Origin of the sequence: Marinomonas phaeophyticola (assembly GCF_026966905.1) — a bacterium.
In the GTDB taxonomy this organism is placed as follows: Bacteria; Pseudomonadota; Gammaproteobacteria; order Pseudomonadales; family Marinomonadaceae; genus Marinomonas; species Marinomonas phaeophyticola.
The window spans coordinates 57,672-113,977 of sequence record NZ_JAPUBN010000018.1 but is presented as its reverse complement, the minus strand read 5'-3'; the positions used below and the strand labels follow the sequence as shown (position 1 = coordinate 113,977).

General features: G+C 41.2%; 58 protein-coding genes, 4 tRNA genes and 1 riboswitch (2 of these 63 cut by a window edge). Of the genes, 37 read left to right on the top strand and 25 right to left on the bottom strand.

All coding sequences use genetic code 11. The annotated features are described in order from the left end of the window. From O1D97_RS13400 to purU, 3 genes are all read left to right on the top strand, one after another. A protein-coding gene (locus O1D97_RS13400) for a sarcosine oxidase subunit alpha (protein ID WP_269126299.1) crosses the window boundary here: on the top strand, positions 1-2,607 show its 3' portion. 411 nt of this gene lie to the left of the window's left edge; only the last 2,607 of its 3,018 coding nucleotides appear in the window; its start codon lies beyond the left edge, outside the window; its stop codon occupies positions 2,605-2,607. Then, positions 2,600-3,268 carry a sarcosine oxidase subunit gamma gene (locus tag O1D97_RS13395; protein ID WP_269126297.1) on the top strand — a complete coding sequence of 223 codons (669 nt, stop codon included), beginning with the start codon at positions 2,600-2,602 and terminating at the stop codon, positions 3,266-3,268. The genes O1D97_RS13400 and O1D97_RS13395 overlap by 8 nt, the downstream gene beginning before the upstream one ends. A 111-nt stretch (positions 3,269-3,379) precedes the next feature. Further along, positions 3,380-4,246, top strand: a complete 867-nt coding sequence (gene purU, locus O1D97_RS13390) for a formyltetrahydrofolate deformylase (protein ID WP_269126295.1) — start codon at positions 3,380-3,382, stop codon at positions 4,244-4,246. Positions 4,247-4,367: 121 nt separating this feature from the next. On the opposite strand, the gene O1D97_RS13385 is transcribed toward purU, so the two are convergent. Both O1D97_RS13385 and O1D97_RS13380 read right to left on the bottom strand, forming a co-directional pair. Further along, positions 4,368-5,741 (bottom strand): GGDEF domain-containing protein, encoded by a 1,374-nt coding sequence (locus O1D97_RS13385; RefSeq protein WP_269126293.1) that lies wholly within the window; start codon positions 5,739-5,741, stop codon positions 4,368-4,370. A gap of 389 nt (positions 5,742-6,130) precedes the next feature. Next, positions 6,131-7,777 carry a methyl-accepting chemotaxis protein gene (locus O1D97_RS13380; RefSeq protein WP_269126291.1) on the bottom strand — a complete coding sequence of 549 codons (1,647 nt, stop codon included), beginning with the start codon at positions 7,775-7,777 and terminating at the stop codon, positions 6,131-6,133. Between the two features lie 319 nt (positions 7,778-8,096). Between O1D97_RS13380 and msrA the strand changes: the two genes are divergently transcribed. Continuing rightward, positions 8,097-8,711 (top strand): peptide-methionine (S)-S-oxide reductase MsrA, encoded by a 615-nt coding sequence (gene msrA, locus O1D97_RS13375; RefSeq protein WP_269126289.1) that lies wholly within the window; start codon positions 8,097-8,099, stop codon positions 8,709-8,711. A gap of 20 nt (positions 8,712-8,731) precedes the next feature. Here the strand turns inward: msrA and O1D97_RS13370 are convergent, their stop codons facing one another. Continuing rightward, positions 8,732-11,200 (bottom strand): EAL domain-containing protein, encoded by a 2,469-nt coding sequence (locus O1D97_RS13370; RefSeq protein ID WP_269126287.1) that lies wholly within the window; start codon positions 11,198-11,200, stop codon positions 8,732-8,734. Further along, entirely contained in the window at positions 11,201-12,301 is a 1,101-nt protein-coding gene (locus tag O1D97_RS13365) for a substrate-binding domain-containing protein (protein ID WP_269126285.1), read from the bottom strand. It lies immediately after the preceding gene. Between the two features lie 83 nt (positions 12,302-12,384). Between O1D97_RS13365 and O1D97_RS13360 the strand changes: the two genes are divergently transcribed. The 3 genes from O1D97_RS13360 (at position 12,385) to O1D97_RS13350 (ending at position 14,985) form a co-directional block, all read left to right on the top strand. Continuing rightward, positions 12,385-13,473, top strand: a complete 1,089-nt coding sequence (locus O1D97_RS13360; protein WP_269126284.1) for a substrate-binding domain-containing protein — start codon at positions 12,385-12,387, stop codon at positions 13,471-13,473. A 140-nt stretch (positions 13,474-13,613) separates the two neighbouring features. Beyond that, a complete protein-coding gene (locus O1D97_RS13355; RefSeq protein ID WP_269126282.1) occupies positions 13,614-14,141 on the top strand; it encodes a peroxiredoxin in 528 nt (175 codons plus the stop codon). Positions 14,142-14,454: 313 nt separating this feature from the next. Next, positions 14,455-14,985 (top strand): alpha-ketoglutarate-dependent dioxygenase AlkB family protein, encoded by a 531-nt coding sequence (locus O1D97_RS13350; protein WP_330221486.1) that lies wholly within the window; start codon positions 14,455-14,457, stop codon positions 14,983-14,985. Between the two features lie 50 nt (positions 14,986-15,035). Here O1D97_RS13350 and O1D97_RS13345 read toward each other — a convergent pair whose 3' ends face one another. From O1D97_RS13345 to pdxR, 4 genes are all read right to left on the bottom strand, one after another. Then, the gene (locus tag O1D97_RS13345) at positions 15,036-15,629 is read right to left on the bottom strand and encodes a hypothetical protein (protein WP_269126279.1); all 594 of its coding nucleotides are present in this window, start codon (positions 15,627-15,629) and stop codon (positions 15,036-15,038) included. 296 nt (positions 15,630-15,925) lie between these two features. Further along, positions 15,926-17,017: an EF-hand domain-containing protein gene (locus O1D97_RS13340; RefSeq protein ID WP_269126277.1), complete on the bottom strand. Its 1,092-nt coding sequence runs from the start codon at positions 17,015-17,017 to the stop codon at positions 15,926-15,928. A gap of 254 nt (positions 17,018-17,271) precedes the next feature. Then, positions 17,272-17,817 (bottom strand): DUF924 family protein, encoded by a 546-nt coding sequence (locus O1D97_RS13335; RefSeq protein WP_428981127.1) that lies wholly within the window; start codon positions 17,815-17,817, stop codon positions 17,272-17,274. Between the two features lie 37 nt (positions 17,818-17,854). Beyond that, entirely contained in the window at positions 17,855-19,327 is a 1,473-nt protein-coding gene (gene pdxR, locus O1D97_RS13330; protein WP_269126273.1) for a MocR-like pyridoxine biosynthesis transcription factor PdxR, read from the bottom strand. Between the two features lie 130 nt (positions 19,328-19,457). On the opposite strand from pdxR, the gene O1D97_RS13325 reads away from it, so the two are divergent. Then, the gene (locus tag O1D97_RS13325) at positions 19,458-20,066 is read left to right on the top strand and encodes a GNAT family N-acetyltransferase (RefSeq protein WP_269126272.1); all 609 of its coding nucleotides are present in this window, start codon (positions 19,458-19,460) and stop codon (positions 20,064-20,066) included. Between the two features lie 2 nt (positions 20,067-20,068). Continuing rightward, positions 20,069-20,683: an FMN-binding negative transcriptional regulator gene (locus O1D97_RS13320; RefSeq protein WP_269126271.1), complete on the top strand. Its 615-nt coding sequence runs from the start codon at positions 20,069-20,071 to the stop codon at positions 20,681-20,683. A gap of 80 nt (positions 20,684-20,763) precedes the next feature. On the opposite strand, the gene yghU is transcribed toward O1D97_RS13320, so the two are convergent. Beyond that, the gene (gene yghU, locus O1D97_RS13315; RefSeq protein WP_269126270.1) at positions 20,764-21,615 is read right to left on the bottom strand and encodes a glutathione-dependent disulfide-bond oxidoreductase; all 852 of its coding nucleotides are present in this window, start codon (positions 21,613-21,615) and stop codon (positions 20,764-20,766) included. A 179-nt stretch (positions 21,616-21,794) separates the two neighbouring features. On the opposite strand from yghU, the gene O1D97_RS13310 reads away from it, so the two are divergent. Continuing rightward, a complete protein-coding gene (locus O1D97_RS13310) occupies positions 21,795-22,619 on the top strand; it encodes an aminotransferase class III-fold pyridoxal phosphate-dependent enzyme (protein ID WP_269126269.1) in 825 nt (274 codons plus the stop codon). Then, on the top strand, positions 22,573-23,133 hold the full coding sequence (locus O1D97_RS13305) for an aminotransferase class III-fold pyridoxal phosphate-dependent enzyme (RefSeq protein WP_269126268.1): 561 nt from the start codon (positions 22,573-22,575) through the stop codon (positions 23,131-23,133). The genes O1D97_RS13310 and O1D97_RS13305 overlap by 47 nt, the downstream gene beginning before the upstream one ends. A gap of 108 nt (positions 23,134-23,241) precedes the next feature. Here the strand turns inward: O1D97_RS13305 and O1D97_RS13300 are convergent, their stop codons facing one another. Next, positions 23,242-25,215 (bottom strand): methyl-accepting chemotaxis protein, encoded by a 1,974-nt coding sequence (locus O1D97_RS13300; protein WP_269126266.1) that lies wholly within the window; start codon positions 25,213-25,215, stop codon positions 23,242-23,244. A 466-nt stretch (positions 25,216-25,681) separates the two neighbouring features. On the opposite strand from O1D97_RS13300, the gene O1D97_RS13295 reads away from it, so the two are divergent. Next, positions 25,682-27,331, top strand: a complete 1,650-nt coding sequence (locus O1D97_RS13295; RefSeq protein ID WP_269126265.1) for a methyl-accepting chemotaxis protein — start codon at positions 25,682-25,684, stop codon at positions 27,329-27,331. A gap of 40 nt (positions 27,332-27,371) precedes the next feature. On the opposite strand, the gene maiA is transcribed toward O1D97_RS13295, so the two are convergent. Genes maiA through O1D97_RS13280 form a run of 3 tightly spaced genes read right to left on the bottom strand, consistent with a single transcriptional unit; the run spans position 27,372 to position 30,157 of the window. Next, positions 27,372-27,992 carry a maleylacetoacetate isomerase gene (gene maiA, locus O1D97_RS13290; protein WP_428981126.1) on the bottom strand — a complete coding sequence of 207 codons (621 nt, stop codon included), beginning with the start codon at positions 27,990-27,992 and terminating at the stop codon, positions 27,372-27,374. Between the two features lie 23 nt (positions 27,993-28,015). Then, positions 28,016-29,002 carry a fumarylacetoacetate hydrolase family protein gene (locus tag O1D97_RS13285; RefSeq protein ID WP_269126263.1) on the bottom strand — a complete coding sequence of 329 codons (987 nt, stop codon included), beginning with the start codon at positions 29,000-29,002 and terminating at the stop codon, positions 28,016-28,018. An 18-nt stretch (positions 29,003-29,020) separates the two neighbouring features. Beyond that, positions 29,021-30,157 (bottom strand): homogentisate 1,2-dioxygenase, encoded by a 1,137-nt coding sequence (locus tag O1D97_RS13280; RefSeq protein WP_269126260.1) that lies wholly within the window; start codon positions 30,155-30,157, stop codon positions 29,021-29,023. A 312-nt stretch (positions 30,158-30,469) separates the two neighbouring features. Here O1D97_RS13280 and O1D97_RS13275 point away from each other — a divergent pair, with 312 nt between their 5' ends. The 3 genes from O1D97_RS13275 (at position 30,470) to O1D97_RS13265 (ending at position 32,411) form a co-directional block, all read left to right on the top strand. Further along, positions 30,470-30,910, top strand: coding sequence for a MarR family winged helix-turn-helix transcriptional regulator (locus O1D97_RS13275; RefSeq protein WP_269126258.1), 441 nt, complete (start codon positions 30,470-30,472; stop codon positions 30,908-30,910). A 10-nt stretch (positions 30,911-30,920) separates the two neighbouring features. Then, the gene (locus tag O1D97_RS13270; RefSeq protein ID WP_269126256.1) at positions 30,921-31,931 is read left to right on the top strand and encodes an asparaginase; all 1,011 of its coding nucleotides are present in this window, start codon (positions 30,921-30,923) and stop codon (positions 31,929-31,931) included. A gap of 105 nt (positions 31,932-32,036) precedes the next feature. Further along, complete coding sequence (locus tag O1D97_RS13265; RefSeq protein ID WP_269126254.1) at positions 32,037-32,411, top strand: VOC family protein; 375 nt, start codon at positions 32,037-32,039, stop codon at positions 32,409-32,411. Between the two features lie 112 nt (positions 32,412-32,523). Here O1D97_RS13265 and O1D97_RS13260 read toward each other — a convergent pair whose 3' ends face one another. Next, the gene (locus O1D97_RS13260; protein ID WP_269126252.1) at positions 32,524-33,459 is read right to left on the bottom strand and encodes a DMT family transporter; all 936 of its coding nucleotides are present in this window, start codon (positions 33,457-33,459) and stop codon (positions 32,524-32,526) included. A gap of 188 nt (positions 33,460-33,647) precedes the next feature. After that, positions 33,648-33,820, bottom strand: a riboswitch (FMN riboswitch). A 122-nt stretch (positions 33,821-33,942) separates the two neighbouring features. Further along, positions 33,943-34,206 (bottom strand): hypothetical protein, encoded by a 264-nt coding sequence (locus O1D97_RS13255; protein ID WP_269126250.1) that lies wholly within the window; start codon positions 34,204-34,206, stop codon positions 33,943-33,945. A gap of 333 nt (positions 34,207-34,539) precedes the next feature. Between O1D97_RS13255 and O1D97_RS13250 the strand changes: the two genes are divergently transcribed. Beyond that, positions 34,540-35,046: a DUF7482 domain-containing protein gene (locus tag O1D97_RS13250; protein ID WP_269126248.1), complete on the top strand. Its 507-nt coding sequence runs from the start codon at positions 34,540-34,542 to the stop codon at positions 35,044-35,046. Between the two features lie 131 nt (positions 35,047-35,177). Here O1D97_RS13250 and fdhA read toward each other — a convergent pair whose 3' ends face one another. Next, positions 35,178-36,371, bottom strand: coding sequence for a formaldehyde dehydrogenase, glutathione-independent (gene fdhA / locus O1D97_RS13245; RefSeq protein ID WP_269126247.1), 1,194 nt, complete (start codon positions 36,369-36,371; stop codon positions 35,178-35,180). A gap of 330 nt (positions 36,372-36,701) precedes the next feature. Between fdhA and O1D97_RS13240 the strand changes: the two genes are divergently transcribed. From O1D97_RS13240 to O1D97_RS13230, 3 genes are all read left to right on the top strand, one after another. Then, entirely contained in the window at positions 36,702-38,099 is a 1,398-nt protein-coding gene (locus tag O1D97_RS13240; RefSeq protein ID WP_269126245.1) for an aldehyde dehydrogenase family protein, read from the top strand. Positions 38,100-38,141: 42 nt separating this feature from the next. Further along, the gene (locus O1D97_RS13235; RefSeq protein ID WP_269126244.1) at positions 38,142-38,546 is read left to right on the top strand and encodes a DUF1801 domain-containing protein; all 405 of its coding nucleotides are present in this window, start codon (positions 38,142-38,144) and stop codon (positions 38,544-38,546) included. Positions 38,547-38,623: 77 nt separating this feature from the next. Further along, positions 38,624-39,046 carry a VOC family protein gene (locus O1D97_RS13230; protein ID WP_269126243.1) on the top strand — a complete coding sequence of 141 codons (423 nt, stop codon included), beginning with the start codon at positions 38,624-38,626 and terminating at the stop codon, positions 39,044-39,046. Positions 39,047-39,158: 112 nt separating this feature from the next. Here the strand turns inward: O1D97_RS13230 and O1D97_RS13225 are convergent, their stop codons facing one another. Further along, entirely contained in the window at positions 39,159-39,884 is a 726-nt protein-coding gene (locus O1D97_RS13225) for a substrate-binding periplasmic protein (protein WP_269126242.1), read from the bottom strand. 376 nt (positions 39,885-40,260) lie between these two features. On the opposite strand from O1D97_RS13225, the gene O1D97_RS13220 reads away from it, so the two are divergent. After that, positions 40,261-41,259, top strand: coding sequence for a GGDEF domain-containing protein (locus O1D97_RS13220; protein ID WP_269126241.1), 999 nt, complete (start codon positions 40,261-40,263; stop codon positions 41,257-41,259). 118 nt (positions 41,260-41,377) lie between these two features. Here the strand turns inward: O1D97_RS13220 and O1D97_RS13215 are convergent, their stop codons facing one another. The 5 genes from O1D97_RS13215 to mtnK all read right to left on the bottom strand — a co-directional run bounded on the left by O1D97_RS13215 (position 41,378) and on the right by mtnK (position 45,271). Then, positions 41,378-41,662, bottom strand: coding sequence for a hypothetical protein (locus tag O1D97_RS13215; protein ID WP_269126240.1), 285 nt, complete (start codon positions 41,660-41,662; stop codon positions 41,378-41,380). A gap of 482 nt (positions 41,663-42,144) precedes the next feature. Beyond that, entirely contained in the window at positions 42,145-42,399 is a 255-nt protein-coding gene (locus O1D97_RS13210; RefSeq protein WP_269126239.1) for a family 1 glycosylhydrolase, read from the bottom strand. After that, entirely contained in the window at positions 42,396-43,490 is a 1,095-nt protein-coding gene (locus O1D97_RS13205) for a family 1 glycosylhydrolase (RefSeq protein WP_269126238.1), read from the bottom strand. Before O1D97_RS13205 ends, O1D97_RS13210 begins: the two co-directional genes overlap by 4 nt. Before the next feature lie 102 nt (positions 43,491-43,592). Further along, positions 43,593-44,051 carry a GNAT family N-acetyltransferase gene (locus O1D97_RS13200; protein WP_269126237.1) on the bottom strand — a complete coding sequence of 153 codons (459 nt, stop codon included), beginning with the start codon at positions 44,049-44,051 and terminating at the stop codon, positions 43,593-43,595. Between the two features lie 20 nt (positions 44,052-44,071). Then, a complete protein-coding gene (gene mtnK / locus O1D97_RS13195) occupies positions 44,072-45,271 on the bottom strand; it encodes an S-methyl-5-thioribose kinase (protein WP_269126236.1) in 1,200 nt (399 codons plus the stop codon). A gap of 78 nt (positions 45,272-45,349) precedes the next feature. On the opposite strand from mtnK, the gene mtnA reads away from it, so the two are divergent. Next, entirely contained in the window at positions 45,350-46,369 is a 1,020-nt protein-coding gene (mtnA, locus tag O1D97_RS13190; protein ID WP_269126234.1) for an S-methyl-5-thioribose-1-phosphate isomerase, read from the top strand. 59 nt (positions 46,370-46,428) lie between these two features. On the opposite strand, the gene O1D97_RS13185 is transcribed toward mtnA, so the two are convergent. The 3 genes from O1D97_RS13185 to O1D97_RS13175 are packed head-to-tail and all read right to left on the bottom strand — an operon-like array spanning position 46,429 to position 48,347. Continuing rightward, the gene (locus O1D97_RS13185; protein WP_269126232.1) at positions 46,429-46,971 is read right to left on the bottom strand and encodes a 1,2-dihydroxy-3-keto-5-methylthiopentene dioxygenase; all 543 of its coding nucleotides are present in this window, start codon (positions 46,969-46,971) and stop codon (positions 46,429-46,431) included. Between the two features lie 36 nt (positions 46,972-47,007). Continuing rightward, positions 47,008-47,685 carry an acireductone synthase gene (gene mtnC / locus O1D97_RS13180; RefSeq protein WP_269126230.1) on the bottom strand — a complete coding sequence of 226 codons (678 nt, stop codon included), beginning with the start codon at positions 47,683-47,685 and terminating at the stop codon, positions 47,008-47,010. Further along, positions 47,682-48,347: a methylthioribulose 1-phosphate dehydratase gene (locus O1D97_RS13175; RefSeq protein WP_269126228.1), complete on the bottom strand. Its 666-nt coding sequence runs from the start codon at positions 48,345-48,347 to the stop codon at positions 47,682-47,684. Before O1D97_RS13175 ends, mtnC begins: the two co-directional genes overlap by 4 nt. A 183-nt stretch (positions 48,348-48,530) precedes the next feature. On the opposite strand from O1D97_RS13175, the gene O1D97_RS13170 reads away from it, so the two are divergent. From O1D97_RS13170 to rpoB, 16 genes are all read left to right on the top strand, one after another. After that, positions 48,531-49,667 carry an alpha/beta hydrolase gene (locus O1D97_RS13170; protein WP_269126226.1) on the top strand — a complete coding sequence of 379 codons (1,137 nt, stop codon included), beginning with the start codon at positions 48,531-48,533 and terminating at the stop codon, positions 49,665-49,667. A gap of 45 nt (positions 49,668-49,712) precedes the next feature. Next, on the top strand, positions 49,713-50,666 hold the full coding sequence (locus tag O1D97_RS13165) for a biotin--[acetyl-CoA-carboxylase] ligase (RefSeq protein ID WP_269126224.1): 954 nt from the start codon (positions 49,713-49,715) through the stop codon (positions 50,664-50,666). Continuing rightward, positions 50,650-51,174, top strand: coding sequence for a type III pantothenate kinase (locus O1D97_RS13160; protein WP_269126222.1), 525 nt, complete (start codon positions 50,650-50,652; stop codon positions 51,172-51,174). Before O1D97_RS13165 ends, O1D97_RS13160 begins: the two co-directional genes overlap by 17 nt. Continuing rightward, positions 51,158-51,397 (top strand): acetate and sugar kinases/Hsc70/actin family protein, encoded by a 240-nt coding sequence (locus tag O1D97_RS13155; RefSeq protein ID WP_269126221.1) that lies wholly within the window; start codon positions 51,158-51,160, stop codon positions 51,395-51,397. Before O1D97_RS13160 ends, O1D97_RS13155 begins: the two co-directional genes overlap by 17 nt. Further along, positions 51,394-52,131, top strand: a complete 738-nt coding sequence (locus O1D97_RS13150; RefSeq protein WP_269126219.1) for an SPOR domain-containing protein — start codon at positions 51,394-51,396, stop codon at positions 52,129-52,131. Before O1D97_RS13155 ends, O1D97_RS13150 begins: the two co-directional genes overlap by 4 nt. A 72-nt stretch (positions 52,132-52,203) precedes the next feature. Beyond that, positions 52,204-52,287: transfer RNA gene (locus tag O1D97_RS13145), tRNA-Tyr, on the top strand. Between the two features lie 6 nt (positions 52,288-52,293). Beyond that, positions 52,294-52,368 (top strand) — tRNA-Gly (locus tag O1D97_RS13140). Positions 52,369-52,371: 3 nt separating this feature from the next. Continuing rightward, positions 52,372-52,447 (top strand) — tRNA-Thr (locus tag O1D97_RS13135). 110 nt (positions 52,448-52,557) lie between these two features. Beyond that, a tRNA-Trp gene (locus O1D97_RS13130) sits at positions 52,558-52,633 on the top strand. Positions 52,634-52,670: 37 nt separating this feature from the next. Beyond that, entirely contained in the window at positions 52,671-53,039 is a 369-nt protein-coding gene (secE, locus tag O1D97_RS13125; RefSeq protein WP_269126218.1) for a preprotein translocase subunit SecE, read from the top strand. A gap of 9 nt (positions 53,040-53,048) precedes the next feature. Beyond that, the gene (gene nusG / locus O1D97_RS13120; protein WP_269126217.1) at positions 53,049-53,582 is read left to right on the top strand and encodes a transcription termination/antitermination protein NusG; all 534 of its coding nucleotides are present in this window, start codon (positions 53,049-53,051) and stop codon (positions 53,580-53,582) included. A gap of 48 nt (positions 53,583-53,630) precedes the next feature. Continuing rightward, entirely contained in the window at positions 53,631-54,065 is a 435-nt protein-coding gene (gene rplK / locus O1D97_RS13115; RefSeq protein ID WP_191601881.1) for a 50S ribosomal protein L11, read from the top strand. Further along, on the top strand, positions 54,065-54,760 hold the full coding sequence (gene rplA / locus O1D97_RS13110; protein ID WP_269126213.1) for a 50S ribosomal protein L1: 696 nt from the start codon (positions 54,065-54,067) through the stop codon (positions 54,758-54,760). The genes rplK and rplA overlap by 1 nt, the downstream gene beginning before the upstream one ends. A 222-nt stretch (positions 54,761-54,982) precedes the next feature. Beyond that, on the top strand, positions 54,983-55,483 hold the full coding sequence (rplJ, locus tag O1D97_RS13105) for a 50S ribosomal protein L10 (RefSeq protein WP_269126211.1): 501 nt from the start codon (positions 54,983-54,985) through the stop codon (positions 55,481-55,483). Positions 55,484-55,559: 76 nt separating this feature from the next. Further along, the gene (rplL, locus tag O1D97_RS13100) at positions 55,560-55,931 is read left to right on the top strand and encodes a 50S ribosomal protein L7/L12 (protein WP_269126209.1); all 372 of its coding nucleotides are present in this window, start codon (positions 55,560-55,562) and stop codon (positions 55,929-55,931) included. Between the two features lie 189 nt (positions 55,932-56,120). Further along, positions 56,121-56,306 carry the beginning of a DNA-directed RNA polymerase subunit beta gene (rpoB, locus tag O1D97_RS13095; protein WP_269126207.1) on the top strand. It continues 3,918 nt past the right edge of the window, so 186 of the gene's 4,104 nt are visible here — the first part of the coding sequence; it begins with the start codon at positions 56,121-56,123; its stop codon lies beyond the right edge, outside the window.

The following is a 56,306-nucleotide window of genomic DNA, read 5'->3' as shown; positions in this document are numbered from 1 at the left end:
CTATGGGAAAACTACGAAACCATGATTCGTAAAGCGGCTGGTCTTGGTCGTTCGCCTAAGAAAAATGATCCAGATAGCTATGATCACATTAACCATCATTGTGATGTGTTAATTGTGGGGGCTGGCCCTGCTGGTTTAGCGGCGGCATTAACGGCAGCAAGAAGTGGTGCCCGCGTGATGATAGCGGACGAGCAAAACGAATTCGGTGGTTGTTTACTTAGCACCAAAGAAACGCTTGATGGAAAACCGGCGGCTGAGTGGGTTGCGTCTGTCGTTGCAGAGTTGAGTGCTTTTGAAAATGTGATCTTGTTACCTCGCTCAACGGTGAATGGATATCACGACCATAATTTTGTCACTATTCATGAGCGTTGCACGGATCATTTAGCGGATATAGCGCCAGCGCTTCAGGCTCGTCAACGTATGCATAAGGTACGTGCGAAATGGGTCGTACTGGCTACGGGTGCCCATGATCGTCCTCTAGTGTATGGTAACAATGATGTTCCAGGTTGTATGGTGGCGAGTGCCGTCTCAACCTACATCAATCGCTATGGTGTGGTTCCAGGCAATGAACTGGTACTTATGACAACCAATGACTATGGCTATCAAGCGGCGTTAGATTGGCATGAGGCTGGTCGACGCGTAGCGGCTATTGTGGATACACGTACTGCTGCGAATGGTAGTCGTGCACAAGCGGCGCGTGCAAAAGGCATTAATATCATTCTTGGCTCTGCTGTTATTGAAGTACAAGGTGGTAAACGAGTCACAGGTGTATCGATAGCGCCTATCAGCCAAGATGGTAATAAAGTGACTGGTGCGATTAAAGCATTAAGTGCTGATACCGTGGCATCAACAGGAGGTTGGAGCCCTGTTATTCATTTATCTTGCCATACTGGCAGCCGTCCAATTTGGAACGATGAAATTGTTGGTTTCTTACCTGGTAAAACGCTACAAAAGCAATTAACCGCAGGTGGTATTAACGGTCAATATGAACTAGCCGCCGCGTTAAGCGAAGGCTTTGCGGCGGGTCAAAAGGCATTGAGCGAATTAGGTTTGCCAGCGGTTGAACTTGTTTTACCAAAAGCTAAGGTTGCTGTGCAAGATGCACCTATGTCTTTATTCCATATCCCTCATATTAAACCAACGTCACAAGCGCCAAAGCAATTTGTTGATTATCAGAATGACGTGACGGCGGCTGGCATTGAGTTGGCGTGTCGTGAAGGTTTTGAATCCATTGAGCACGTGAAACGTTATACCGCAATGGGATTTGGTACGGATCAAGGTAAGCTAGGTAATATCAATGGCATGGCTGTTGCCGCGAAGATATTGAATAAAACGATTCCTGAAACCGGAACGACAATCTTCCGTCCAAACTATACACCGATTACTTTTGGAGCGGTTGCGGGCCGTCATCGTGGTGAGTTATTTGATCCTAAGCGTTATTCTGCTATGCATCAGTGGCATATTAAACGTGGTGCAAAATTTGAGGATGTGGGTCAATGGAAACGTCCATGGTACTTCCCTCAAGGTGCCGAATCTATGCAAGACGCTTTGAACAGAGAGTGCCTTGCCGTCCGTAATAGCGTTGGTATTTTGGATGCGTCTACCTTGGGTAAAATTGATATTCAAGGCAAAGATGCTCGTGAATTTTTAGGTCGAGTGTATACCAATGCTTGGGCCAAGCTAGCTGTTGGCAAGTGCCGTTATGGCTTGATGTGTGGTGAAGACGGTATGGTCTTTGATGACGGTGTAACCGCTTGTCTGGGCGATCAACACTTCTTAATGACCACAACAACTGGTGGTGCGGCACGAGTGCTTGAATGGCTAGAAATCTACCATCAGACTGAATGGCCGGAGCTGGAAGTTTATTTCAATACGGTAACGGACCATTGGTCAACCTTAACCGTGACAGGCCCAAATAGTCGCAAACTGCTATCCGAATTAGTGGATTATGATATTACCAATGAAAACTTCCCTTACATGGATTGGAAACAAATTACCGTGGCTGGTGTGCCCGCGCGTGTTTTCCGTATTTCCTTTACAGGTGAGTTGTCTTTTGAAATTAACGTCCAAGCAAATTATGGCATGCACGTTTGGGAAAAACTGTTTGAGGTTGGCGCAAAATACAGTTTAACCCCTTATGGTACCGAAACCATGCACATATTACGTGCTGAGAAAGGCTTTATCATTGCCGGACAGGATACGGATGGCTCTGTACATCCACATGATTTAGGCATGAGTTGGTGTGTTGCGGCTAAAAAGCCATTTAGTTTTATTGGTAAACGCGGTATGGCCCGTCAAGATTGTATGCGTGAAGATCGTAAGCAATTAGTCGGCTTGAAAACCAAAGACCCTAAGCAAGTCATTCCTGAAGGTGCTCAAGGTGTATTTGATCGTACCGCGCAGATCCCAATGCCAATGGTTGGTCATGTTACATCAAGCTATTGGAGTGAAAATTTAGGCCACAGTATTGCTATGGGATTTGTTAAAGGCGGACTTAGCAAAATGGGAGAAAGTGTTTTTTACCCGTTGGCTGATGGTTCCGTAATTGAAGCGGAAATTTGCAGTCCTATCTTCTTAGATCCTAAAGGGGAGCGTCAAAATGTCTGATAACACAACAGCTCAAGAGACTGTTACACCAATTAAAGCCGCTGTAATGGACCAATTGCCATCAGCTGCCATTCAAGGACAGTCACCGTTACACCATGCGGATTTAGACTCTTTAGCGCAACAAGGCCCTAAAACAGGAGGCGTTCATTTACGTGAGCATAAATTGTTATGCCATTTAACCTTGCGTTGTAATCAAGGTGACGAAGCGCAAAAAGCGGCGGTTGAACGTGTACTGGGTCTTGCTTTGCCTTTATCTCCTCTGACATCGGTAGAAAAAGGGGACTATTCGATTCGTTGGTTGTCGCCTGACGAATGGCTTATTTTAGCTCCTGGGTTAGAAGCATTTGATATCGAAACCAAGTTTAGAACTGAAATGCCTGGTCACTATTCTTTGGTTAATAGCAGTGGCGGTTCAACGGTTTTAGAGCTGTCTGGCGAAAATGCTATTGATGTATTGAAGCGCTCGGTGTCTGTTGATTTGCATGCCAGTGTTTTTCCTATCGGGAAGGTTGTATCTACGACATTTGCGAAGAGTACGGCCATTCTTCGTCGTAAGGGTGATCACACTTTTGAGTTGATTATTCGTCGTAGTTTTGCTGATTATATTTGGCTGTGGTTGCAAGACACCAGCCGTGAATTTGGTTTAGTTATCGACGCTTAAACCCTGTCTATTGATGCGGTTTGTTCTGATATAGAGCAAGCCGCATATCGTTTTCAGCGTGTCATTCTCTGATTGAAATGAATGAGTCTCGCTCACTTTTAGGAGTAATATATGGTTCATATTAAGAAACCTTGGATATTTACCGCCAGCTGCCCAAGTAAATTAGGGACAGTGGATGTGGTCACTCGTTTTATGGCTGAAGCGGGCAATTATGTGGATGAAATTCACTCTTTTGATGATCATGTTTCCAAACGTTTTTTTATTCGTATTGAATTTCAACCACAAAACGAAGCATTTAGTGCCAAGCAGTTTGGTGAGGAGTTTGAGCCACGGGCCACTGAGTTTGGTATGACATGGGAATTGACAAAACCCGAGCACAAACCACGTGTTGCCATTCTCGTGTCTAAATACGACCATTGTTTAAATGATTTACTTTATCGTCACCGTACGGGTCAATTGAACATTGAAGTGCCGGTTATTATATCCAATCATCCAGATCTGAAAGCATTAGCTGAATGGCATGATATTCCTTATTACCATTTGCCAATTACGGCAGAGACTAAGCCTCAGCAAGAAAAACAAATTATAGAATTATTAGATCAATACGATGCTGAATTAGTGGTATTAGCCCGTTATATGCAGGTGCTATCGCCTTGGATGTGTGACCAGCTTAACGGTAAAGCCATTAATATTCACCATTCTTTACTTCCAGGATTTAAAGGCGCGCGACCTTATCATCAAGCATGGGAAAAAGGCGTGAAAATGGTAGGAGCCACAGCGCATTACGTTAATAATGACCTAGATGAAGGGCCAATTATTACTCAAGGAATTCAAACGGTTGATCATGCCTTTTATCCAGAGGACCTAATCTCTAAAGGACAAGATGTGGAGCGTATTACGCTATTTAATGCGATTCGTTACCATATTGAGAAACGCGTGTTTTTAAACGGTAGCCGTACGGTTGTGTTTAGTAGCTAAGGATGGCGAAAGAAACCGTAAGCCGTAGATGGGAATCCCTATACAAGACCGTTCTAGGTAGTCAGTTTATGGCCACCTAGAACGGTTTGATTGGTGTTTATGATAGTGTTTGAAACCTTACTTATATCTTGCATGCAGCACTGTAGGGTGAGTTCTGAACCTCACTTGGTTTATAAACCGTGACCCTATTACGGCCACTTTCTTTTGAGGTATACAGGGCTTCATCAGCCGATTGTAATGTACTATCAATACTATTTTTGAAGAGCGAGCAACCTAGGGATATCGACACTTTGCCGTATAACTCCGTATAGCCATCCACCACAGTGGCTGCCACCGATTCTCTTAACTTGTTGGCATAATCTGTTATATTAGACTGTGGTTTTCTGATGGCTAAAACAGCAAATTCTTCTCCTCCTAATCGACAGACAAGATCCTCTTTTTCTATGGACTGACTTAGGGTTTGAGCCACTTGAATTAACACTTGATCACCTACCGCATGGCCTGCGCTGTCGTTTACTTTCTTGAAGTGATCTATATCGATCATTAATACCCATAAATCTGAATCGTCTTCAATACATTGTTGGAGCAATTGTTCAGCGCGCTCCATAAAGCGGCGCCTATTTGGGAGTGTCGTCAGGTAATCGGTAAAAGACGCAGCTATCAAGGCATGTTCAACGGCCCGTCGCTGGAAGTCTACGCGTTCTTGAAATATCGCGCTGGCCACAACTAGGAGAATAATAAACCAACTGATGGCCACAACATAAATACCGAAAGCGCCGATTTGATTAGAATTTACAACGGATAAAATAACCATATACCCAATAATTAGAGGGACTGTATACCCTAGTACAACTTGTACACGGGCTATCCTACCGCCAATATAAGGGGATAGTATGGCCTTAATGCCACCAATATTTGCGGTAATGGAGAGGGCGGTTAAGCAGATAAATACCCCGAATGTGGTAGATAATAACGACATGTCCCCATAAAAAGATTCAAGTCCATAGGCATACCCTGTAATGGATACCATAGGGAAAGACAACGCTAGGAATGCGCACAGTTGCGAAAAGATAAGGTAGCGACTAAAAAAAGACAGATAAGATAGGGTAACTAATAACAACATAAGGGTAGTGTTGAGTCCCATCGTATTGCTTTTATTATCTAGGGTATCTTGCTCTACAACACTGAGAAAAGGCGTAATATGCACCGATAGGTTTGTATCAGAGGACAAATCGATTAACTTACTGATCAGAATAGCCAGTGGAATGAGTACAAAAGTCAGCGGCCATTTACGTGAGTGAGATAAGTAGCTTAGTAAATTGCTAATGGTGAGTAAAATAATTAATGTGGCGGTTAAAGGGTGTGTTGCTGGGCCTCCAGTGATAGGGCGATAAAGGGATTCAATATTAAAGGCATACCCTATAATAGCCAACAAGCTAAGTATAAGAGTGATGATATTGATTGGTTTCCCAAAAGATTGCGCATTATAATTCATATTAGTTAAATCAGAGTTATCTGAGTATCGCTCCTAGAGATGAGTATGGCTGTGTTCATGTGTGCAGCTAAATGAACCTTGAACTAATCTTCTTACAAAGAGATTGTTAGTAGTAATGATGGTGATAATTATACCCAGATCTGCTTTTACATGTTGGGAGATAGGCGCTTTTTTAATAATTTTGTTTATCTTTTACTCTTTTCTTATCTGCGCTAAACCGTCACTTTGAGTTGCTTCCACCTTATGTAACTGAGAGAGCCATATTCGTTGATTAAGGTCAATATAAGATCCATAAAAGCGGAGGCGTAGCTTAGTCGGTAAAAGCTAGCATTAGTTATGTGTATCTGTTCTCTAATGCTAGCGAGTAGTGGGATGTCGTGCTAAGCGCCTTATAATTTGAAATAGCTGACTTGCGCTTTTAGCTCTGCAGACAGGTTTTCCAACGAAGTTGCAGCGGTGGCATTATTTTGTAAAGAGGTATTGGTTTGTTTAGACATGTCGGCAATTTCTTCCATACTATGGCTAATATCGGCAATAGTAGTTACCTGTATGTTGGTTGCATTCACCACTTCTCTAATTTTTGTTAAAGAGTCTTTTGCTTGCGCTTGGATATTATCCAATAGATCATTCGCCTCTTTTGTGAGCGTTAGACCTGTTTCAACTTGGGGTACTGTGGTTTCCATGGCCAGTACGGTGGCTTGAGTATCCTCTTGCACCTTATTAATCATGTCTTCGATCTCCCCTGTTGCCGTGCCTGTTCTTTGGGCAAGTTGACGTACTTCATCGGCAACAACGGCAAAACCACGACCGGTTTCACCCGCACGGGCGGCTTCAATCGCTGCGTTTAGTGCTAATAAGTTGGTTTGATCGGCTATTTCACGAATAACGTTAACTATGTTGCCGATAGCTAAAACTCGTTCTTGAAGAATCGAGACTTGCCCTGCGGATGCCTTTACTGTCTCGGAAATTTTTTCAATCTCTTTGGCTACTTCAATAACGGAGGCACTACCTTGTTCTGATAAATTAAAGGTGAGCGTTGAGTTTTCGTCTGTTTGTTTCACGATTTCTGCAATGGAATTAATACTTTCGTCCATTTGAGTCAGACTATGAGAGGCATTAATCGTGATTTCAGTTTGTTTTTCAGAGGCCGACAGAGCCTTTTGTGAACCCATGCAGACCATCATGGCTTTTTCAGACAGCTCCATGGAGGCATTGGTAATCCCTGTGACGGTTTGTTTTAATTTTCCCTGCATAAGTGCGACGGACGACATCATGCTATCTTGATAATGACTATCGATACTTCCAGATAAATCACCCCTTGCAATATGGGCGACAACATCACTTGCGGCTTGAGGTTCGCCACCGAGTGATTTCTTTAAGTTGTGGCTGATTAAATAAGCGACGGCCGTACTAATGATGACCGCAATGGCGGTTAGAGACATCATCCATAATTGGAAGCTGCTAGCGACAGCACGAGCCTTAGGCGTTGCTATTTGATTCTCAGCTTCTTCATAGTCAATAAACTCATTAATGACTTCTAGCCATTCAGCGATGGCAGGGCTTACGTCGTTTAGCAAGATGTCAGTGGCTTTCTCAATGTCATTACTTTTTTTATATTGAATCACTTGGGTAATAAGAGGGAGAGAAGCGGCTTCCACTTCCTTGATCGCATCAAAAATAGCGATCTCAGTGGAAGACATTTCCATATTGTCGGATAGGGACAGTGTCATCTGTTTGGCGGATTTTTGATAAGAAGCATCTAAATTATTGATTAAATTAACTAATTCATCTACTTCATCAGAGCTACGAGCAAGTACGACGTCTCGAATAGCGATTCCTCGGTCATGGACACTGCCTCTAAAATCAATAGCATAACGTTGTTTAACGGAGTTTACGTCTGTTATCTCGGTGAGCGTCTCGTTAATAAAATTCATCCTGTGTACACTGATTACAGTCAGAATGAGCATCATTAAGAGGGCAATGCCAAACCCTAAGGTGAGTTTCATGCTAACGGTAAGAGGCTGCTTGGGTGTCATAGGGTATTCCTTAAACGTGAGCATATTGATTATGTCGTGGTAATGTTAAATTTGTCTGTTTGTTGTGGAGATCGATCTGTTTTACATCATGAACAAACATTCAATATAGATATTTTATATTAGCGAGTATTTCTGAAAATACTACCCTTAACCTAATTGTTTGTTCAAACAGTATTGGTAGCTTGGAACTATTGGTTAGCCACGATGTCTTTATAACAGATGTTGTCATTGAGTTGGTTAGACATCCTCTTTATGTCTCAAGGATGCGGATTAAATAATCAGTCGCGTTTTTTAATCGGCTTAGATAAGGTGAAACGATATGAAAATACACAATGTACTCGGCGGTATTTTAGGTGCTGCTCTTCTTGCTCATTCTGCTGTGGCGAATGCGGAAACGCAGACCATGATCGTGGCTGGCGGTTGCTTTTGGTGTGTTGAGTCAGACTTTGAAGCGGTTGAAGGTGTTCTTAAGGTAGAATCAGGCTATACAGGAGGACATACAAAGAATCCTAGCTATCGACAAGTATCCTCCAAAACAACGGGTCATTTTGAAGCCGCTAAAATTACTTTTGATGATGAGTTGGTCTCTTTGGCTGAGTTGTCAGCGTATTTCTGGAAAACCATTGATCCAACGGATGCGACAGGTCAGTTTTGTGACAAAGGCAGCCCGTACTATACGGCGATGTTTTATCAAGATGATGTGCAAAAGGCTGTTTTTGAAGCATCACTAGCTGATGTAGAACACACTAAACCTTTTGACGAAGAGATTGTCACTCCTCTTATTAAAGCATCTGATTTCTATTTGGCTGAAGACTACCATCAAGATTATTACCAAAAAAATCCTATTCGCTATCGGTACTATCGCTCTAGCTGTGGTCGTGATAGTCAGATAGAAAAATTATGGGGAGACGTCGCAAGTAGTCACTATCACTAACAGGACGACGTTTTTTCTTATCAAGAGGTTTTATATTTGAGTTTTTGATTCGCAACCAAATTATAAAGCTCTATTGCTGGAACCGGTTTGGCATACAAGTAGCCTTGTGCGAGTGTGCCTCCGATATGTTTTAGCTTTATCGCTTGTTGCTCGGTTTCTATCCCCTCAATAATAAATTCTAGATTCAACTGATCAACAAGAGATTTGATACTACGGACGATATTGAGATCCCTCGATGAATTCTCAATGTTATCGATAAAGCTATGGTCGAGTTTAATAATATCCGCTGGGATTTTTTGTAGTGAGGCAAATGAAGAATGCCCAACCCCAAAATCATCAATAGCAATACGGTAGCCGCAGGCTCTTAATGCTTCTATGGTTTCAATATTCCCTTCATAGCCGAGTACCATTTCACGTTCTGTAATCTCAATAATAATTTGCTTAGCTAACTCGGTATGTCCACCAAGCGCTAGACGTAATTCATTTTGTAAGTTGGGTTCTTGAAACTTCTTACCGGAAAAATTTACTGAAAAGAGTAAATCTCCAATTGGTTTCAGCTCTTCTTTCCAGCGAAGAATATCTCCAACAACATGCTCAAAAACCCATTTATCAACAGCGGAGGCCAAACCATTTTTTTCCGCTAGAGGTAAAAATGAGTCTGGAAATATCAGACCTTTGGTGGGATGACTCCATCGTACAAGTGCTTCAGCACCGACAATGATGCCGGTTTGTATATCTACAATAGGCTGATAAAAGACCACCAATTCATTCTCTTTAATCGCATGATGTAGGTCATTATTCAGTAGGATAACTTCGTCTGCGGCGAGCGTCATTGAGCTGTTGTAGTCTACGGTGCAGTCTCGGCCATTACGCTTGGCTTGGTACATTGCTGTATCAGCGTTTCTTATTAAGGTTTCTGCATCTTGGCCATGTTGGGGGAAGTGACATAAGCCAATACTAGCAGACACTAGTGTCGTATGTTCTTGAATTTTATAGGGGCGTCTTAGCTCCGCATTGATTTTCTCTGCCAGTTCGTAGCTTTTTTCTGTTGAATGGATGTTATTCAGAATAATCATAAATTCATCCCCACCCATTCGAGATACTATGCCATAGTGAGACACGATATTAGTTAATGAGTGCGCCACATTTTTGAGCAGTTCGTCTCCTGTCGAATGACCTAATGAGTCATTAATAATTTTAAATTGATCCACATCTAGATACAGTACTGTAAATACGCGTTTTGAACGGTCGTGCTCTGTAATCGTCTCTCGTAATATTGTAGTGCCTAATAATCGGTTAATTAATCCTGTTAAAGGATCATGATGAGCGAGAAAGTTAAACTTCTGTCGCTCATCATTTAGCTCTGTATAGGTGGTTTGTAGTCTTGAGGCCATACGATTGAAAGCAGTTTCAATTTTTTTCCATTCACCTGCTTTACCTAAATAAAGCCGTTCGTAGAACTCATTTGATTCCATGTTATGTAAGCCTATACTGAGCTTTCTTAGAGGCTGGTGAATGTGAGTACTGACCATTTTTAACGTTAATAGCAGGCCGGTTATTAGTACGGTAATGCCAACAAGTGCGATTAATACTCTTGTATTGCTGATGTCTTGTTTCAGTCTCATTTTCAGTAATAAAGCACTTTGCTGAACGTTTTGTTCTGTATTTTCAACAAACTCTAACAAATTATTCTGAGAATCTGTTAGCGCTGTAATGATTGACCATCTCTGGTCTAAATTTGCTTTCATTTGTCTTAGTGAGGCGTTGTAGCGCTTAATATGATGTTCAAGTAAGTTTTTCTGAGTTTGAATTTGCGGAGTAAAGACTGGAATATTATTGAGGTGTAATAAAAACACGCCGAGTTCTTTTTGAATTTCTAACAGGACGACTTTTTCCGTCTCTGGAGTGATACGGCTTCGAATGGTTCCTACTAATTTACCGATCTCTAAATAGGATTCTCGCATCATAGTTAAGGTGCCCAAACCGTTCTTTTTTTGGGCTTTGTTCATTAGCAACCGATCGAGTTTCGCACTGGCTAAATGAAAATCTAATAAATCCAACTCTTGATTAAGGCTACTATCAGCTTCATTAATGCTTTTAAGTATACGATTTAATGAAAGAGAACCGCCTAGAAAACGATGAAATGCGCCAATAAATGCGTCCATTTTTTCGGTCAGTGCATCATTATTAGAAAGATCTCTCAGTTGTTGTAACTGCTGATCTATGTAAAAACCTTCCTCAGAAAGCGCTGTTTCACTGTACAAAAAAGCTTGCTCTAACAGCTGTACTCTTGATGATAACTCAAAAACTTGACGACTGACCGTCGAGTTTACCGTTAATACGGAAATATGCTCGGTTGATTCAGATTGCAAAATGGCTTCGACATTACTTAACGAGCGGACTACAACGCCGAAGCCAACGCCAATAATTGTGACAATAAAACAAACCGTTAAAACAAGGCGAAGAGCGACAGATGGGGATTTCATCATTTACTCTCTCGCCCAGATGTTGAGATAAGCGTCACGGTAGCCATTATCTGGGTCATAAACTTGTTTGTTTTCTAATAATTCGGCCACATTTTCTTTTATTACCAAATGGACAGGAGAAGAATAACCGCTTGGAGGAACATTTTGAAAAGCCCGATTGAACTCATCAACAATTTGCCAGCCTTGCAATAATAATGGTTCAGAGACGGTTGCCGCTTGGAAATAGCCTTTACTAATGCGTAAGTAAGCGGCTTGACTACCATCCCCAGCGGAAATGCTGGTGGGCAATACATCCCGTTTATCTAAGTACTTTTCAAGTGAAGGTATGGCGTAGTCTATGTATAAATCATTAATCGTGAGTATGTGAGTTATTACTTCTTTTTCATTGAGTAATGAGTTCATCAGACTCGGCATTTCGTCAGCTGTTTGAGAGAGAGGAAGATTGATCAGACTTACCACTTTGCAGCCTTCGCACTGATCAATAACTTTAAACATGGTATCGGATTTTAGTAATGCAATACTGTAATTTGGGTCTGTTAGAATAGCGACCCTCGCTTCACCATTAGATTGAAGTATAGCGAGTAGGGCAGCTACTTCGGCCACTTTTGAAGAGTCTGTCGTGATATTTGTGAATAGTTCTAGATCTTGCTCTTTACCAACCGTATCAACAGAATGCCAGCCAATAACGGGAATGCTTAATCTTTTAGCCATTTTTAATGTGTCTTGATGACGAGACGCGTCTATGCCACCTAAAACAATACCATCAGGTTGATAGCTAATGGCTTTTTTTAGAAGTGCACCTTGGAGTACTTCTGAACCACGAGCATCGGCAAAGTATAAGCTCCAATCAGTATGTGTAATGGCCTCAGATACCCCCTGAGCAAGATAGTGTACTCCATCATTTCGTAGATCTGATGCAATAAAGACAAGGTGTTTTTGTTTCGCAAGGGAAGGCCCTGTTGTAGGACCGTCCCAATAATCTAAGCTACTTATTGCTTTTTCCACTGTTGCTTTTGCGGACTCGAGAAAAGTGTTGCCATTTGCAAAACTTAATGTGGCATAGCAAAGTATGTAGATTGAAATGAAAACGTGATTTTTCGACATATAGGTCGCTTTAAGTTGGGAAAATAGTTGGCTTATCGACTAGTATTGTTGCTAATAGTATAGTTATACGCTGTGAGAAAGTTATGATTTTACAAAAAAATACTAATTTTTTACCGAGACTATTTTTATTTGTAAGTGTCTTCTTCTCTGCTGTCGTTATGGCTAGTGAACGGGATAAGTTCGTAAATGAAGGTAATATATCAAGAAAATTTCAAAAAACGGTGAGTTCAATTAGCACTCCCGTTGCTTTTTCTCTTAATCGTACTATCCATATTGCTTTAATTTATCCAAGTGCGGATATTTCAGATTTTTGGGTGAAAAGCTATCAGGCTATGGTTAGCAGGTTAGAAGAACTGCACATTCCCTATGTAATAGATGAGTTCTCTACTCGACAAATTGAGCATGCTTTGCAATCACGGTATGTGAAACAGGTGATTAACTCAGAGGAAGACTATGATTTTGTTATTTTTGGGCCGTCAGAATTAACCATTCAAGCTGAAAATATTCAAGCCTTATCCGCCGAGAACCGTTTTAAAACCTTTATTTGGGCATTTCATACCCCTAACCCAAGTTGGGAATCGAAACCCGATGCATGGTTCGACTTTTCCAGTAGTTTAGGGGCTATTGCTCTGTGTGAGTTTGTCATTGAGGAGTTGGGAAAAGGCATTGCTTTTGCGATGAATCGAGGTATTCCAGGCATCACAGATAATCAACGGTCTCAGGATTTTTCTGATTGTGTCGAAAGCAAAGGTTATTGGGTCAAAATGTACGAGCATTTTGGGCAGTACCAAAAGCTAGGAGGAATCGATGGTGCTCATTTAATAGAGAAAAACTTCCCAGAAGTCACTTTATTGCATAATGCGAATACAGCGATGACCATGGGTGCTATCGAGGCACTAACTGACCCTCAAACATTAATGGTAACGGGCTGGGGAGGAACGGAAAAAGAAATAGAGCAAATAAAAGCTGATACACTGTATGCAACTCCGATGAGGATGAACGATGATCTAGGCGTAGCAACAGCTGAAGCGATTAAGTACTACTTAGAAGGGAGAGAGTCGGAAGTGCCTGATATTTATCTTGGTCGAATTACTATAGTGAATCGTACTATGTTGGATGAAGAGATAGATGACCTGTCGAGAGAGGCCTTTCGCTATTCAGGGAAAGATTAATAGGGATACATGGGTTAAAGTTAGCGGTAATTAAGTAATGTCTGATGTTCCGATTGAAAAATAGCTCAGTCATACCAAAGTATGTGTAAGTAGCTATTTATTAAGTCACAAAATCACTGATTAAAAGGAAAGAAACTATTATGTCAAATACAGTACCTAGTGTTGTTTTTAAAACGCGAGTTCGTAATGAAGAATTGGGCGGCCCCAACCCATTTGAATGGAAGGACGTCTCTAGTGATGATCTGTTCAAAGGTAAAAATGTCGTCGTCTTTTCTTTGCCTGGTGCTTTCACCCCAACGTGTTCTACATCTCATTTACCGCGTTTTGAAGAACTTTACAGTGAGTTCACCGCTCAAGGTATCGATGCGGTCATTTGTATTTCTGTTAACGATGCCTTTGTTATGTATCAATGGGGTAAAAGCCAGAATGCACAGAATGTATTCCTGCTTCCGGATGGTAATGGTGACTTTACTCGTCAAATGGGCATGTTGGTTAAGAAAGACAACTTAGGTTTTGGAATGCGTAGTTGGCGTTATGCTATGCATGTTGAAAACGGCAACATTGTAAAAATGTTCTCAGAAGCGGGTTATCAAGACAATGCGCCTGCTGATCCATTTGAAGTATCTGATGCGGATACTATGTTGAACTACTTAAAATCACGTGCTTAAGATTTGAACGTAGGGTAGACAAAACAGATGGTATGTCCATAAGCTACCATCTGTTTTCTACTATTGGGAATGAAGACAAAGAATCGACTATTTTATCAACAGCCTGTCTGTTCGAAAAAAATGTGGATAAAAACAGAGATATCACCAGACTTATGCGCATATTCTTAGCCATTCAAGCTGTTTTTGAGCAGGCTAATACGTAAAGTCACTTTTCTAACCTTAGCCGCTGATTATGAATCTATTTAGAGAACCTGTAGAAAATCCTGAAAACCTTTTAAGCGATGGCAGTATAGTTAAGTACTATGGTGCCCTAATGTCATTAGACGACGCGGATTACTATTTTAAATGCTTACTTAACAATATTGACTGGAAGCATGATGAAGCGATTATTCTTGGCAAGCACTTGATTACAAAACGTAAAGTCGCTTTATATGCAGATAGGGCGTTTACCTACACCTATTCTAATATCACTAAGCAAGCTTTGCCTTGGACAAAAGAGTTATTAGCCATAAAAGCCATTGTAGAAGCGAGGTTAGGCGAAACGTTTAATACTTGTTTATTGAATTTATACCATGATGGTAGTGAAGGGATGGCCTGGCACAGTGATGGCGAAAGAGATCTGCAAAAGCACGGTGTTATTGCGTCGGTTAGTCTTGGTGCTGAGCGGAAATTTTCCTTTAAAAATAAAATAACAAGCGACACTGTCTCGTTACTTTTAGAGCATGGGAGCTTATTAATTATGGCGGGTACGACGCAAGACTGTTGGCAACACAGGCTGCCGCCAACAACAAAGGTCCATGAGCCAAGAGTCAATTTAACCTTTAGAAATATTGTAAGCGAGTGACTGCCTATAAAACCCCTTTCATTTTTAATCGGCAAATTAAGGTGTATTCATTAAGGTCTAAATGTCATCAACAAGATGTCTTTTATTTTTACATCGGCTTTCACATCGGCCGTTGCAAAGTCAGGTTTAGTCACATCTTGTAGGAATGGATGCCGCTCACGTAATTTCTTAATAGCTTGAGGATCATCGGCTAATAATACAGCCACATAAGAAAAGGCATCGTAGTAACTAAACGCTTTTTCTTGTAAGACATTTAGATACTCGTCGACACACTCATCACCGAATACTTGTCTAAGCGCAACGACGGCTCCATAAATCGCCGCCCCTTCGCATAATACGGTTGTCTTACGTTCATTGTTACCTTGATAACCAAGAGGGTATAGACCATGGCAGAGTTCATGCATCACATCCGCCAATAGTAGCACCTCGTTTGTTAAGCTTTTCTGTGGCATTTGGATCTTATATGAAAAGGGCTTACTTTCATCCTCAAACAAAGTAACAGGGGTTTGAGTATGTTCATTGAGTTCGAATCCAATAAACTCCGCTTCAGTGACCGGCTTGCCGAATAAAAACTCAACCGCTGGTAACCAAGATGTACGTATTTTCTCAAGTTTAGTGATAGTAACGGATTGAGATACTGACATAAGCTGTCCTATATACGAGTTTTGAAAATACTGGCTACTATAAAGGCTGTGTTTGAAATGTCTATATAAGAGCTTAAAGAAATCTGTCCCTATCTCTGCGAGTGAGCTTTATTGGTTTACTAGTCTCACTCTGGAACCCATACGATGTGTTGTGACTTTATTTTCTATGTGTATAGACATGGTTGATCTTTTTTATTTAATAAAATCAAAGCGTCAGTAGAAAAACTGAAATAACAAGCCCTGAGTTGCTAGGTAGCGAGTATCAGGGCTTTATCTCTCTAGCCTAAAGTGGCGATTTAAATAATAAGATCCACATGCTGCATACTGTCAACGGATCCGTCTGACTTAAGATACAAACCTGTTTCTTGTATTATGCCTGCTCGCTCTCCATTTGAGTTGAATAGGCTAAACTGTGTATCTTGAGAGGCCAGTAAAAAGGCTTCGATACCGACCTCTTTTAAAGAGATCACGTTTTCATTTCCCGCCTCATCTCGCTGAGTTAAGACAAGCTTTTCAAAGATGCTATCGTCTTTATCAATGACACCATCCTGATTTTCATCGTATTGGGCTAAATCGGTAAAACCACTACCAGACTGCGGACCAAAGAGCTCCCCTCCATCATCAATACGGCCATTCCCGTTCTTATCTATAGCGAGGAAAGCCGAGTCGCCACTGGCGTAATGTACGTTATCCATTTCTCCATCATTATTGATATCAAACTGCACTTTATTTTGACTAAGTTGAGCCATATTGCCGTTTAAATTAATGGTAAGTGGGTCGACCTGCTTGCCTGAGATGATCATTTCACCATAGAAGGATTCTTCTCTTGCGCGCGCCATATCTAAAGAAAATTCAATATCAAACCGACGTCCATCCTTAAGTACGATTTCGCCATTAGCTTGAAAACGGGTTGTCTCGGTCTCTTTTATCTGATGGAATCGTTGACTCACCTGTTCCAGAGGCTGTCCATTTATATCCATTCGTTCTTCTGTATTTTCTACGTTAGCAATACGCTCAGGATTATTAGGAGGAGGGTGATCACTTTCTGAGCGTACACTTTTATAGAGAGAAAAAGAGACACCGAACATCATTTCAAGCAGTTTTTTGGTTTTCATTAGCTCGGGGTCTTGATTTAGGTCGTCAAATTCTTGAGTTGATGTATTACTTGTGGATTCTAGTGTTCGTTCTTGGGATACAGAACTACTTTCTGAAAATTGCTGTAAGCTCTGCTGATAGACCAAACGAATACTGTCATTAGGGTTACCTGATGAAGCTGATTGCGTTTGATTATTGTCGGTCTCAGCTTGTGGCCGCCAAACCGTTCGCTGAGTGACTATCTCAGACCTTTGATAAGATCGCTGAGAGGCCATGTTTAGATTTAAGTCCATCGTTATCTCTCCTTCTTGCCATTATCTAAGTACGTACTCCTGACCTATTAATCAACGTACTACGCCATCTTAGTTATCGAACTAATTAGTAAGATGTTTAATGGTAAAAAGATCTAAGAAAGCGTTTTTTTAGAGATGTTTTTTTAACCCGCTGAAATAAAAGAAAAATATGATGCTTCGTTATTATCTTGATATACCGTGTTCACTAGCACACCATGGAATGAAGGCCGAGCTAGTGGGATGCTATTATTCGCTTAAAAAGAAGACTCTGGCTGCTCTAAAAAGATGATTTCAGCCTTAGTAGATAGGCGCCCTAAAATGGCATTTCTGTGGGGGTAGCGCCCAAATTTTTTAATAATCTCTCGATGCTTTTGTTCAAACTCTATATTGGACTGAAGGCCATTTTGGGCAAATAATATTGCGGCTACATCATGCACTACTAATGATTCACTATGCATAAATGGCATATATAGAAAATTTCTTTCTATGTCTGTGAGTCGCTTATCTTCCCCTAATGCGATGGCTTCTTGAGCTAAGGCTAAAGCTAATGCATCTGAGGCAAAAGACGCTGGAGTACCGCGAAATATATTGCGCGAGAATTGATCTAAAATAATGATTTCAGCGAGTCGTCCTTTAGCGGATTGACGCCATTTAAATAGCTCACAGCGGTTCGCAGATTCATGCAACTTAAGAAATCGGTGTTTAATTAAACTGTCGAGTTCGGTGTCTTTTTTCCACCATTGGGCTGGTGTGAGCTCATTAAACCAAAAAGATAAAATGGTATTGGGTGTCATGGTCATTCTCCTCGAACATATAAATCAAAGCTAACAGTAAATCCTAATAACCTCTTGATTGAACCTCTTTAAGCAAAGTGAATAAAGAGTGTAAACCTGCCGTTAATGCATCAGAGCTCAAACCCGCGTAACCTAATCTCACATAACGGTTCTCATCTTTTGTAGGGTCTAGATGAAAATGATGTTCGGCTGCGAGGTAAATATCGTTTTCATGGCAGACTTGTTCTAACTCATGCGCGTGGGATTTTATGTCTAACCAGAGCGACATGCCCCCTGCTGGTAAATCATAGTCTAATGCTATTCCTTGTGCTTTATACATGTTTAATAGTTGGATTAAGTGATCTCGGCGTTGGTGATACCGCTTTGACATCCGGCGAAGATGACGTTCAAACCCACCGTCTTGCATCCAGCGACCAATCGCATCCTGCATTAATACATTGGGTTTATGATTCATGACACTTCGATAACGCATAATGGCAGGAACAAGGGCTTTATCTACGGCAATAAATCCGATTCTTCCTCCTGGAAACATAATTTTAGAGAAAGTAGATAAATAGATCACCAAGCCTAGTGGATCTTCGGCTGCCAATGGAATGAGGGGCTGACAGTCGTAGTGGAATTCATGGTCATAGTCGTCTTCAAGAATCGCCACATTGTATTTAGTGGCTAACTGATAAATAGCCATGCGTTCGTGAATCGGTAAGGTCACAGTAGTGGGATATTGATGCAAAGGGGTGAGATACAGCAACTTTATATCAGTGGTCGAAAATACCTTTTCAAGCTGCTTAATATCAATGCCATTATCGTGTTGTTGTATCGGGACAAGGTCCGCTCCCGTCGTTTTAAAAGCATTCCAAGCGGGTTGATAGCCTAATGATTCCACTGCCACCTTATCCCCTGATTTGAGTAGCAGGCGAGCAATAAGATAGATGGCTTCTTGAGAGCCATTGACGGCAATAATTTCTTTATCTGTAATGGATCGAACGCGTCTTAAATAAGTTTTAACTTGATGAATAAAATTGTTATTCCCAGCGTTGTTGCCATAGTTAAGGTCATCAAAATTAGGACGACTCAAGCTTTCGTTCATGTAAGATTTAAAGTCTTTAAAAGGGAATAAAGACACATCTGGCGAGCCTCCTGCAAAATTATAGCGATACTTATGCGCGGGTTTATCTAGACTACTCTCACTAATGTCTGTGTTGATGTCCCAGTTGAATGCCTTTTCTACCAAAGGGTGGTATGAAAGTGAGTGATTACTTTCTTCTATTGGTAATGATTGCGCAACGCGATATCCTTTTCTCTCTATAGACTCAACCCAGCCTTGAGCAATAAGCTCTTGATAAGCGGCCATAATGGTGTGTCTATTGGTTCCAAGTTGTTCAGCCAATTTGCGAGCTGAGGGTAGAGGTTCGTTTGCTGTCAGTTTGCCTGTTTGTATCGCATGACGTAAGCCGTATGCAATTCGTAAAAATACGGGCTTAAGTTGCTTGTCTAATAGCAGGGTTAAGGTTTTCATTGATTCTGGTCTATCTTCTAAATTAAAACTGGTTGTTTTATTTATACCAGTTTTGATGACAATGGTCTTAATGAATTTGTTACAAAGCGTTAAATAAGACGTTTACATAGTACTCAAAGGAGCGATTAAAATGTTAGCCAATTTACCTGAATTTAACCCTCAACCAGTTACTCTATGCTCAGATAAAGTCACTTTAAGGCCACTGGCCTTAGAAGATACAGTAAGCTTTTATGAAGCGGGAAATGACCCACAGTTATGGGAGTGGGTGATACCGAATCAGTGTGAATCCTTAACCACCACTCGTCAGTGGATTGAGTCCTCTCTTGAGTCTCTGAAGCAAGGTGAGCATATTCCCTTTGTTATTATTGATAATTCGTCCAATCGGATTATAGGGTCGACGCGTTATTGTTCTATTGTGTCGGCAGATCGAGGTATTGAAATTGGTTTCACCTTTATTGCGGCCGATTTCCAGCGGAGCTATGTAAATACCCATGCTAAATTCTTGTTATTACAACATGCCTTTGAACAGCTAGGTGCTATTCGAGTGCAATTGAAAACCCATGAAAATAATCAACGCTCAAGGAAGGCGATTGCTCGTATTGGCGGTGTGTTTGAAGGCATAGTTCGCCATCAAAGAATTCAAAGTGATGGCTCTATCCGAAATACCGCCTTATTTAGCATCACGCATCTAGAGTGGCCGCAAGTAAAGGCGACTCTAGAAAAAGCCATGAAGAGGTAGTTATGTACATTCCCAGTAAATTTCAAGTTACGGATCTAGAGGAAGTTCATCGCTTTATTGAGAGGTATGGTTTTGGGATAATTTTGAGTGATTCATTAGAAGGTACTCATTTACCCTTTATTCTAGAGAAAAACGAAGGTGAATTTGGCACCTTATATTGTCATTTTGCACGGGCGAATCCCCATTGGCAGATCTTAGCAGAGAAAATGACTCTGGTGGTGTTTCATGGTCCTCATGCTTATATTTCTCCGACCTGGTACCAAGGTAAACCGAACGTACCCACATGGAACTATACGGCTGTACATGTGTATGGAAGGTTGAGTGTTTTAGCTGAAGCGGATGTGGTTGGTGTGATGGAAAAAACCGTTAAAAAATACGAACCGGAAGTATGGAGTGATCAAGCGGTGATGCCTGAGGAATATCGAGAAAAGTTACAAAAAGCCATTGTCGCCTGTAAGATCACTTTAACGAAGGTAGAGGCGCAATATAAACTTGGTCAACATAGAAAGACAGAAGATCAGCAAGGCGTGACTGATGCATTAAGCCGCCTAAGCGACATAGATTCAATCGCTTTATATGGATTTATGCAGCAACAACAGATCGGATTGGGAAAATGAATACCTGTAAAAAGCTCGAAACAGCAGCCACCTTTTATAACGGTTAGTAACTGTTTCGAGCTTGCTATTGACTCAATAACCTACTTCACAATCGCATCGATATCTGATGCGTCGTGGCGTTCTGCTAGGTGCTCACCTTCCCCCCAGACACGGTTAACAACAAGGCCGCGCTGTACGGCAGGGCGTTGTTGAATTTGCTTCGCCCAACGCTGTATATGAGTGTACTCTTCAACTTGCAGGAATTCCGCTGCGCTATATAACTTACCTAACACCAAATTACCGTACCAAGGCCAAATTGCGATATCGGCAATAGAATATTCATCACCTGCCATATAGGTATTGTTAGCAAGGTGTTTGTCTAGTACATCCAACTGACGTTTTGTTTCCATAGTAAAACGGTCGATCGGATACTCCAGTTTCACGGGAGCATAGGCATAGAAATGACCGAAACCACCACCTAAGTATGGAGCGGAGCCCATTTGCCAAAAAAGCCAAGATCGACATTCTGTTTTTCCAAGATGATCTTTTGGAACAAGGGCGTCAAATTTCTCCGCCAGATATTGCAGAATGGCACCGGATTCAAATACACGTGTTGCCGGTGTGGTTGAATGGTCCATGAGAGCGGGGATTTTGGAGTTAGGATTCGCGGCGACAAAACCTGAAGAGAATTGATCACCTTCGTTTATTTTAATTAAAAACGCATCGTATTCGGCTTCAGATAGGCCCATAGCCAGTAGCTCTTCAAGCATAATCGCTACTTTTTGGCCATTTGGTGTCGCGAGTGAATACAGTTGTAATGGGTGCTTGCCGATAGGTAGTTCTTTGTCGTGAGTGGATCCTGAAATTGGGCGGTTAATACTGGCCCATTCGCCACCGTTTTTGGCATCCCAATGCCAGACTTTTGGTGGTTGGTAATTTGTATCAGTGCTCATGCTCTCTCCTAAAATGCTAATAAAAAGGGTGGTGGATTCGTTCAAGTGAATCCTGACTTACCTCATATGTGTAGCTAATTTGTAGCAAAAAAAGGCATCATAGGTATTATTCGCCTCGAAAATCATCATGTTCCCTATTTGCTTCACAATCCCCTACCTAGAAATTAAAGACTAAATTAATGAATAATCAAGATAAAACTGTATCGAATCAATTGCTTAAATCTGCTCACTCTCATATGCCTATGGGGGTCGCGGACAGTTACCGCTATTGGGGCGAAGAGAAAACTGTATTTGTAAAAAGTACTCAAGGCTGCACAATCACCGATTGTGACGATCAAGAGTTTGTTGATTTTCGATTGGCTTATGGACCTATTATTTTGGGTTATAGAGATCATAGAGTGGACCGAGAGGTCATTAAAACGATCACTGAATGCGGCACTATTTCGGGTTTTTCTACAGCACTCGATTCTGAAGTGGTGTCTTTGATAAAAGATCTGTGCCCACAAATTGAAAAAGTACGCTTTGCTAATTCTGGCACTGAAGCGGTATTAGGTGCAGTAAGAACAGCTAGAGGCTATACCGGCCGCAATAAAATCGTGGTTGTCGAAGGGGGGTTCCATGGTCTTTACGATGAAATGATGTGGAAGTCGGATGTTGATAATTGGGATAATGAGCAACAAGACGCACCTGAAATAGCAGCCTTTGGTATTGGTATTCCAGAAAGCAGTCGTGAGCATTTAGAAACGGTACCATTAAATGATTTGAATGCTCTGCAGCAGGTTTTTGAGCGTGTCGGTGATGATATTGCGGCCGTCGTGATAGAACCGATAATGGGCAACTGTGGCAGCATAGCCGCGACACAGAATTATATTCAAGCGCTAAGAGAGGTTTGTGATCAAAACAACACGCTGCTGATTATGGATGAAGTGAAAACGGGGTTTCGCGTAGCAAAAGGGGGTGCAAGAGCTGTATGGTGTGTATGCCGATTTAACCACTTTCGCTAAAGCCATGGGCAATGGGTATCCTGTGGCGGCGTTTGGCGGAAAAGCGTCTATCATGGACAAAATTCGTTTTGGTAAAGACGGTGTAACCCATGGCGGTACCTATACAGCGAATATGATTGCGTTAAGTGCAGCCAAAGCAACGTTAACATTGCTTCGTGATACCAATGCCTTAGAAACAGTGAATGGAGTAGGCAGAGCCATTCAAGAGCGTTTAAGTCGAGTATTTAGTCACCATGGTATTGCTCATAAATTTGCTGGACCAGACGCGATGTTTGGCATTCACTTTGGAGAGCACGTACCGCAAAACTATCGTGATTGGAAGCAAACCGATTCAGCTCTGTATACTGAATTCGCGTTTAATCTGATCAATAAAGGCATTATGTTAGAGCCTGATTCTCGTGAGCCTTGGTTTATTTGTGAAGCACATCAAACGGTGGATTTAGACTGGCTGGAGTCCATAGCTATGTTAGCGATGGCAGAAGCCTTGGATACGGTGGAACTACAACAGAAATAAACGTATCACTTTAAGCCGTTACATTAGATCATACATGACGCCACTTTATTTGCAGATTAGGTGAATGCAGTGGCGGTGTTGTTTTTAGTGATTCCACTTTTGCGACTCTTATTGCTTTTGGATGCCCAGTGTCATGGTGATATTGTTAATATTGATGCGGATTTTCTTTGACGCAGACGCGATAAACACCGCTGATTCGTCGGCCTTGTTACGAATGCTTTCAATGGAGTGATTTAAGTCGGTCATCTCTTGTTTCTGTTGGGCGGCATAGCCAGTTGCTTTTTGCGTTAATACGGAGGACTTTGATGCTTGTTCTAGAACTTGTCCCGCCGATTTTCCGAGCTCATTGGTTAATTCATATTGATTTTTAGTGGAATACTCGATGGACTCCAAATGAGCTTTAAGGGCGTCTTCAGCGTTATTTAACCCACTGAAAATTGTGGTGATTTCTTCTAAAGAACCTTGTGTTTTTTTAGATAATGACCGGACTTCATCGGCAACTACCGCAAACCCACGACCATATTCACCGGCTCTTGCGGCTTCAATTGCTGCATTTAGTGCGAGTAAATTCGTCTGCTCGGCAATGCTACGAATACTGTCGACTATGGTAAAAGCATTGCTGACAGAGTGGCTTAACTGGATCAAGGCGTCTTTACTTTGATTAAGCGTCGCGACGGTTTGATTGTTTGCCAGATTTAAGTCTTTAGTTTGTTCTACGCTGGTCTCCATAGAAGCACTAATGTCCCCCGCGTAGGTGGCAACCTCTTTTGCTCTTACCTCGGCTTTATGAGCCAGAACGTCGACTTTATTGGCTAAGTCTAAGGTTTCCGCTAAGGCATCATTAGATGCAGTGCTTAATCCATTTATTTGTTCAAATGCGGCTAAGGTATCGTTAAGAGAAGAGGATATATCCGCGAGCTCTGTATCTCTTTGCTGTTTTTGTTTTTCAACAAAATCTAAATATTGGTTGAGGTGTCTGGCAATGTCGGCAAGTTCATTTTTTTTATTACCAATGTGGATATGAGATGCACTTTGGTTTTGTGCCAATTCTAAAACGGCTTGTAATAGCTGTTTAGCGCCTTTTACAACGATATTGTGTTGGAAGAGATGAGTGATGAAGGTAACGATAAACATCAGTAAAACAACGGCGGCAAAACCAATTCCTATGGTTTTTTCCGTCGCTTCTGCACTGCGTTGAAGGGCGTGAGTTCCGCGTTCAAGCTCTTGTTCTAAATCAGCTACTCTTACTCTAATTTGACCCTGTGCTTGTAAGACTTGCGACATCATGGATTGGGTTGATTTTACATCTTTTAAATAGCGTCCGACCCAGGACTTTAGCTCGCTTTGGATATCGTCAATAGGATCTTCTACGGTGGTTTCTTCAGCGGTTGCCCATCCCATTAAAGAAGAAAGGTCATCGTCGTTACTGGTATTTTTTTCAATCGTCCTGCTAATTTTAGGTAACTTACTTAATGCGGCAATTGAGCTCTGTAACGTGCTAATGATATTCGTCAGTTGCTCCAGATTATGTTGATCGGCCATATCTAGGTATTGTCCACTGACGACTTTTAACGCGAATATTTGTTGGTACATATTGGTGATGAGTTGATAGTAAGCTTGTAATGTCTCTGAGCTTAAGGTGCTACTTTGTGAACTGACCATCTCTTGTAAGGTTTCTATTTCCGCGACAATTTGGGCCTCATTGTTATGAATAAGTGCATTGGGTGTCGCTGAAAGCTTACCGGCAGCACGTACATCTGTTGCTAGGCTTTGTTGGATAATGACAAGCTTTTCATTAATTGGATTAGCGAGATGATCGGGAAGCTTAGCAAGTTTGGGTTGAATCGTGTCATCGATGTAAGTAATGGCATTCTGTAAGGTATTACTGTCACCGGAAAATAAATACGCTTCTATTTGATCTTTTAATCCTACGCTGGAGGATGACCAAACCTCGTTGTAATAGTAGTTTTCTTGGAAGGTATTACGGAACTTAGTGATGCCCCACAACATCATTCCAGCTAACACAAGAGCGATTGCAATATAGGCTAGTGTGGTAAGTCTGGTGACACTTGAAATAGTCATGGGGGAGTCCTTAAAAAAACAGTACGATCAAATAGTTAATGACCTTTAGAGCAACAATATATAAAACAAATAAGACAGTTTGGTTACAGTCAACTCGAAGCGATCGGAAAAAGAATGCGAATGTTTTATTTAATGTCATTTGAGTGAGTAGCTGAAAGTGTTTTGAAAAGTAACACACAGTAATTTGGCAGGAGTGTACGAAAATGTCGGACAGTATGTAATAAAAAGGAACTTTTTTATATGCAGCCCTTCTTGATGTGGCTATCTCATTAGAGCAGCGTTAAATGTTAATTAACGTTAATAGGACTTTATTCTGTCATCCCTAATACGTTAAATTGTATAAATGGCATCATAAAATCAACTATTATTAATGAGAACAGTACCTAAATGGTTTTTATTAAATTGAAAGTGTGTTTTTAAATATAAATCACATCGGTGCTTCATGTTTCTCATTAAGGATAAACAAATGAAATTTTCAAGCTTTAGGTCCGTCTCCATTAATACTCGCTTAACTGGTTTATTAACCTGTGTATTTCTAAGCATGTTGATCATTTTATCTTTAGCCCTTAAGTCAAATAAAGAGGGTATGCAAGAGGAGCGATTTTTAAAAACACAGAATGTTGTTGAAGTCGCCTATGATGTTGTAACGCATTTTTATGATTTGTCTCAGTCAGGTGAACTGACGACAGAAGTTGCTCAAGATCTAGCGAAAAGTACACTTCAAAATATGCGTTATAGTGGCGATGAATATTACTTCCTTCAGGATTATTCTGCTTCGATTATAATGCATCCAATTTCGCCTTCTCTCATTGGTAAAGATTTAACCAAAACAACAGATGCAAACGGCAAAAGGATCTTTGCAGATATTGTAAGTGTTGCAAAAAAAGAAGGTGAAGGTTTTATTGAATACGTTTGGCCTAAACCAGGTAGCGAAACACCAGTTGCAAAAGTGGCCTATGTTAAAGGGTTTGATGGTTGGGGCTGGATTGTAGGTTCTGGAGTGTACTTAGATGATTTAGATGCACACTTCTACGAAGCGGCTAAGTTCTTTGTGAGTGTTTGTATTCTCTTATTAATGAGTGCACTTATCTTATCTTACTTTGTATTACGGTCTATTGTAGTGCCATTAACTCAGATTCAGGAGACCATGAGAGGCATAGCGGATGGTGAAGGTGATTTAACCATCCAGTTATCAGAAGCAGGTAATGATCGGATTACCTCAATAGCTCGTGCTTATAATCGTTTTACCCAAAGGCTTTCTACGACATTGTCCCATGCCACTAGTTTATTTATCGAAGTGGATAAAAAAAGTGCCGACTTAAGAGAAAGTGCGGATGTATCATTGGGTGTGGTTGAAGAAAGAGCAAAAGCATTTGAAAGTATCAGCGAAATTATTATGAGAATAAAAGAGATTGAGGCGGATGTTAAATCACACTCTTCAGCGTCACTGGCACTAGCGAATGAAGCAAAAGAAAAAGCCCAAGATAGTCAAGCATCTATTGAGCGTACCATGGCGTCAACCCAGGAGTTATCAAAAGAGCTAGAGGTCAGTGTTCAATCTGTTGTGCAATTGGAAAGTGAATCTCAAAATATTGGTGCTGTGCTAGATGTCATTAGCGGTATTGCCGAACAGACTAATTTGTTGGCGTTAAATGCGGCCATTGAGGCGGCTCGAGCAGGAGAACATGGTCGTGGTTTTGCGGTCGTTGCTGATGAGGTTCGAGGGTTGGCTAGCCGAACGCAATCGTCTACAGAAGAGATTCAAGCTATGATTAGCAAGCTTCAAAAGGGAGCTAGTGAAGCGGAGTCTCGAATTACCTCTGGTCATGAAAAATTCAAATCGGCATCAGAGGAAATATCTGAAACCGCAGAGGCGCTATATAGCATCATCAATTCAGTTAATGATATATCTAAAGCGGGTGAGTTGATTTCGGAATCGGTTGCATCACAAGGTCGATCAGTCGAAGAGTTAGATGCCATGAATGAGAAAGTAGCTTCTTTGTCTTTAGTTGCAGCACAGCAAACTCAGTCAAATGTTCGCCATTGCGAAGACTTAGTCGTATTAGCTGATCAGGCTCGAGAGGTCATTTCTACCTTTAAACTCAACGAAAAATAGACGCCAATTTGTTGCGTTTTATGGGGCCTATATATGCGAGTTACCCATTGGAAGGACTCGCGTTGGAGAAGGCGGCTAAGGATAAACAGTTTGCTTCAATTCTGACTAATGTTGGATAAGGTGATAAGTCAAAATTAAAACGTCGAGCGTTGAATAGTTGTGGAACTAGGCAGATATCCGCCAAGGTAGGTTGCTCTCCACAGCAGAACGGTGTGCGGACGGTAGAGAGTTTACCCTCTAAGGCGTCGAACCCCTTTGTTAACCAATGGAAATACCAGTTCATTTTTTCTGATTCAGAATGTGCGAGATCATTTGTAAGGTACTTGAGTACTCTAAGGTTATTTAATGGATGAATATCACAGGCAATATCTAAGGCAATCGATCGACACAGCGCCTTTTCTAAGGGCGAGCTGGGCAGTACTGGAGACTCTGGAAAGGCATCATCTAGGTATTCTATGATCGCTAGAGATTGCGCCAACACGTGATGATCGATCACAAGCGTTGGCACTAACCCTGAAGCGTTTACGGACTTATAGCTGTCGTCATTCTGTTCATCTTCCAGTAAAGAAACGGGAATAGATTGATAATCGAGGCCTTTCAGATTCAGAGCAATTCTTACTCGATAAGCCGCGGTTGAGCGAATGTAGTCGTAAAGCTTCATGATTCTTCCTATTGATGTTTGGGTTACTTTTTCGCGTAAGGCACAACGGTTTGCTCTATCTTTCCAAAAATGGAAGTTCCATTGGTATCAAACATTTCAATAGCTACTCTGTCTCCATAGGTCATAAAGGGAGTGGAGGCAGCGCCATTTTCAATGATTTCCAACATACGCTTTTCAGCCAAGCAACAGGAGCCTTTACTGCGATCTACATTGGATACAGTACCGGAACCAATGATGGTGCCTGCGGATACATGACGACTGCGGGCAACATGAGCAACCAGCTGATGAAAGTTAAATGTCATATCAACGCCAGCATCAGGAGCACCAAAGGTTTCATCATTAAGATGCACGGTTAAAGGTAGGTGAACCTTGCCGTCTTTCCAGTTGTCTGTTAATTCATCTGGTGTGATGGCGACAGGGGAGAACGCGGAGGCAGGTTTAGATTGGAAGAACCCAAAGCCTTTCGCCAGTTCTGCAGGGATAAGGTTTCTCAACGAGACATCATTGACCAACATCATTAATTTAATATGAGATGAGGCTTCTTCAGGTGTTGTTCCCATAGGCATGTCATCTGTAATCACCGCAATTTCGGCTTCAAAATCGCATCCCCAGCTAGGATCCGCCAGTTCAATGTCATCTTTAGGTCCAATGAAACCATCTGACATGCCTTGATACATCAATGGGTCTGTCCAAAACGTTTCTGGCATCGTGGCGTTACGGGCTTTTCGTACAAGTTCTACATGATTGACATAAGCACTGCCATCAACCCATTGATAGGCTCTTGGTAGAGGCGATGCACAATCAGCCGGATCGAAAGCAAAGTGGTTGTCTAGATTTTTTTCATTCAGTGCTTGGTAACGGGCTTCCAGTTGAGGCGCAAGGGAATCCCAGTTATCTAACGCCGTTTGCAATGTCGGAGCGATGTCCGTGGCATCTACGGCAAAGCTAAGGTCGCGTGACACTATAATAAGTTTTCCGTCGCGACCGTGTTTTAATGAGGCAAGTTTCATTAGTGTATCTCCAATTCGTTAGGCTTTAGCAGGTGTTTTCCAAGAATAAACATAATCTTGGTTTTCGACAGAGCAGGCGGTGTCTGTCATAGTCAAAGGTTGGCGCGTATCAATCATGACAGCCACTTCATCGGTTTCTTTTAATGCATGCTTCTTACCCGCTTGCATGGCTTTTGGATGAGGTCCATGGGGGAAGCCGCAAGGATGCAAGGTCATCATGCCTTCTTCGATATTATCTCGGCTGAAGAAATTGCCTTTATGATAAAAAAGCACTTCATCGTAATCGTCATTATTATGATAAAACGGCACTTTCAGTGCACCAGGATCGGATTCAATTGGGCGTGGTACAAAAGTGCAGATGACAAAATCTTTGGCGACAAAGGTAGTGTGCGCAGAAGGGGCTAAATGGTAGCGATGACTCATTAAGGGCCTAATATCTCGCCAATTCAGGCGAAAAACGGTGAGGTTGCCTTTCCAGCCAACGGCATCCAATGGGTTAAAAGGGTAGGTCACCTTGTTTAATTCATCGTGCCTTTTGATATGTACTTTCCATTCGGTTGTGCTGCTACGCTGAGCATCGAATGTGTCGTCTAATGTAGGGTATTCTAAAACACCGGGATCAAATATAGCGTGATCGCCGACCATGCCTCTTTCAGCACTCATGTAGGAGCTATTAGTTGCTTCTATCATCAACATGATAACCGACGTATCGGTTTCAATTCGCCAGCTGGTGGATCTTGGTAATACTAGGTAATCCCCTTCACTAAAAGTAATGTGTCCATAATCACAGAAAAGAGCGCCTTCTCCGCGATGAATAAATAAGCAATCGTCACCGTCAGCGTTGCGAACAAGGTGCGTCATGTTTTTATTGGTTTTCCAAATACGCACGCGGACATTGGCGTTTTTTAGTAAGCAAGGTGCTTGTAGAGGGCAGTTTTCATCCGCTGCAACTAAATTAGTGTCAAAGGCATGAGGTCGAAGTTTACCTTCCCATTCACTCCATCCGGTAGGCGCATGAGCGTGATACATGTGAGTAGCGGGACCAAAAAAACCTTCTTTACCGATTTCCCTTTCATAGGTGTTTTCAGGTAAGTCACAATGTGCCTGTTTAGAAATTCTCCCTTCTTTTAAGGGAAACGAAAACCACTTCTTCATACTCAGCGCCTCTGATGTAATAAGTCGTTGTTAAAAGATTAATTTGTTTCATATGTAACTATATTTTATTAGTTATAGTTTTTTGCAGGCATTAAATCAAGAAAATATTTCAATTTTTATGTTTAAATCTATAGTTTTCTTTTTTGTTTTGTTTCATTTGAAATTATTTTTCGGGATTTTCGTTAAGGTTGAACTGACTGGAAAACGGTGTTGTCTCGCCATTTTTATTGAAAGATCTATTCAAATAGTAAGAATAAATGCGAAACTGAGTGTGTTTGAACCTAGAGTGAATGAATCGACAAAGTGATGTCTATGGAAAATTTTTTATTGGAAGAATTTCTTCCCTATAAACTTGTACGAACCGCTGAGCATATAGCAAACAGCTTTGCCGAACTTTATGAGACTGAGTTTGGCATTACTCGACCCGAGTGGCAAATTATCGCGAACCTAGGGGTTCAAAAAAATATTATCGCGCGTGAATTGTCTGAGCTAATTCGCTTAGATAAGGTGAAAATATCTCGAACATTAGCGGTTTTAGAAGAAAAAAAGTTAATTATAAAATCTCCTGTAGAAGGGGATTTAAGAGCCACCCAGTTGTCTCTTTCAGCAAGTGGACATGAGCTGTATCAACGCTTAGTACCAAAAGCATTGGAGTGGGAAAACCATATGTTAGATGGCTTAACGGGGACTCAATATCGGGATTTATGTCGTATATTAGATATTCTCTATAAGCGCACGCCTAATCAAAAATAAGGTAACCAGTATGCAACAACATAACGCACTGTCTGTGCAAGTAACTCGTGGTGGCATTACCGAAAGTGAGCACCAAATAAAAGCCGTTATCGTCTCTAGCGACGGGAGGGTAGTGGAGTCCTGGGGAGAGGTTGATAGCTTAGTTTATCCTCGCAGTGCGATTAAAGCGATGCAAGCTCTGGCCTTTATAGAAATGGGCGGAGCCGAAAAATTTGCTTTCACTCCAGAGGAAATTTCGATCTGTTGCGCGTCTCATAATGGTGAAAGTGGCCATGTAGACACGGTTCAAAGTATGTTAGATAAACTGGCTTTATCGAAAGAAGACCTAGAGTGTGGCTGCCATTGGCCAATGAGAGCTCAAACCAGTTATGAATTAGCCGCAAGTGCAGAAACCCCCAATCCATTACATAACAATTGTTCTGGCAAACATGCCGGTATGCTGGGGTTAGCAAAAGTATTAGAGGTTGATCCGAAAAATTACATTCAAATTGACCATGCTGTACAGAAATCCATTGCAAGAACGATGGAAGAAATGTGTGAGTATGATTATAGCTCGACACCATGGTCTCCAGATGGTTGCTCGGCACCAACATGGGCTATGCCATTAACCAATTTAGCGCTAGCTTTTGCAAAATTCGCCGACCCATCGGGCTTAACGCCTGAACGCCAAAAAGCCTGCCATACACTTTATAATTCTGTCGTTAAACATCCTTTTATGGTGGCGGGAACCGAACGTTATTGTACTGAAATGATGACGATTTTAGGCGATAAAGTCTTTTTGAAATTAGGGGCTGAAGGTGTTTATATCGCATCTATTCCGGAATTGAAAATTGGTATTGCGCTGAAATGTGATGATGGTGCAATCCGTGCGGCGGAATCGGTTATGACGGCCTTGCTCGATCATGTGGGCGTGACTCAAAATATTTCGAACGAACAGCTAAATCCATTTCGTTCTGTGGTGTTAAAAAATTGGAATGGCCTTCTTACAGGGTCAATGGAATGCCAAATTGAAGTTAAGTGACGTGCTGTAGTATGGTCGCCAGAGGAAGAAGTTCAATGGGTCGTATCGAGTGGCGGAAGCATAAGAATAAGTAAGCGTGTTCATACATTTAATAAAGGAAGGGTTATGTATATTGATCATATTAATATCAGTGCACCAAAAGACGTAATTGAGCAGGAAAAAGTATTTCTGATGGATGTATTCGATTTGTTGGATGGTAAAAAAAGCAGTACGGCACAGGCCGGCTACTGGCTATACTATGGAGAGCAGGCTGTTGTACATTTAACATTCAGTGATCAACATGCAGCAAACGAAATACCTCGATATTTAGATCATGTGGCCTTTCGTTTAACGAACTTTGATGCATTTGTGCAAAAGTTAGTTGATAGACAGGTACAACACCAAATTTTTTCAACCCCTGAAACGGGTGAAAGGCAGGTGTTCTTCCATACGCCTTCAGGTATCAGACTGGAAGCCAATTTCTCTCGTCAAGCGTCTTAGAAAGCGATGTTAACGGCAAGATTTTACGTTTATTAGAAGCGCCGCCATCATGAACTTATGGTATTCAATAGTAAAAGCTCAAATACCATAAGAGCATGATGCATAGGGTGCATTATAGGCTAGAGGTTGCCACCGCTGGCACAGGCGTTTTGAGTTCTTTTATGCGTAGACCAATATTTCCAGCAATGAGTAGTGTCGCACCCACTATTTGAAATGTTGATAAACTCATATCTAAAAATACCCAATTAATGGCGGCGGCGAAAACCGGAAAAGAGAGCTCAACGAGTGTTGCGGTTTGAGCCCGTACTCGATTTAATCCCCGATAATAAAACCACATGCCTATTAGACCACTTAATAATGCCATGACCACAATCAATCCGATATCCGTTGCAGGAATGGCCTTTAAGCTAGGTGTGATGAGGAGAACCATAGGCAAGAGGACAATTAACCCAGATAAAAAGCGACCAGATAAAATCGCATTTTCGGGCACATTTTTATAAGACAAGTATTTACCGCATACGGTCGCTGCTCCCCAAGAAAAGACCGCAATTAAGGTGTACCCATAGCCTTTAATAATGGACAACTGATCGCTAGAGTAGTGCCATTGAGCGTCACGTAATGTCATTATGTCGGGCCATATCATCACCAGACTGCCTAATAAAATAATGGCAGCCCACTGAATAAAATGACTTTCAATGCGTTCTTTTAAAAAATAATAGGCCAGCAAAATAGCGACTAAAGGCTGTAGCTTCTGCAGTAAAATAACCACGGTTGGGTTTAAATAACTGAATGCTTCGGTAAAAGCCAGAGTACCTACTGCGGAGCCTATTCCTCCAATAAAAAATAAACAAGCTAGTGATGTCTTGCTCATGTGGCGGTAGATTCTACGATAATGCCAAAGTAAAGGGCTGACGCATAAAACTAAGGTGATGTGTTCAATAAAAACAATTTGTACAGCGGAATAACCGGAATTTAACAAGGGGTAACGAATAAGGGTATCCAGTGCCCATGTGAAGCATGCGATCATTATAAAAAGTGTTCCTGCCATCTTGAATGTCTCCTATTCAGTAAGATGTACAGGGGTGATGAGAAATATACCAAGATAGTTATACAGTAATCGCTATACGCAATAAAGTTGCATACAACTAGAGAGGCTTACTTTAAAACAGTCAAATATAGAGGCAGCCAATGCTTCTATAAAATACAGAGTAAAGTACGCCATATATAGGTTTCTTGGTCGATCTTCTATCATCCGGACTGTAACCGTCGGCTCTGGAATCACACCAGATCTGCTGACCCTCCGCTATTCTCATTCAGAAACGTGGAAGCGCTCGCGGGCTGATTTGTTTTGTTATGGGCAAAACAACATTACCGCCGGTGGGGAATTTCACCCCGCCCCGAAGTTCGATTAATGTAAAAACGCGATATTAATATTTAGGAGGTTACTTTAATTGGAGGACGGGCTGGAGGCAAGAGGCATTTTGACCATTTTGATAAGAGGCTTTAAATCTTTTATCAAAAGTGAGTAGCGCTAGTTTTTGTAGGTGTTTTCTAGAGAGAAAGATAAGTCATCGTTAGAGCGAGTAACTGGGCTTTCTTCAATTCCGCGCTCGCGATTGTAGTCTTCGTAGGATCGCTGATTCACACCTTTTAAACACGCCTGCTCTTGTTGATACGTGAGGTTTCGACATTCATTGACTCTATTGTCTTGAATCGCTTCGTATAACGATTGATTTGAGCAAGCGGTTAACAGAAATAAGAACGTAGAAATAGTTAAGCAATAGAGGTATTTCATAGTTGTCTCCGAAGAATCATGACGAAATGAATTTATTAGAACATTCCATCGATATTAAAGCTGTAACAGCTTGTATCTATTGACGCTGTGCATGCTATAAACATACAGACGTTAACAAGGCGTATACAGTATGTTGGGGTTTTGAGGTAAATTACGGTACAAATAGAGTGAGTGTTGGGAGACAAGACGCCTAAATAGGAATTATCATAAAGAAATATAAAGGAAATAAACCGTAAGTCAGAGTCTAGATCCCATGTCTGTATGTAAATACGTTACTATGATTTGAGCGAAATGGAGTTCATAAAGTTTTAATATTTTAATTAGGTTTAAACTATGGGCTACAAATACATATTAGGATTGGCGTTGATGGTTTTATTGTCAGCCTGTACAAACCAACCAGTGAAGCAAGGTTATGTGAGTCTGCCTGTCTTTGAAGCTTGGTTCGATGATAAAATTGTTTTTTATGTTACAACCGATATCTCTGATCGTAAGATGGCGAAAGAAATGAATGCGAACTATGTACCTCGTTTAAGAAATACGATCCCTAAGTATCCTAAACCACCTAGTGTACGAACCGCTTTAGAACGAGTGTATGCTTTTCCTAATAGTCATCAAACTCGTAATGTGTTTCCTTCAGCGCCAGACCCTGTTGGAGCAGAGAACAGAGACAAACAGTATTCACCACTTTGGCTGATGTACAATGTTGTGTGGTTAGATTCAAGTAAAGCTTATACTCTGAAATCCGAAGGGGCTATTTATGATGCCGAAGAAAAAGGTCTAGTGAGTATTGAACGGACTAACATTGTGGTTAATTGTCCTGTCGTCCATCCGCCTATTTGATGCTAATGAATGGCCAGGGGTATAGAGAAAGATAAACGTTAGCAGGCAAAAGGGGATGTTTACTAACGTTTAGTGGATTCACTTGATAATAACAAAAGCTCGATTCGCTTTTGTTATTATCTAATGCAAAGTTAACTCACCATTTTATGAGGATCGATAACGAATTTCTTCGCGGCGCCACCATCAAAATCAGCGTAACCTTGAGGCGCTTGATCTAAAGAAATCATTTGCACATTAACAGCCTTGGCAATTTCAATACGGTTGAATAAGATCGCTTGCATGAGTTGGCGGTGGTATTTCATTACAGGGCATTGTCCCGTATGTAATGAATGGGATTTCGCCCAGCCTAAACCAAAACGCATACTTAAACTGCCTTGTTGAGCCGCCGCATCGGCCGCACCCGGGTCTTCTGTCACATATAAACCAGGAATGCCTATTTGTCCGCCGGCTCGAGTCATTTGCATCGCCGAATTTAAGACAACAGCGGGCGACTCTTGATGATGGTTACAGCCGCAAGCATGGGCCTCAAAACCCACACAGTCTACAAATGCGTCCACTTCTCGCTCACCCAATATGGCTTCAACTTTATCTTGAATATCACCATCTTGTTTTAAGTCGATTGTTTCGCAGCCGAATGAGCGTGCTTGCTCTAACCTGTCTTCGATCATATCGCCCACAATGACACAAGCGGCGCCTAACAATTTAGCGGAGGCCGCCGCCGCAAGGCCTACAGGGCCAGCACCAGCAATGTAAACGGTTGAACCAGGGCCAACACCAGCTGTAACGCAGCCATGGAAGCCAGTAGGCAAAATATCAGACAATAATGTTAAGTCTTGAATTTTTTCACGCGCTTGGTCGGCATCTGGGAATTTCAGCAAGTTGAAGTCAGCATAAGGTACCATAACATAGTCAGCTTGACCGCCTACCCAGCCCCCCATGTCCACGTAACCGTATGCGGCACCGGGGCGAGCAGGGTTTACGTTTAAACAGATTCCTGTTAATCCTTCTTTACAGTTACGACAGCGTCCGCAAGCGATGTTAAATGGTACAGAAACCAAGTCACCTACTTTAATGAATTCAACGTCGCGTCCACATTCAATGACTTCACCGGTAATCTCATGACCCAGAACCAAACCGCTTGGTGCAGTAGTTCTTCCTCGAACCATATGTTGATCACTACCACAAATATTCGTCGTCACTACTTTTAAAATGACGCCGTGGTCACATCGACGGCGACCAATGGCAAGTTCAGGAAAAGGGATTGCTTCGACTTTGACAGTGCCGTCGCCTTGATAGACAACACCACGATTTGAATGGTTATTCATATAAATTGCCTCTGTTTTTTTATATTATTTGAGGGTGCATATTAATGATCCCTCCACAAAGGTAGTCTTCTATTTATAGGTTTTCAATGGCTTAACGGGTCAAATTTTTGAAAAAATCGATTTTATTTTCTGCACGTTTAAATCAATAACTAGAGCGGTAATGAAAAGTGTTACATTAGGTTATTAATGGTCTTTATTAGGCAAGTTTTATTTTTTAATCTGTGTTTTCCGATGAGATTTTTATCATAAAATTTTATTTATAAAGAATATTATTTTCCCCTTATTCGACTAAAGTAATATCAATATTTAATTTTTAGAAAGGAATATCGTGTGGCAGAACCCGTATTGAATTCATCTTTGACTCAGATTTCTTTTCAGGTTGATGGCTTGAAATTGTCTTTTAGAAAGGGTCTGACTCGAACGATTGCATGGAGGGTTCACCAACTGCAGCAAGTGAAGAAAATGCTACAAGAGCAACAGTCGCAATTTTATAAAGCACTCGCATTAGATTTGCATAAAAGCGAGCAAGAGGCATGGGTGTCAGAAATAGGTTTTGTGATAAGCGAAGTGGATCATACTCTTAAATATCTTAACCAATGGAGCCAACCTCGCAAGGTATCTACCCCTCTTATTGCTCAACCGGCAAAAAGCTATTCACTCGCTGAGCCCTTAGGTACCGTATTAATTATCAGTGCTTGGAATTATCCGATTCAACTAGTATTAGCGCCCTTAGTAGCAGCGATTGCAGCGGGTAATTGCGTTGTTATTAAACCCTCCGAAGTCGCTGAATACAGTGGGTCCTTATTAGCTGAGTTATTACCTCAATATCTTGATGTCGATTGTATTCAAGTCATTTCTGGCGCAATTGAAGAAACGACAGAGTTATTGAAACAGTCCTTTGATCATATCTTCTATACGGGCGGGGAAGCGGTCGCGAAGATTATTATGCGAGCGGCGGCGGAGCATTTAACACCTGTGACGTTAGAACTAGGTGGAAAAAGCCCCTGTATTGTAGACAGTCAAACGAATGTAGAGATGAGTGCGGCAAGAATCGTTTGGAGTAAATGGATGAATGCGGGTCAAACTTGTGTGGCTCCTGACTATGTGCTGGTCGAAGCGTCTTTTGCAGAGAATCTTATTCGTGCCATTACTTCTAAGATTGAGTCTTTCTACGGACAAAATCCAGAATCGAGTCAGGATTATGGCCGTATCATCAACACACGGCATTTTGATCGATTGGTACACTATCTTGAAGGTGAAAATGTTGTCTATGGTGGCCAATTTAATCGTCAAAATCAGTATCTAGCACCGACTATTATTCTTTCATCAAATAACCAGAGTCCTATCATGCAGGAAGAAATCTTTGGACCGATTCTCGTTATTAAAACGGTAAAAGTACTTGATGATGCGATAGACTTTATTAACAGTAAGCCGAAGCCATTGGCTTTGTACCTATATACCAATGATAGGTCGTTTGAAGCAAAGGTTGTGCAGCAAACAAGTTCTGGCAATGTTGGTATTAATGACGGCATGATGTTTATGGCGAATCCAAACTTACCTTTTGGCGGTGTTGGTGGCAGTGGTATGGGGCGTTATCATGGTCAAGCAGGATTCAATACCTTTAGTCATTTAAAAACCATTATGAAACGCCGGTTTTTATTTGATGTGGCTTTAAGATACCCACCTTTTAGTTATTTAAAGCTACGCATTTTAAAAAAACTGCTTTAATTTTTACTCACATTGATATCAGAACTGTCTATTGAGGTAATGATGGAACCACAAGTAAAACAAAAGTTTGATCGTTATCCTGAGGGGGTTGTACTGTCCTTAATGAAGCTGAGAGATGAAATTTTCACTGTGGTAAAAGAAGAGTCGATCGAGGGCTTTAAGGAAACCATTAAATGGGGAGAGCCCAGTTATATCGCTAAGTATGGCAGTACTTTAAGGTTTGACTGGAAGCCAAAACAGCCAGATCAGTATTGCCTATATTTTAACTGCAATACGAGGTTGGTAAAAACCTTTAAAGAGGTGTATTCCAATGAGCTTACTTTTGCCGGTAATCGAGCCATTATTTTACGTTTTAATGACGCGATACCATGGCCAGTGTTAAGGCATTGTATTTCTATGTCTTTGCGTTACCACCAGTTAAAGCATTTACCATTGCTAGGCGCGTAAGATGTATTTATAAAATGTATCAACATAAACTTAAACCGTTCGCCTAGAAGAATTATTGACTCAAAGAGATTAGATATATGCACCAATCCCTTATTCACATTGCTATTGTGGTTGACGATTATGATGACGCTTTAGATTTTTATATTAACAAGTTGAAATTTGAATTAGTAGAAGACACTTATCAAGCAGAACAAGATAAGCGTTGGGTCGTGGTTTCCCCTCCTGGATCTCAAGGTACAACATTACTATTAGCAAAAGCGTCTAAACCTGAACAGGAATGTTTCGTGGGTAATCAAGCTGGCGGAAGAGTGTTTTTGTTTTTAACTACCGATGACTTCTGGAGAGACTATCAACGAATGCTCTCTGAAGGGATTCAGTTTGTGCGTGAACCACAGGAACAAGATTATGGGACCGTGGCAGTATTTCAGGACCTATATGGCAATTTATGGGATCTTTTAGAGTTATCCCCAACTCATCCTATGGCCAGCAGGCAAGTCTAGTGTCAATAACGAAATGGTAAAAAGGTGGCTGATGATTCAGTAAAAGGTGGCTGATGATTCAGTAAAAAGAGCCAATACAAAAGTGTATCGCTCTTTTTATTGATATAGACTGTTATAAATTACTGAGTATTTCTTGATATCGGCCAGATGCTTTTAATTTCATAAGTCCTGAATTAAAGACTTGTATTATTTCAGAACCATTAGGTATTTTTTTAGAAACCAAAAGGAACATATTATCAATCGTCATAGGAATATTGTGGGAGGTGAATTTAGCGGCATCTTCTGCCGAGAAAATAGAGTCGATTGTTTGTGCACCAACAATGGCTGATGCTGGGTATACATCGGCTTCACCCGATAGTACTTTGCGAAAGCTGTCTTCCTCAACTTCTGAGATAATGGTGTCAATACCATTTTTTTGTAATTCTTGAACGTGTGAGTAGGCTTTTGTGCCTGCTACTTTATAGTTAGCAAGATCACCGTAACCAAACCAATTAAAATCGGTAGACTTTAAATAAAAGAATACTTGTTTGTCTTCAATAACTGGGTCGCTAAATAAAAAATCGGCGGTACGCTCTTCTGATATATACCAAGGAAAAGTACCATCACTATTACCGTTTTTTACCTGTTCATAACTTTCAGACCATTTGTCATAAGTAAAATTAACTTTTACTCCTTCTTGATTAAAAGATTCAATAATAATCGTTTCAGCAATTTTTCCATCAGGATTCTTTTCTGAGGTATAAGGTGCCCACTCTCCAATGGCAAAAGTGACTTCTTCAAGTGCATACGCCTGATTAAACATAAAGAAAGTTAAAACTAATACTAGGATTCTATTCATTTTATTTCCTCATTTCAATGTTGTGTATAAAAAATTAGTTATTGATTCTATGAATGTAAAGGATTTTAAATTGTTTGTGATATTAAAATTTATTTAAATTTTTCATTGTAAAAAATAGTTTTAATTAAATTGACACTTAAAATAACTATTATGGAAATAATCGTAATTAATAATATAGGGTTATTAAAAGAATATGTTTAATTCTTATCGGTGAAGCTGTTGAGCCTATGTCATTGCCCTGAAAAAGCGCACAACGATAGAAATACAAGAAGTTGTGAAAAATGTAGATCAAATGTACTGATAAACAAGTTAATATTATCAATAACTCAGATAGCTGTTATATTTAATCAAACACCACATTAAAAATGAGCAATGAATGAACTCTTTACTTTCGGTCCCTGCTTCAGATTTGCCCAAAACCCTCCATAAATGGTTGAGTGGTTTGGTTTGCGGACTGCATTGCTTTTATTTTGTGTTAAATATGATTTTCATGCAGCAAATGAACCTTGGTGCTGTGCAATTGTTAGTGGCTTGTTGTAGTTTCTACTTCTTTTGGGTCGCATTGAAAAATCGCCATTATGCTTGGCATAGATACATGTTAATGCTGCTTTTAACCTGTAATATTTTAGCCTCCGCTTTAATTATGGGGCTAAAAGCAGGCTCTATTTTTTGGAGTTTTGCTCTGCCATTATGGTATTACTTATTGTTTGGCATGAAGCAGGGTGCTGTTTTTACCGCTATAGTGGCCATTCTTTTTATGGTGGTTTTGCTTGTTAACCCGGATGCCGAAATGATTCGACCCTATCGGACTGTATTGAATTTTGTATTAGCTTACCTGTCTATTTGGCTAGTATGCCACATGTACGAAATACAACGGAAAAAAAGCCATGATATTTTACAGCGGATGGCTCTTCAAGATGGGTTAACGGGAGTTCAAAACCGGCATGCGCTAAAAGCCGATTTTAATAGAATTAATAAGCAAATAGGTTCCACTTTTATGCTTCTTATCGATATAGACCACTTTAAGAGAATTAACGATACATTCGGTCATGATGTCGGAGACAATGTACTAATTGAAGTGTCTAATTTAATTAGAAATCATGTGCCTTCTAACAATATATATCGTTTAGGAGGAGAGGAGTTTGTTGTTTTAATGGAAAATAGTCATAAGGATGATGCTTATCGTTGTGCAGAATCAGTAAGAGCGTTGATAGAGAACTATTCTTTTTATCAAAAAGAAACGAATATTGATTTAACGATCAGTATTGGAATTGCACCGCTTTCTGTTGGTCAGGATTTTACCGATTTTCTACGTGCTGCCGATGAAAAACTGTATCAGGCCAAAAATGAAGGTCGGAATTTGGTTTGTAAATAAGAGTATTCCCGAAGGGAAATTCATTGCTTTTATAAAAGGTGGCTGATGTCAGATTGTCGGTGATAATCTGACATCATTACAAAACGATTAAAGGTGTAGAGTCTAGATCAACCGTTGATTAGTTCGAGAAGTGTGACGCATTGAAGATAGTTTGCAGTTCTTCATATTTGTCATTATAAGCTTCAGCCTTCTTGGTAAAGGTATTTGCGCCTTCTAAATTTACCTCCGCATTATATTGAATGCCTTCTTTGTCTAGCGTGTTAGATAAAGCTTCAACACTGGAAATGCTGTTACGATAGGTTTCATAAGCAGAATCATCTGATGATCCTGTTTCAGCAAAAGCGGCAGCAGCAAAAGCGGAAGAAGTTAATAGTGCTAATGTAGCGCGAGTAAATGTTTTCATAGTAGCTCTCCAAAAATGATTTTATGAATAAAGGTTGAATCGCTGTTGCGTTTCGATGGAGAAATTATTAACTATGTTTTTGAATAAAAATAGCTGTAGAGAAACGCTTCCCAGTTTATTACTTTGTTTGTTGTCTATTGTTATCAATTTGGCCTTTAAAGGAAAAAATGTGTAGATTTGATCGAAATCTAAGCATGTTTTTTACAATCAATGATTTTATATTTTCTCTTTATAATTAATTTACTGGCTTATTTTTACGCCTGTTTAAGGGGCTAAGACTCTGTTCATTTTAGAACGAGCGTGTCGGGTGTAACTCATTCAAAATTAATGAAAATTACATACTTATCTTATGCTTATGTTGATTAAAGAGGAATGATGCGGCTCTTTCCTTTTAGTGCCATTAGAGACAGGCTTGCTTGATATTTAGTAGGGTGGGGAAGAAGAGAAGACTCTGCTTACGAGTCTTCTCGTGGTTATTGTGATCAGCTATGTCTATCATTCAAAAACTTCTGATAGGCTTTACCACTACGTTTCATCGTTCTTTTTTGTGTTTGGTAATCAACATAGACCAATCCAAAGCGTTTACTGTAACCTTCCGCCCATTCAAAGTTGTCCATAAGACTCCAAGCAAAATAACCTCGTATATCGACGCCTGCTGTGATGGCATTATGAACCGCGTTTAAATGATCGTTAAGGTAATGAACACGTTGTTCATCATTTACTTCTCCGTTACTCAATACGTCAGCACAGGCGGCTCCATTTTCAGTGATAAAAATAGGGGGAGACGGTATTGCTGATTGAGGTTAATCAGCAACTCCTCAAAAGCGTGAGGTGCCACTTCCCAACCAATGTCGGTGTACTCTACTGTTTTTTTATTGCGAACATTTTTAAATAAATACTTGGCATCGAATGCGTTGTGGTTACAGGTGTAATAATTAAGACCTAAAAAATCTATGGGTTGAGAGATAATTTGCATATCTTCTTCTAGGATCATAGCGGGTAAATATTCTGGAGCGATCAGTTTTAAAACCTGAGGGTATTGTCCTGTCATTAAAGGCTCAATAAAAAACTGGTTATCAAGTGTTTCTCTCATTAATCCAGCAAATTGATCTTCGGACTTCTCACTTGCTGCATAGGAGCGATTCATATTGAGGACTATGCCAATTTGGGCATGGGGGGCATTCTTGCGTAACACGGGTAATGCTAATCCATGAGCGAGTAGAATGTGGTGGGCGGCTTGTCGTCCATATCTCGGATGATTTAAACCAGGAGCGTGTATTCCTAATTCGTATCCTAAAATGGCCGCGCAAAAGGGTTCATTAAAGGTAGCCCAAGAGTCGACATAATCAGACAGTTCTTGTGATATCAAGTCTGCATAATCACGAAACCTATAACAGGTGTCTCTATTTAGCCAGCCTCCATTATCTTCTAGGTGCTGTGGTAGGTCCCAATGATAAAGTGTCACAAAGGTTTTTATACCGACGTCTCTTAATGCGTTAAGTAGGAGTTTATAGAAGCGCACGCCGAGAGGGTTAATTGTCCCGTCTTGCTGAATCACTCTAGGCCAAGCGATCGAAAGTCGATACGCGTCAACGCCTAAGGATTGAATTAATTTTACATCTTCTTCCCATAGGTGATAATGGTCGCAAGCTACACTGCCATTGTCTTGATTCTTGACTTTATTGGGTTGCTGGCAGAACCTATCCCAGATGGATTCTAAACGTCCGTCTTCGGTATTAGCTCCTTCAATTTGAAAGGCCGCAGTGGCTACTCCGTATGTAAAAGAAGAAGTGAGCATGGGTGAATCTTTTGGTAATTTAATGGACACAACTGAATCCTTTAAGATAGAAAATGAAGTTGTTACCAAGAGTAGAAGAGGTTGTAAAAAAGAGTCAAGGTGAAGCATTCCGAAGACGACTAATTAAGATGATTAAGTTGATTTTAAGTATGTGCTTTGTGTGAATCTCATAGGAACCAGTTTTTTACCTGATAATGTATAGCGAATAAAGCGCTCAAGTAGTTCATCTGGTAATGCTTCTTTGGGGAGGGTCAGAAAGCCATTGGCGATATAGAAAGGCTCTAGATGTTCGAAAGCAAAACAGTAGGTGGGTCTAGACAGTAGAGCCTTTTGGGTTTGTTGTAATAGGAGACTTCCCAAACCTTGTTTTCGATGTGAGGGCCTGGTAACCATTGCGGTTAATAACTGACAATGAGAGAGCTGCTTTAATCGATAGGCGCACACAATGGTATTTTCTTTTAACAGCCAAATAGGGTCGGCTTTATTGGGTTTACCTGCGGGGTAATACGCCTGATAAAACTTTTTTGTGAGAGGAAAGAGCAATCGAGATGATTGCTCTACGGTATACAAGTGAGAATTTAAGGCGTCCATTGATATAGGCTCAATATCGATTAGCCCCCAATAATGGCTTCAGCTTCTAAAAGTACGTCTTCAATGGAGACAAAACTGTGTCTTTTATTGATCAGGGTTTTTCCGAGTGCAATAGCATTCGCTTCAGCAACCGCTCTTGCATTAGTGTCATCGATGCTCTCTAGATCACTAACATGGGCTAAACCTATCGTACGTCGAATTAACTCACAACCCGCATAGCCAATGGTATCTAAAAATACAGAGCGTAGAAAACGTGCTTGATATGTCGGGTTTTGGAGTGCTAAATCTTGAGTATGTCCTTCCATAAGTTGCGTTATTTCTTTAGCGAAAACATTCCATGTATCTCTGGTAATGTCCTTGAGCATGTTGAGGTGGCCTTCTTTTTGAACTCCATCCCATTTGGCCGCACTGCCACAGTAGTTGAGTAGATAGTTACCTATCGGTGAACCAACATCAAACCCCATGGGGCCATAAAAGCCAAATTCTGCATCAATCACTTTCATTGTCGTGTTATCAACAAAAAGACTGCCACTGTGAATATCTCCGTGTAGTAAGGCTTGGGTATTATTTAAGAATTTTGCTTTAAGTTCAGCCACTTCAGCCAATAAGTTATCATCGGTACGTAATTCTAGTGACAATTTTTCTGATGTTGGAAAGATATTGTTACGTTCGTTTTCTCGGTACGGGTCAGTAAAAAAGAGATCTTCAGTGATTTGGCATAAGTCAGGATTGATAAAACGAGCCACTTGGGCTTTTTTATCTTTCGCTGAGAGGTAAAAGTCGCTGGTGTAAAATAAGGTTTTTGCTAGGTGGCTACCTAATTGTTTGCCCACATGTGGGAACCCTTTTCCAGCGACTAGTTCTGCTCTCATTATTTCGAAGGCTTTTAGGTCTTCCATCACAATAGTTGCGAGTTCAGGATCATAATGAAGCACATTTACTGTGTGCTCTGTACTAATCTTAGCGTGTTCAAGTAAAACTTCCGCTTCAATACGGGCTCTATCCAAGGTAAGAGGCCAGCTCTCACCAACACAACGTGCATAAGGTAGGGCCTGCTTGACAATTAAGCTGACATTATTGGTGTCGCTAACTCGAAAAACTAAATTGAGGTTGCCGTCTCCCATTTCCGCACAATCAAGGTTATTACTCTTTTTAAAGTAACCCAATTTTTGTACGTATTTGATGACGTCTTTTTCGGAAAATGTTTTATAAGCTGTCATAAGGCCTCTATTGGTTGTAATGGGTCGGTAGGACTAGCATAATTTCGGTTATTGTAACCTTATTTGAGATTTTTCTGCATGAACGATTTACATGCCCTAAGTATTTTTGTCGATGACAATCAATTATCCATATTAGACCAAACCCAGTTACCTAACAAAAAACAGTGGCTGGTGTGCGATTCTATTGATTCAATGGTGTTGATGATACAGAAATTACAGATTCGAGGCGCACCTGCCATTGGTATTGCTGCGTGTTTATTATTAGCGATAAAAGCTGAAAAAGGCCTTGCGGAAGAGGACTTTATTCGAAATGCAAATAGGCTTCGAGCCGCGCGACCAACGGCCGTGAACTTGATGAATAATATAGATAGTCTGCTACAGGCATCCAAGACGGGTTACCCTAAGTCTGTTGTGGATGAGGCCGAGCGTTTATTTTATGAAGACATTGAGCTTTGTAATAAGTTGTCTGAATTAGGAAACAGTCTCATCTCCCCAAACAGTAACATCTTAACCCATTGTAATACGGGTGGGTTAGCCACAGTTGGTGTAGGTACGGCCATTGGAGTCATTCGTAAAGCGCATGGATCGGGGAAAAACGTGAAAGTCTGGGTGGGTGAAACTCGTCCGTTGTTACAAGGGGGACGACTAACCGCCTGGGAAATGGGGGAATTAGGTGTGCCTTATCGATTGATTTGTGACTCTATGGCGGCCATGCTCATGGCTCGAGGAGAGGTAGATTGTATTTTTGTTGGTGCTGACCGGATAGCGGCCAATGGTGATTTCGCCAATAAAATAGGGACTTATAATCTAGCTGTGTTGGCGAGCTATCATGAGATTCCTTTTTATGTTGTTGCTCCCCATACCACAGTCGACCTAGCATGTGAAAATGGAAACTTAATACCGATTGAAGAACGTAACGCTTCAGAAGTAAAAGGTGTTAGCGGTGGATTTGGGGATTGTATATGGGCTCCAGAAGGGGCGCCAGTGTATAATCCTGCCTTTGATGTCACACCAGCCCATTTGGTTTCGGCGTGGATCTTAGACACCGGAATTTATCGTGTGGAAGATGTTCAAACGGGTAAATTAGCAAGACGCTAGCGATGCATGAGTCCATCCCTTGAGGTTTTATATCACCTAATGGGATGGACGTTATTAGACTAGTCTAATAATGGAAACTGGTCAGCAATAGGGCTGCCAGTAAAATGTGCAACCCACCCTTCTTGATTGTTGAATAAGCGGATGGCTGTGAATGCAGGTTCTGACCCCATATCAAACCAATGAGGCATGTTCGCTGGGACGCTGATTAAGTCTTCTTTTTCGCATAGTACTTGGTAAATGTACTCTCCAATATGCAAGCAAAACAGTCCTTTACCACTCACAAAAAAACGAATTTCATCTTCAGTATGAATGTGCTCACTTAAAAACTTTTCTCTAAAGGCGGCTTTATCTGGGTGGGCAGCATGCATGCTCACTACATCCACCGTTTGATATCCGCCAGCGTCTTTCAATGTTTGAATGTCTTTTGAATAGGCTTCTAAAATCTGTTCGTTAGAGGTGGATGCTTCAATTGGAAAGCTTGCATGCCAGCGATAAAAATTAACGCCTTCTTTATTAAGAATGGCCGTTATTTCATCCGCGTTATTTGTTTGTAATAGACAAACTTCAGGTGTGTCCTGTTGGTATTTTGATAATTGGCTCATATCCGCTGCGGCTCCTATAATAAATAGATAAATAATCTACGGCTGAATGGTGATTTGATCAAACGAGTTGGCATTTGGGTGTTGACTCTTCGGTTGGGATTCCCTGATGAGTTGATAGGTCTGCATGCCAGCATTGGCGGCCGCATTAAGCTCGGCTACTACATCAGAAAGAAACAGTATCTCAGTGGCGTGATAAGGTAATGCCTCAATAATATTTTCATAAGATTGCGCTTCTTGTTTCAAGCCTATCTTGGTATCAAAATATCCTGTAAATAACGCGGTCATATCGCCGAAATCAGAATAGCCAAAAATCAACTTTTGAGCGGCAACGGAACCCGAGCTATAAACATAGAGTGCTAGCCCGTTGTGTTGCCATTTTGTAAGGTTATCAAATGCATCTTGGTACACATGGCCAGTAAACTCTTTGGCCTCATATCCATGCTTCCAGATCATGCCTTGTAATGCTTTTAAAGGTGTTATTTTCTTATCGGTATCAATCCAGTGCTCGAGTGTTTGGATTATGGTTTCGAGAGAGGCTGTTGGATCGCCTATCTGTGTTTTTATCGCCTCAATTTGTTCTGTAACGGCTTCGTTTTGATATTGGCTTTTAATAAATTCAGCCATATGTTGGCGAGCGTAAGGAAACAGTACTTCATGAACAAAGCTGATTTTACTTGTGGTGCCTTCTATGTCGGTTAAAATAGCTTTAATCATGCGCCATTTCCTTGTTTTATATGGTCTGTTAGTAAAGGTAATAGTTGGATACGTTTTAACTCACATTCAATTAAGAATTCCCATCCCTCGAGGTGGTGTTTTGCTGTTTCTATTGAATCACCCCAAGCATACATTCCATGGCCTTTAACTAAAAATGCATAAGGCATAGGATTGTCTTGCCAACGAGTTTTAACCTCCGCAGCCAATAAACGCATATCTTGGCTGTTGTTGACTATGGGGAGTCGCACATCGTCTGCATGACTTGTGTTCCCAGTAATGGATTTTTGCATTTCATAGCCATTAAAACGATAGCTTGGCGCATCGATTAAGCGGCTAAAGACGGTAGCTTGTACTGAATGTGTATGAAATACCGCTTGTGCCGACTCATCAAGGTCATAAATTTGTGTGTGTAATAGGGTTTCGGCCGAAGGTTTACCATCGCAAATGAGTTCTTGGTCTGTCCATGAAGTGGTAAGTAAATCGTCGCTGCACAGATGCCCTTTATGTTTTCCTGAGGCGGTTACAAGGCATTGCTTTTTATCAAGGCGAGCGGAAAAGTTGCCTCCTGTTGCCGGTACCCATTGTCTTCCACTAATCCATTTTCCCGCTAAAATAATGGCCTGAGATAACGCTAGAGTCTGGTTGTCTAATTCTGTAGTCATAAAGGGATATCCAAACAATAAATTTGGCTACATATTAACATTGGATGAAAGGACTGGTAGAGAGAATTCTTGAATAATGTAAGCGTGGCTAGATTGGATTTGATAGGATGGGCTATCAATACATAAAAAGGTGGAAATAGGGCTGTGCTTAGACTCAAACAAGCAATAAATGTCTTTTACGTAATGTTATCGTTTCTTTTTGCCTCTTTATCTTATGCTGGTATTGGCGTTATTCCGCAGACAGATGAAGCATTCGAAGAGTATCTCTTGAGGGTTGACACGTTTTTGCAGCAGAATAAACAGATCTTGATGGTAGGCAATAAACAACAAGAAATTCAAGCTGTTATGCCCTTTGAATATTTCCCCGCAGCTCATTGTAAGGGAGAAACAAAAGGCTTACTGCTATCTCATGGGTTATCAGACTCTCCATATGGCATGCGCTCGGTAGCGCAACGTTTAAGTGAAAATTGTGTTCATGTAAGAGTCATTTTATTGCCTGGGCATGGGACACGTGCCGAAGATTTAATTGATGTGACACGGGAAGACTGGAGGCAAACATTTAATCGCAGTGCCCTCACTTTCAAAGGCGAAGTCGATTCATTTTTTGTTGGTGGCTTCTCGACTGGCGGTGCTTTGGCGTTAAATTTTGCTGTAGACCACTCTGATGACGTGGAAGGCGTAGTGCTTTTCTCTCCTTTGCTAAAGATTAACAGTGGAATAGATTGGCTATCTCCTTTTCTTTCACCTGTACTGACTTGGTTAGACCACGAAGAAACGGATGATTATGCTAAATATGCCTCTATACCTGTGCCAGCTATCGCTGAAGCTTATAAGACAGCAAAGGAGTTACGTAGCCGCTTACATGAAAAGCCGCTTTCGAGTGTACCAGTTTTCATTGCATTAGCGGATCAGGATGCAACGGTCGATAGTGCGGTTACACAATCTATTTTCTCAAAATCACTCGTGAATAAAAAAAGCCAAATGTTGATTTATTCAAGTGAAATGGAAAACCAAACACAATCAAGAACTCGGGTAATCAATGCCTATTTACCACATCAAAAGATAACGGGTCTGTCGCATATGTCGATTCATGGTAGTCCAAAAGACCCTCATTATGGTTCTGAAGGGGATTATCGTATCTGTGACTTTCTATCCGATGAGGAAAGTTTTCAGCGTTGTAAAACGGAGCCCAGTATTTGGTTTGGTGAAAAAGGCGAATTGTTAAGTTCAAAAAGTGCCTATGGGGCGAGAATTACCTGGAATCCCTATTTCAATTTACTGGTAGAAGATATTATTCAATTCATAAAATCCAACTCTTAATCATTTTTGTCGGGTTAAGGTGTATAGCGTTGCAGGAGTTTGATTGTGCGAGACTTGTTGTTGTTATTAAGTGATAGTCAGTTCCATTCTGGTGAAGAGCTTGGTCAAAAGCTTGGCGTGACTCGGGCGGCTATCTGGAAAAAGTTAAAAAAATTACAGTCTATTGGTGTGCTGGTGCATTCAGTCAAGGGTAAAGGTTATCGGCTCCCTTCTGCTTTGGAGCTCTTAGATAAAGAAAAGATTCAGCAAACCGTTTCCTCAAATGACATTGCTATCCAAATTTGTTTTGAAACCGACTCCACTAATACTGAACTCAAGCGTCAAATAGAGCAAGGTCAAAGTTTACCTTTATTGGTTGTATCTGAAAAACAAACTCAAGGTAAAGGGCGTCGTGGGCGTCAATGGGAAGGCGGGGTTGCGCAAAATGTCATGCTCTCTTTTGGTTGGTGCTTTGAATCTGGAACAGGAGCGATAGAAGGGCTGAGCTTAGCGGTTGGGGTGGCTGTTGCGAGAGTTTTAGATACGTTAGGCGTTGCTGATATTGGTTTGAAATGGCCAAATGATATTCATATCAATAATCAAAAAATTTGTGGAATTCTGTTAGAAATGATTACTGACAGCGATGTTTGTCAGGTCATTATTGGCATTGGGTTAAATGTAAAAATGGCCCCTCAAGAGATGGCTTCTGTAGATCAACCTTGGACAGACTTACATTCATTGCTTGGGAGATCACCTAGTCGAAATTCAATCGTTGGATTGTTAGTGAATGAGCTGACGGCTATTTGTCAGTCTTTTGATCAGGGCAAAGGTCTGTCAGAGTTGGTTGATGAGTGGATCAAATACGATATTTTGATTGGGACTGAGGTTATGCTTCAATCCGCCAGCAAGAAAGAATTTGGCTTGGTAAAGGGGATTACTGAAAAAGGGGCACTGATTTTTGATGATGGGATAGAGGTTCGTCATATATATGGAGGTGAGGTTAGTGTTCGTAAACAATAATCATCCTACTGAGCGATGTGTATTAGTAATGGATGTTGGCAATACGTCAATAAAATGGGCGCTGTTTTTAAAAAATGACATAATTTGGCGGGGACGTGATCACGAGATTGATGATCATGCTTTTGAAGTTCATGCTGTTTATTTTGCTAGTGTGCGAGATGATTCAAATAATTTATTGTTGTTGGAAGAGGTTGGGAAGCGCTATCCGAATGCGAATGTGCTTGATCTGAAGGTAAGTGCGGTGGCTTGTGGTGTTGAAAATGCTTACAGTGAGCCACATCGTTTAGGTATTGATCGCTGGTTGGGGGTTCTGTATGTACATTCTCAGTATCAAGGAACGGTTGTCGTTGTAGATGCGGGAACGGCAGTGAAAATCGATGTGGTTAATAGTGATGGACGACATTTGGGAGGCTACATAGCACCCAGTAGTGACATGATGGAAAAAATCGTTGGTCTCGAATACCGGGCGGATCCGATATTCAGAAGCGGATATGACAAATACGTCTGAACTGCCTAGGAATACAGGGCAAGCGGTGCGTTTTGGTTGTAATGAAATGGTATTGGGCTTTATTGAGCGTATTGTTAGTCGTTACCCCTCCGCTAAATATGTATTTACAGGCGGGAATGGTGAAAGGATCATGGAGCAGTTAATGATTAATGAAACATTTGACCCTGATCTTGTATTGAAAGGTGCAAAGCTTCTTGGGGATGAACGGATATTAATGTCATGAAATGGTTATTCTTTTTTATATTTTTAGGTAATGTTGGTTTTTTTGCTTGGCATCAACTAGAGAATAGGAATGTGTCTGTTGTGAAAAAATCTATTTATGCGCCTCCGGTAAGTCAGAAGGTGGTTACTTTAAGTGAGTCGCTTCAGGAATTAAATGGTGAGGGTGACACTGCTCAGGCGCCTCAAGTTGAGATTAAGGATGATCTTGAAACACAGTTAGAGGCAATTGTGGAAGACGCTAATAACAAGCGCACTATTCGAGCCGCGGTGATGTCTGAATCATTTTGTCCTATTTTTGAGGTTGAAAAAGATCAAGATAGACAGTTGTTACTTGCAAAAATAAGAGAGTCTGGTTGGCGCTATCGCGATGTTGAGTTAAAGAAAAATAGTATTAAATATTGGTTGTATATATCGGCCCCAGAGACGAAAGAAGAGGCAACTGCGATTATTGCGGATTTAAAGCAGAAAAATATAGATAGTTTTAGAATTACACGAGGAGAAATGAAGAATCGGATCTCTTTAGGTTTATATTCGGTTGAAGGGACGGCGAAAGGCGAAGAAGCTCGCATTGAATCTTTGGTCGACTATCCTGTTGAAACATTTCAACATGAGAGGGTCGTTAGTCTATTAAAAATACAGTTTGTTGATAAAATAACCAGAGAGCAGTTGGAGTCGCTTAAAAATTGGTCAGAATTGAACAAGATGATGATAAAGTTAGAAAAAAATCCGTGTTAGCTATTGCATTTGATTTTTCTCCTCCTATAATTGCACTCACCTTTTGGGGTGCTGCAAATTTGCTGCGGTAGTGGAGGGGTTCCCGAGTGGCCAAAGGGAGCAGACTGTAAATCTGCCACGAAAGTTTCGGTGGTTCGAATCCACCTCCCTCCACCAATTAATGCGGGTATGGTATAGTGGCTATTACCTCAGCCTTCCAAGCTGAAGAGGCGGGTTCGATTCCCGCTACCCGCTCCAATTGCTCATGTAGCTCAGTTGGTAGAGCACACCCTTGGTAAGGGTGAGGTCGGCAGTTCAAATCTGCTCATGAGCTCCAGCTCTCAATTAGCAAACACGCAATATTTTTCAAATATTTGTTGTCTTTCTGGGTAGTTAATCTTGATTTACTTCTGGTAAGCGAGTATTATCTTTCGCCCATACGAATGTAGGCCAGTAGTTCAGCTGGTAGAGCGTCGGTCTCCAAAACCGAATGTCGGGGGTTCGAATCCCTCCTGGCCTGCCATTTTCGTACCTATATCTTAGCTAGGAATATCTTAAGTATGAGTTCAAATGCTGAAGCTCCAGAATCTCGTGGAGATGTATTTAAGTGGTTTTTTGTACTGCTATTGGTGACGGTAGGTATTGTTGGTAATAACTACTTTTCCGCAGAGTCGTTGCTTTACAGATTAATTGCTATATTGGCGTTAGCGGGTGTGGCTGGTTTTGTTGCGCTAAGCACCGTTAAAGGTAAGGCGTTTTCGGTAATGGCTCGAGAAGCTAAAACTGAAATTCGTCGAGTTGTTTGGCCAACCCGCCAAGAAACAATTCAAACGACTTTGATTGTTTTGGCAGTTGTTATTTTTATGTCTCTTGTGCTGTGGGGCATCGATTCCTTTTTGGGATGGGTTGTTTCTGCAGTAATAAGTTAGGAGTTGCACGTGGCGAAGCGTTGGTATGTTGTACATGCTTACTCAGGTTATGAAAAGCACGTAATGCGCTCTTTAACTGAGCGCATTGAAATAATGGGTATGCAAGAGCATTTTGGTGATATCTTGGTCCCAACCGAAGAAGTGGTTGAGATGCGAGATGGTAAAAAGCGCAAGAGTGAGCGTAAATTCTATCCTGGCTATGTTTTGGTTCAGATGGATATGAATGATGACTCTTGGCATTTGGTTAAAGGTACTGGCCGAGTTCTTGGTTTTATTGGTGGTACTGCTGACAAGCCTTCTCCTATTACAGAGAGAGAAGCGGATGCTATCTTGCAAAGAGTAAGTGATCGAGTTGATAATCCTCGTCCTAAGACTCTGTTTGAAGTGGGTGAGGTTGTTCGTGTTAATGAAGGGCCGTTTGCTGACTTTAATGGTGTTGTTGAAGAGGTGGATTACGATAAAAGCCGAATCAAAGTGGCGGTGCTTATATTTGGGCGCTCTACACCAGTTGATTTGGAATTTAGTCAGGTTGAGAAGGCCTGATTGTATTAACGGGTAGCCGTAAGGCAGAGACCCAATTGGAGTTAGAAAATGGCTAAGAAAGTCCAAGCTTATATCAAGCTACAAGTTAAAGCGGGTCAAGCGAACCCAAGTCCACCAGTTGGTCCAGCATTGGGTCAGCATGGTGTTAATATCATGGAGTTTTGTAAAGCTTTCAACGCGAAAACTCAAGGTGTTGAAGCCGGCTTACCAACCCCTGTTATTATTACAGTGTACAGTGACCGTAGTTTTACATTTGAAACCAAGTCTACTCCAGCGGCTGTGTTGCTTAAAAAAGCAGCCGGTTTGAAGAGTGGTTCACCACGTCCAAATACTCAGAAAGTAGGAACAGTTACTCGAGCTCAGCTTGAAGAGATTGCTACTGCTAAAGCGGCTGATTTGACAGCTTCTGATATGGATGCTGCTGTTCGTACTATCGCAGGTAGTGCGCGCGCTATGGGTCTTGATGTTGAGGGTGTGAACTAATGGCTAAGTTAACTAAGCGCGCTCGTTTGATCGCAGAAAAAGTAGAGTCTACTAAGCAGTATTCAATGGAAGAGGCTGTTGCTCTTCTAGCTGAACTTTCTACTGTTAAGTTCAAAGAATCAATTGATGTGTCAGTAAACTTGGGTGTTGATCCTCGTAAATCTGATCAGGTTGTTCGTGGTTCTACTGTTTTGCCAAATGGTACTGGTAAAGATGTTCGTGTGGCTGTGTTTGCGCAAGGTGCAAATGCTGAAGCTGCTACGGCTGCTGGTGCAGATGTTGTTGGTTTTGAAGATTTAGCTGAACAAGTTAAAGCGGGTAATTTGGATTTTGATGTGGTTATCGCATCTCCAGATGCTATGCGTATTGTTGGTCAGCTAGGTCAAATCTTAGGCCCTCGTGGTCTTATGCCTAACCCAAAAGTAGGTACTGTAACGCCTGATGTTGCCACAGCAGTTAAAAATGCTAAAGCAGGTCAAGCTCGTTACCGTACAGATAAAAACGGTATCATTCATGCAGGCGTTGGTTCTATCGACTTCTCTGCAGGTGCTGTTAAGGGTAATGTTGAAGCGTTGTTAGCTGACTTGCGTCGTGCGAAACCGGCTTCATCTAAAGGTGTTTACATGAAAAAAGTTACCTTGTCTTCTACAATGGGACCAGGTATACAGATTGATTTAGGTTCTTTAGAATTCTAAATCAAAACTTTGGGGTCTGGGTTGCGCTTAATTGTGTGGCTCAGGTCGTCAAAGACCGTAGGAATCTTTGGGTTTAATAGGGTATTGAAAAATATTCATCCTGCGCAGATGGTGTGGCCCGATTCAGATTAACTGGATCCAACTCACCAGTGAGTACTTCGAAATTTTTTCGGAGGGTTGGTAAATTAGGGGAGAGATCCCTGTTAATCCAGGAGAAAACCAGTGGCATTAGGTCTAGAAGACAAAAAAGCCATTGTCGCCGAAGTTAGCGAAGCTGCTAAAGTTGCGTTGTCTGCTGTTGTTGCTGATTCCCGCGGTGTTACCGTTGGAAACATGACAGCTCTACGTAAAGAAGCACGTGAAGCTGGTGTATATGTACGTGTAGTGCGTAATACATTAGCTCGCCGCGCGGTTGACGGTACTGACTTCGAATGCTTGAAAGACAGTTTTGTTGGTCCTACTCTTATTGCTTTTTCAAATGAACATCCAGGTGCGGCTGCTCGTTTGTTAAAGAAATTTGCGAAAGACAATGATGCGTTTGAAGTTAAAGCATTAGCCTTCAACGGTGAGTTGATGGCTGCTGGCGACATTGATCGTTTGGCTACTCTGCCTACGTACGACGAAGCTATTTCACGCTTGATGAGTGTTATTCAAGGTGCAACTAGTAAGTTTGTCCGTACTCTTGCAGCAGTTCGCGATCTAAAAGAGCAAGAAGCAGCGTAATATAAACGCTTCTATCTTGAATTTATTTGTTACATTGCCTTAAGGCAATATTGTTAAAATGCTAGGAATCTGAGTCATGGCTCTAACTAAAGAAGATATCATCAATGCAGTAGCAGAAATGTCTGTGATGGACGTTGTTGAACTAATTTCAGCAATGGAAGAAAAATTTGGCGTATCTGCAGCAGCGGCTACTGTTGCTGGTCCTGCAGGTGATGCAGGCGCTGCCGCTGAAGAACAAACTGAATTTGACGTTATTCTTACTGCTGCTGGCGATAAGAAAGTTAACGTGATTAAAGCTGTTCGTGCTGCTACAGGTTTAGGCCTTAAAGAAGCGAAAGGCTTAGTTGATAGCGCTCCTGGTGCTGTTAAAGAAGGCGTTTCTAAAGAAGATGCTGAAGCACTTAAAGCTGCTCTTGAAGAAGCTGGTGCATCTGTCGAAATCAAGTAATGATACTTGTATTTCCAGATTTCGACCAATAGTCGAAATGGCTGGTGACATGATTGTCACCGGCCTTTTTGGGTTTCTACAACCTAAATAAACATACAAAAGAATTTTCAAATGGAAGATTATGCTTCCATATTTGGTAAGGCCTGATTTGGGCCTTTTGCGTCAATGTGCACAATCTGGGGAATGCTGATGGCTTACTCATACACTGAGAGAAAACGTATCCGTAAGGATTTCGGTAAACTGCCGCCCGTTTTGGATGTGCCATACTTGCTGGCAATTCAGCTTGAATCCTACCGTAATTTTTTGCAAGAAGGTAAAGATCTTGCTGAGCGTGGGGAATTAGGTCTGCATGGGGCCTTTAAATCTGTCTTTCCA

Excerpts from the sequence above, each read along its gene's own strand:
- maiA (WP_428981126.1), bottom strand. The coding sequence starts at position 27,992 with ATGAAGCTTTACGACTACATTCGCTCAACCGCGGCTTATCGAGTAAGA.
- fdhA (WP_269126247.1), bottom strand. The coding sequence starts at position 36,371 with ATGAATAACCATTCAAATCGTGGTGTTGTCTATCAAGGCGACGGCACT.
- O1D97_RS13370 (WP_269126287.1), bottom strand. The coding sequence starts at position 11,200 with ATGATGAAATCCCCATCTGTCGCTCTTCGCCTTGTTTTAACGGTTTGT.
- mtnC (WP_269126230.1), bottom strand. The coding sequence starts at position 47,685 with ATGATTAAAGCTATTTTAACCGACATAGAAGGCACCACAAGTAAAATC.
- pdxR (WP_269126273.1), bottom strand. The coding sequence starts at position 19,327 with ATGAAAACCTTAACCCTGCTATTAGACAAGCAACTTAAGCCCGTATTT.
- O1D97_RS13285 (WP_269126263.1), bottom strand. The coding sequence starts at position 29,002 with ATGAAACTTGCCTCATTAAAACACGGTCGCGACGGAAAACTTATTATA.
- O1D97_RS13215 (WP_269126240.1), bottom strand. The coding sequence starts at position 41,662 with ATGAAAACATTTACTCGCGCTACATTAGCACTATTAACTTCTTCCGCT.
- rplK (WP_191601881.1), top strand. The coding sequence starts at position 53,631 with ATGGCTAAGAAAGTCCAAGCTTATATCAAGCTACAAGTTAAAGCGGGT.
- yghU (WP_269126270.1), bottom strand. The coding sequence starts at position 21,615 with ATGAGCACTGATACAAATTACCAACCACCAAAAGTCTGGCATTGGGAT.
- O1D97_RS13230 (WP_269126243.1), top strand. The coding sequence starts at position 38,624 with ATGCACCAATCCCTTATTCACATTGCTATTGTGGTTGACGATTATGAT.
- O1D97_RS13365 (WP_269126285.1), bottom strand. The coding sequence starts at position 12,301 with ATGTCGAAAAATCACGTTTTCATTTCAATCTACATACTTTGCTATGCC.
- O1D97_RS13150 (WP_269126219.1), top strand. The coding sequence starts at position 51,394 with ATGAAATGGTTATTCTTTTTTATATTTTTAGGTAATGTTGGTTTTTTT.
- O1D97_RS13175 (WP_269126228.1), bottom strand. The coding sequence starts at position 48,347 with ATGACTACAGAATTAGACAACCAGACTCTAGCGTTATCTCAGGCCATT.
- O1D97_RS13325 (WP_269126272.1), top strand. The coding sequence starts at position 19,458 with ATGTTAGCCAATTTACCTGAATTTAACCCTCAACCAGTTACTCTATGC.
- O1D97_RS13255 (WP_269126250.1), bottom strand. The coding sequence starts at position 34,206 with ATGAAATACCTCTATTGCTTAACTATTTCTACGTTCTTATTTCTGTTA.
- O1D97_RS13220 (WP_269126241.1), top strand. The coding sequence starts at position 40,261 with ATGAACTCTTTACTTTCGGTCCCTGCTTCAGATTTGCCCAAAACCCTC.
- O1D97_RS13155 (WP_269126221.1), top strand. The coding sequence starts at position 51,158 with ATGACAAATACGTCTGAACTGCCTAGGAATACAGGGCAAGCGGTGCGT.
- O1D97_RS13340 (WP_269126277.1), bottom strand. The coding sequence starts at position 17,017 with ATGGACTTAAATCTAAACATGGCCTCTCAGCGATCTTATCAAAGGTCT.
- O1D97_RS13270 (WP_269126256.1), top strand. The coding sequence starts at position 30,921 with ATGCAACAACATAACGCACTGTCTGTGCAAGTAACTCGTGGTGGCATT.
- O1D97_RS13260 (WP_269126252.1), bottom strand. The coding sequence starts at position 33,459 with ATGGCAGGAACACTTTTTATAATGATCGCATGCTTCACATGGGCACTG.
- O1D97_RS13265 (WP_269126254.1), top strand. The coding sequence starts at position 32,037 with ATGTATATTGATCATATTAATATCAGTGCACCAAAAGACGTAATTGAG.
- O1D97_RS13225 (WP_269126242.1), bottom strand. The coding sequence starts at position 39,884 with ATGAATAGAATCCTAGTATTAGTTTTAACTTTCTTTATGTTTAATCAG.
- O1D97_RS13295 (WP_269126265.1), top strand. The coding sequence starts at position 25,682 with ATGAAATTTTCAAGCTTTAGGTCCGTCTCCATTAATACTCGCTTAACT.
- O1D97_RS13385 (WP_269126293.1), bottom strand. The coding sequence starts at position 5,741 with ATGAATTATAATGCGCAATCTTTTGGGAAACCAATCAATATCATCACT.
- O1D97_RS13380 (WP_269126291.1), bottom strand. The coding sequence starts at position 7,777 with ATGACACCCAAGCAGCCTCTTACCGTTAGCATGAAACTCACCTTAGGG.
- rplA (WP_269126213.1), top strand. The coding sequence starts at position 54,065 with ATGGCTAAGTTAACTAAGCGCGCTCGTTTGATCGCAGAAAAAGTAGAG.
- O1D97_RS13335 (WP_428981127.1), bottom strand. The coding sequence starts at position 17,817 with ATGACCATGACACCCAATACCATTTTATCTTTTTGGTTTAATGAGCTC.
- O1D97_RS13200 (WP_269126237.1), bottom strand. The coding sequence starts at position 44,051 with ATGGACGCCTTAAATTCTCACTTGTATACCGTAGAGCAATCATCTCGA.
- O1D97_RS13310 (WP_269126269.1), top strand. The coding sequence starts at position 21,795 with ATGAATAATCAAGATAAAACTGTATCGAATCAATTGCTTAAATCTGCT.
- O1D97_RS13345 (WP_269126279.1), bottom strand. The coding sequence starts at position 15,629 with ATGTCAGTATCTCAATCCGTTACTATCACTAAACTTGAGAAAATACGT.
- O1D97_RS13170 (WP_269126226.1), top strand. The coding sequence starts at position 48,531 with ATGTTATCGTTTCTTTTTGCCTCTTTATCTTATGCTGGTATTGGCGTT.
- O1D97_RS13275 (WP_269126258.1), top strand. The coding sequence starts at position 30,470 with ATGGAAAATTTTTTATTGGAAGAATTTCTTCCCTATAAACTTGTACGA.
- O1D97_RS13185 (WP_269126232.1), bottom strand. The coding sequence starts at position 46,971 with ATGAGCCAATTATCAAAATACCAACAGGACACACCTGAAGTTTGTCTA.
- O1D97_RS13320 (WP_269126271.1), top strand. The coding sequence starts at position 20,069 with ATGTACATTCCCAGTAAATTTCAAGTTACGGATCTAGAGGAAGTTCAT.
- O1D97_RS13235 (WP_269126244.1), top strand. The coding sequence starts at position 38,142 with ATGGAACCACAAGTAAAACAAAAGTTTGATCGTTATCCTGAGGGGGTT.
- mtnA (WP_269126234.1), top strand. The coding sequence starts at position 45,350 with ATGAACGATTTACATGCCCTAAGTATTTTTGTCGATGACAATCAATTA.
- O1D97_RS13300 (WP_269126266.1), bottom strand. The coding sequence starts at position 25,215 with ATGACTATTTCAAGTGTCACCAGACTTACCACACTAGCCTATATTGCA.
- O1D97_RS13360 (WP_269126284.1), top strand. The coding sequence starts at position 12,385 with ATGATTTTACAAAAAAATACTAATTTTTTACCGAGACTATTTTTATTT.
- O1D97_RS13250 (WP_269126248.1), top strand. The coding sequence starts at position 34,540 with ATGGGCTACAAATACATATTAGGATTGGCGTTGATGGTTTTATTGTCA.
- O1D97_RS13350 (WP_330221486.1), top strand. The coding sequence starts at position 14,455 with ATGTCATTAGACGACGCGGATTACTATTTTAAATGCTTACTTAACAAT.
- O1D97_RS13395 (WP_269126297.1), top strand. The coding sequence starts at position 2,600 with ATGTCTGATAACACAACAGCTCAAGAGACTGTTACACCAATTAAAGCC.
- O1D97_RS13280 (WP_269126260.1), bottom strand. The coding sequence starts at position 30,157 with ATGAAGAAGTGGTTTTCGTTTCCCTTAAAAGAAGGGAGAATTTCTAAA.
- secE (WP_269126218.1), top strand. The coding sequence starts at position 52,671 with ATGAGTTCAAATGCTGAAGCTCCAGAATCTCGTGGAGATGTATTTAAG.
- mtnK (WP_269126236.1), bottom strand. The coding sequence starts at position 45,271 with ATGACAGCTTATAAAACATTTTCCGAAAAAGACGTCATCAAATACGTA.
- O1D97_RS13355 (WP_269126282.1), top strand. The coding sequence starts at position 13,614 with ATGTCAAATACAGTACCTAGTGTTGTTTTTAAAACGCGAGTTCGTAAT.
- purU (WP_269126295.1), top strand. The coding sequence starts at position 3,380 with ATGGTTCATATTAAGAAACCTTGGATATTTACCGCCAGCTGCCCAAGT.
- msrA (WP_269126289.1), top strand. The coding sequence starts at position 8,097 with ATGAAAATACACAATGTACTCGGCGGTATTTTAGGTGCTGCTCTTCTT.
- rplL (WP_269126209.1), top strand. The coding sequence starts at position 55,560 with ATGGCTCTAACTAAAGAAGATATCATCAATGCAGTAGCAGAAATGTCT.